This is a genomic window from Sphingopyxis sp. SCN 67-31, assembly GCF_001725095.1.
In genome coordinates this window covers 1-41,909 of record NZ_MEFH01000069.1, presented here as the reverse complement: position 1 = coordinate 41,909, position 41,909 = coordinate 1, and the positions used below count along the sequence as shown (strand labels likewise).

44 protein-coding genes and 2 pseudogenes are annotated in these 41,909 nt (G+C 68.1%); 15 read left to right on the top strand and 31 right to left on the bottom strand.

Going from position 1 to position 41,909, the window contains the following annotated elements; all coding sequences use genetic code 11:
- The first annotated feature begins 719 nt into the window (after positions 1-719).
- From ABS88_RS14665 to ABS88_RS14645, 5 genes are all read left to right on the top strand, one after another.
- Positions 720-1,982, top strand: coding sequence for an N-acetylmuramoyl-L-alanine amidase (locus ABS88_RS14665; protein WP_082797192.1), 1,263 nt, complete (start codon positions 720-722; stop codon positions 1,980-1,982).
- A gap of 73 nt (positions 1,983-2,055) precedes the next feature.
- A complete protein-coding gene (locus ABS88_RS14660; protein WP_076073534.1) occupies positions 2,056-3,201 on the top strand; it encodes a DSD1 family PLP-dependent enzyme in 1,146 nt (381 codons plus the stop codon).
- A gap of 87 nt (positions 3,202-3,288) precedes the next feature.
- Complete coding sequence (locus ABS88_RS14655) at positions 3,289-5,805, top strand: penicillin-binding protein 1A (RefSeq protein WP_104960266.1); 2,517 nt, start codon at positions 3,289-3,291, stop codon at positions 5,803-5,805.
- A 68-nt stretch (positions 5,806-5,873) separates the two neighbouring features.
- Positions 5,874-7,001 carry a peptide chain release factor 2 gene (prfB, locus tag ABS88_RS14650; protein ID WP_067112061.1) on the top strand — a complete coding sequence of 376 codons (1,128 nt, stop codon included), beginning with the start codon at positions 5,874-5,876 and terminating at the stop codon, positions 6,999-7,001.
- Entirely contained in the window at positions 7,001-7,741 is a 741-nt protein-coding gene (locus ABS88_RS14645) for a class I SAM-dependent methyltransferase (RefSeq protein ID WP_067112064.1), read from the top strand. The genes prfB and ABS88_RS14645 overlap by 1 nt, the downstream gene beginning before the upstream one ends.
- A gap of 216 nt (positions 7,742-7,957) precedes the next feature.
- Here the strand turns inward: ABS88_RS14645 and ABS88_RS14640 are convergent, their stop codons facing one another.
- From ABS88_RS14640 to ABS88_RS14605, 8 genes and pseudogenes are all read right to left on the bottom strand, one after another.
- Complete coding sequence (locus ABS88_RS14640) at positions 7,958-8,323, bottom strand: DsrE family protein (protein ID WP_067112067.1); 366 nt, start codon at positions 8,321-8,323, stop codon at positions 7,958-7,960.
- Positions 8,311-9,060, bottom strand: a complete 750-nt coding sequence (locus ABS88_RS14635) for a HesA/MoeB/ThiF family protein (protein ID WP_104960267.1) — start codon at positions 9,058-9,060, stop codon at positions 8,311-8,313. Before ABS88_RS14635 ends, ABS88_RS14640 begins: the two co-directional genes overlap by 13 nt.
- A gap of 88 nt (positions 9,061-9,148) precedes the next feature.
- Positions 9,149-9,610 (bottom strand): annotated as a pseudogene (dut, locus tag ABS88_RS14630) (dUTP diphosphatase); the annotation flags it as partial.
- Positions 9,573-10,841, bottom strand: coding sequence for a bifunctional phosphopantothenoylcysteine decarboxylase/phosphopantothenate--cysteine ligase CoaBC (coaBC, locus tag ABS88_RS14625; protein WP_076073542.1), 1,269 nt, complete (start codon positions 10,839-10,841; stop codon positions 9,573-9,575). The gene coaBC and the pseudogene dut, both read right to left, overlap by 38 nt.
- 3 nt (positions 10,842-10,844) lie before the next feature.
- The gene (locus ABS88_RS14620) at positions 10,845-11,141 is read right to left on the bottom strand and encodes a CcdB family protein (protein WP_067112079.1); all 297 of its coding nucleotides are present in this window, start codon (positions 11,139-11,141) and stop codon (positions 10,845-10,847) included.
- Positions 11,141-11,386: a type II toxin-antitoxin system CcdA family antitoxin gene (locus tag ABS88_RS14615; RefSeq protein ID WP_076077465.1), complete on the bottom strand. Its 246-nt coding sequence runs from the start codon at positions 11,384-11,386 to the stop codon at positions 11,141-11,143. Before ABS88_RS14615 ends, ABS88_RS14620 begins: the two co-directional genes overlap by 1 nt.
- Before the next feature lie 44 nt (positions 11,387-11,430).
- Positions 11,431-12,975: a 2-polyprenylphenol 6-hydroxylase gene (ubiB, locus tag ABS88_RS14610; protein WP_104960268.1), complete on the bottom strand. Its 1,545-nt coding sequence runs from the start codon at positions 12,973-12,975 to the stop codon at positions 11,431-11,433.
- Positions 12,976-13,096: 121 nt separating this feature from the next.
- The gene (locus ABS88_RS14605; RefSeq protein ID WP_076073546.1) at positions 13,097-13,834 is read right to left on the bottom strand and encodes a class I SAM-dependent methyltransferase; all 738 of its coding nucleotides are present in this window, start codon (positions 13,832-13,834) and stop codon (positions 13,097-13,099) included.
- Between the two features lie 94 nt (positions 13,835-13,928).
- Between ABS88_RS14605 and mutM the strand changes: the two genes are divergently transcribed.
- The 3 genes from mutM to dnaA all read left to right on the top strand — a co-directional run bounded on the left by mutM (position 13,929) and on the right by dnaA (position 17,054).
- Positions 13,929-14,741, top strand: coding sequence for a bifunctional DNA-formamidopyrimidine glycosylase/DNA-(apurinic or apyrimidinic site) lyase (gene mutM / locus ABS88_RS14600; protein WP_212597901.1), 813 nt, complete (start codon positions 13,929-13,931; stop codon positions 14,739-14,741).
- Positions 14,742-14,928: 187 nt separating this feature from the next.
- The gene (rpsT, locus tag ABS88_RS14595) at positions 14,929-15,192 is read left to right on the top strand and encodes a 30S ribosomal protein S20 (RefSeq protein WP_067112560.1); all 264 of its coding nucleotides are present in this window, start codon (positions 14,929-14,931) and stop codon (positions 15,190-15,192) included.
- A 500-nt stretch (positions 15,193-15,692) separates the two neighbouring features.
- Positions 15,693-17,054 carry a chromosomal replication initiator protein DnaA gene (dnaA, locus tag ABS88_RS14590; RefSeq protein WP_083674952.1) on the top strand — a complete coding sequence of 454 codons (1,362 nt, stop codon included), beginning with the start codon at positions 15,693-15,695 and terminating at the stop codon, positions 17,052-17,054.
- 54 nt (positions 17,055-17,108) lie between these two features.
- Here the strand turns inward: dnaA and ABS88_RS14585 are convergent, their stop codons facing one another.
- From ABS88_RS14585 to secB, 4 genes are all read right to left on the bottom strand, one after another.
- The gene (locus ABS88_RS14585; protein ID WP_076073552.1) at positions 17,109-17,807 is read right to left on the bottom strand and encodes a DUF4136 domain-containing protein; all 699 of its coding nucleotides are present in this window, start codon (positions 17,805-17,807) and stop codon (positions 17,109-17,111) included.
- Positions 17,808-17,921: 114 nt separating this feature from the next.
- Entirely contained in the window at positions 17,922-18,938 is a 1,017-nt protein-coding gene (gene trpS / locus ABS88_RS14580; protein ID WP_076073554.1) for a tryptophan--tRNA ligase, read from the bottom strand.
- 3 nt (positions 18,939-18,941) lie between these two features.
- Positions 18,942-20,549 carry a murein biosynthesis integral membrane protein MurJ gene (gene murJ / locus ABS88_RS14575; protein WP_286750042.1) on the bottom strand — a complete coding sequence of 536 codons (1,608 nt, stop codon included), beginning with the start codon at positions 20,547-20,549 and terminating at the stop codon, positions 18,942-18,944.
- 94 nt (positions 20,550-20,643) lie between these two features.
- Positions 20,644-21,159, bottom strand: coding sequence for a protein-export chaperone SecB (gene secB, locus ABS88_RS14570; RefSeq protein ID WP_067112542.1), 516 nt, complete (start codon positions 21,157-21,159; stop codon positions 20,644-20,646).
- 245 nt (positions 21,160-21,404) lie between these two features.
- On the opposite strand from secB, the gene ABS88_RS14565 reads away from it, so the two are divergent.
- From ABS88_RS14565 to ABS88_RS14555, 3 genes are all read left to right on the top strand, one after another.
- Positions 21,405-22,073, top strand: a complete 669-nt coding sequence (locus ABS88_RS14565) for a Tim44/TimA family putative adaptor protein (protein WP_082797202.1) — start codon at positions 21,405-21,407, stop codon at positions 22,071-22,073.
- A gap of 119 nt (positions 22,074-22,192) precedes the next feature.
- A complete protein-coding gene (gene mltA, locus ABS88_RS14560) occupies positions 22,193-23,494 on the top strand; it encodes a murein transglycosylase A (RefSeq protein ID WP_324787696.1) in 1,302 nt (433 codons plus the stop codon).
- Between the two features lie 5 nt (positions 23,495-23,499).
- On the top strand, positions 23,500-24,075 hold the full coding sequence (locus tag ABS88_RS14555; protein WP_076073558.1) for a Smr/MutS family protein: 576 nt from the start codon (positions 23,500-23,502) through the stop codon (positions 24,073-24,075).
- A gap of 2 nt (positions 24,076-24,077) precedes the next feature.
- On the opposite strand, the gene dapE is transcribed toward ABS88_RS14555, so the two are convergent.
- Positions 24,078-25,211: a succinyl-diaminopimelate desuccinylase gene (gene dapE, locus ABS88_RS14550; protein WP_420894030.1), complete on the bottom strand. Its 1,134-nt coding sequence runs from the start codon at positions 25,209-25,211 to the stop codon at positions 24,078-24,080.
- 120 nt (positions 25,212-25,331) lie between these two features.
- Between dapE and ABS88_RS14545 the strand changes: the two genes are divergently transcribed.
- On the top strand, positions 25,332-25,799 hold the full coding sequence (locus tag ABS88_RS14545) for a cupin domain-containing protein (protein ID WP_067112537.1): 468 nt from the start codon (positions 25,332-25,334) through the stop codon (positions 25,797-25,799).
- Between the two features lie 24 nt (positions 25,800-25,823).
- Here ABS88_RS14545 and ABS88_RS14540 read toward each other — a convergent pair whose 3' ends face one another.
- The 18 genes from ABS88_RS14540 to ABS88_RS14450 form a co-directional block, all read right to left on the bottom strand.
- Positions 25,824-26,495 carry a glutathione S-transferase family protein gene (locus ABS88_RS14540; RefSeq protein WP_067112534.1) on the bottom strand — a complete coding sequence of 224 codons (672 nt, stop codon included), beginning with the start codon at positions 26,493-26,495 and terminating at the stop codon, positions 25,824-25,826.
- 124 nt (positions 26,496-26,619) lie between these two features.
- On the bottom strand, positions 26,620-27,261 hold the full coding sequence (yihA, locus tag ABS88_RS14535; RefSeq protein WP_067110590.1) for a ribosome biogenesis GTP-binding protein YihA/YsxC: 642 nt from the start codon (positions 27,259-27,261) through the stop codon (positions 26,620-26,622).
- The gene (gene yidC / locus ABS88_RS14530) at positions 27,258-29,006 is read right to left on the bottom strand and encodes a membrane protein insertase YidC (protein ID WP_076073560.1); all 1,749 of its coding nucleotides are present in this window, start codon (positions 29,004-29,006) and stop codon (positions 27,258-27,260) included. The genes yihA and yidC overlap by 4 nt, the downstream gene beginning before the upstream one ends.
- Before the next feature lie 47 nt (positions 29,007-29,053).
- Complete coding sequence (gene yidD, locus ABS88_RS14525) at positions 29,054-29,266, bottom strand: membrane protein insertion efficiency factor YidD (protein ID WP_054586362.1); 213 nt, start codon at positions 29,264-29,266, stop codon at positions 29,054-29,056.
- Positions 29,267-29,429: 163 nt separating this feature from the next.
- Positions 29,430-29,768, bottom strand: a complete 339-nt coding sequence (rnpA, locus tag ABS88_RS14520) for a ribonuclease P protein component (RefSeq protein WP_067110584.1) — start codon at positions 29,766-29,768, stop codon at positions 29,430-29,432.
- 41 nt (positions 29,769-29,809) lie between these two features.
- Positions 29,810-29,944, bottom strand: coding sequence for a 50S ribosomal protein L34 (gene rpmH / locus ABS88_RS14515; RefSeq protein ID WP_003046693.1), 135 nt, complete (start codon positions 29,942-29,944; stop codon positions 29,810-29,812).
- Between the two features lie 101 nt (positions 29,945-30,045).
- Positions 30,046-30,354 (bottom strand): hypothetical protein, encoded by a 309-nt coding sequence (locus tag ABS88_RS14510; protein WP_067110582.1) that lies wholly within the window; start codon positions 30,352-30,354, stop codon positions 30,046-30,048.
- A gap of 93 nt (positions 30,355-30,447) precedes the next feature.
- Positions 30,448-31,248: an alpha/beta hydrolase gene (locus ABS88_RS14505; protein WP_076073562.1), complete on the bottom strand. Its 801-nt coding sequence runs from the start codon at positions 31,246-31,248 to the stop codon at positions 30,448-30,450.
- An 83-nt stretch (positions 31,249-31,331) separates the two neighbouring features.
- Positions 31,332-31,796, bottom strand: coding sequence for an SRPBCC domain-containing protein (locus ABS88_RS14500; RefSeq protein WP_286750041.1), 465 nt, complete (start codon positions 31,794-31,796; stop codon positions 31,332-31,334).
- 19 nt (positions 31,797-31,815) lie between these two features.
- Entirely contained in the window at positions 31,816-32,469 is a 654-nt protein-coding gene (locus ABS88_RS14495) for a glutathione S-transferase family protein (RefSeq protein WP_199775046.1), read from the bottom strand.
- On the bottom strand, positions 32,469-32,921 hold the full coding sequence (locus ABS88_RS14490) for a hypothetical protein (protein WP_104960270.1): 453 nt from the start codon (positions 32,919-32,921) through the stop codon (positions 32,469-32,471). Before ABS88_RS14490 ends, ABS88_RS14495 begins: the two co-directional genes overlap by 1 nt.
- A 4-nt stretch (positions 32,922-32,925) precedes the next feature.
- Positions 32,926-33,411 (bottom strand): VOC family protein, encoded by a 486-nt coding sequence (locus ABS88_RS14485; RefSeq protein WP_104959265.1) that lies wholly within the window; start codon positions 33,409-33,411, stop codon positions 32,926-32,928.
- The gene (locus tag ABS88_RS14480; RefSeq protein ID WP_076073570.1) at positions 33,408-33,833 is read right to left on the bottom strand and encodes a VOC family protein; all 426 of its coding nucleotides are present in this window, start codon (positions 33,831-33,833) and stop codon (positions 33,408-33,410) included. The genes ABS88_RS14485 and ABS88_RS14480 overlap by 4 nt, the downstream gene beginning before the upstream one ends.
- Before the next feature lie 50 nt (positions 33,834-33,883).
- The gene (locus ABS88_RS14475; RefSeq protein WP_076073572.1) at positions 33,884-34,681 is read right to left on the bottom strand and encodes a VOC family protein; all 798 of its coding nucleotides are present in this window, start codon (positions 34,679-34,681) and stop codon (positions 33,884-33,886) included.
- A gap of 36 nt (positions 34,682-34,717) precedes the next feature.
- Entirely contained in the window at positions 34,718-35,437 is a 720-nt protein-coding gene (locus ABS88_RS25125) for a DUF1428 domain-containing protein (protein WP_067110563.1), read from the bottom strand.
- 53 nt (positions 35,438-35,490) lie between these two features.
- Entirely contained in the window at positions 35,491-36,165 is a 675-nt protein-coding gene (locus ABS88_RS14460; RefSeq protein WP_076073574.1) for a glutathione S-transferase family protein, read from the bottom strand.
- A 21-nt stretch (positions 36,166-36,186) separates the two neighbouring features.
- A complete protein-coding gene (locus ABS88_RS14455) occupies positions 36,187-36,618 on the bottom strand; it encodes a VOC family protein (RefSeq protein WP_083674953.1) in 432 nt (143 codons plus the stop codon).
- Positions 36,619-36,667: 49 nt separating this feature from the next.
- Positions 36,668-37,309, bottom strand: coding sequence for a TetR/AcrR family transcriptional regulator (locus ABS88_RS14450; RefSeq protein WP_076073579.1), 642 nt, complete (start codon positions 37,307-37,309; stop codon positions 36,668-36,670).
- Between the two features lie 325 nt (positions 37,310-37,634).
- On the opposite strand from ABS88_RS14450, the pseudogene ABS88_RS14445 reads away from it, so the two are divergent.
- The 3 genes and pseudogenes from ABS88_RS14445 to ABS88_RS14435 form a co-directional block, all read left to right on the top strand.
- Positions 37,635-38,774: pseudogene (locus ABS88_RS14445) on the top strand (YifB family Mg chelatase-like AAA ATPase); the annotation flags it as partial.
- Between the two features lie 34 nt (positions 38,775-38,808).
- Positions 38,809-40,389, top strand: a complete 1,581-nt coding sequence (locus ABS88_RS14440) for a recombinase family protein (protein ID WP_286750037.1) — start codon at positions 38,809-38,811, stop codon at positions 40,387-40,389.
- A gap of 118 nt (positions 40,390-40,507) precedes the next feature.
- On the top strand, positions 40,508-41,083 hold the full coding sequence (locus tag ABS88_RS14435; protein ID WP_286750036.1) for a recombinase family protein: 576 nt from the start codon (positions 40,508-40,510) through the stop codon (positions 41,081-41,083).
- The last annotated feature ends 826 nt before the right edge of the window (positions 41,084-41,909 follow it).

The following is a 41,909-nucleotide window of genomic DNA, read 5'->3' as shown; positions in this document are numbered from 1 at the left end:
GCGGACTCGAAATCAAACTCCTCGATGCGGTTTCCCTTGGTGACGGCGACCCGGGTTTCTTCCCGGTGCCGCGCGTCGATCAACATGCGCGTGGTCATTGTAAACACTCCAAGCGCGCCGCGGCGCGCCAACAGAAAATCCCGCGGACGCGCCCGATCGGCGGCCGCGGCGGATAAGGGTGAAACGGAAAAAGACGTTATTGCCGCGCGGGCCCCGCGTCCGATCGTGGACGCGCATGCGGTCTTCCGCCGCGACGACCGCGGGCGCGAAGGCGCCTGCGTCGCGGGAAGAAGAGGGCATGGCAAGCCTCATGCGGCATCAACCTGGTTATCGGGGCGACCGGATCGGCTGGGCGACACCTGAAGGATCGCGTCGGCCGCCCGGTCATCCGGGTGGACTGGCGGCGGGTCGTCCTTCCCCGCGTGTCCGGCGCCGGGGCAGCCGCGATCCGCGATTCGCGCGGGTCGGGCCCTTCCCCTCGAAAGGCCGGACGGCGCCGGGAACGACACCGCCAGTGCGGGGGGTGCTAGCATCGGCATCGCCGGACGGCAACCTCCACCGCCCGATAAAGATGGGAAGGCGCCCGTGCGTTGCAAGATTGCCGCACCGGCGCGCACGGGCGAATCGTGCTGAATCGCCGGTTAACCCTGCCGGTTGACGCCCGTTTGAGGTGCGATGGCTAATGGACGGTTCACGACTTTCCGCCGCCGGGGGCCTCGATGTTCTGGAATAAGCGCTGGACCACTGCCTGTCAGGGACGGCATAATCGCCCGATGGGCCTGCTGTTCGTCCTCCTGACGCTGCTGTGGAATCCGCCGGCGGCGCTCGCGGGGCAGATCGGTGCGATCGAGATCGGCGATTCCGAAATCACCCTGCGCTTCGACGATCTCGTCGCAGGCGCCTCGACGCTGCTGCTCGCGGGGCCGGATCGCATCGCGCTCGACATCGCGGGGGCGCAGGCGGGGCGGTCGCCCGGCGGGGCGGGGATCGTCCGCGCGGTGCGCCAGGGGCAGCGCGACCCCGCGACCGCGCGCGTCGTGCTCGACCTCGCGCAGCCGGCGCTGGTCTCCGACGCGCGCTTCGCCGCCGACGGCCGCAGCCTCAGCCTGCGCCTGCGGCCGGTCTCGGCCGACGCGTTCGAACGCGCCGCGCGCGGACCGCGCCTCGAATTGCAGCCGCCCGCGCAATTCCGCGCCAAGCCGCCGCAGAAACGCTACAGCGTCTCGGTGCCGATCGGCCAGCCGAAGCCCGCGCTGCCGCTGCCGCGGATCGAGGGGCCCGACAACCCGCGCCTGCCGCTCGTCGTCATCGACGCCGGGCATGGCGGGCACGATCCCGGCGCCATCTCTCCGCACAGCGGCAAGCGCGAGAAGGACATCACGCTGGCGATCGCCCGCGCGACGCGCGACGAACTGCTCGCGTCGGGCCGGGTGCGCGTCGCGCTGACCCGCGCCGACGACCGCTATCTGGTGCTCGAGGAGCGCTACGGCATCGCCCGGCGCCTGAAGGCCGACCTGTTCATCTCGATCCACGCCGACGCGGCCGAGAATGAACAGGCGAACGGCGCGTCGGTCTATACGCTGTCCGAGGTCGCGTCGGACCGCGAGGCGGCGAAGCTCGCGGCGCGCGAGAACAAGGCGAACATCATCAACGGCGTCGACCTCGGCGCGCACAGCAGCGAGGTGTCGTCGATCCTGCTCGACCTGACCCAGCGCGAGACGATGAATGTCGCCTCCGACTTCGCGCGGCTGCTCCAGCGCGAGGCCGCCGACGCCGTGCATTTCCGCACCACCGCGCATCGCTTCGCCTCGTTCGTCGTGCTCAAGGCGCCCGACACGCCGTCGGTGCTGTTCGAAACCGGCTTCATCTCGAACAGGGAGGACGCCGATTTCCTGAGTTCGGCGACGGGGCAGAAGAAGGTCGCGCGCGGGGTTCGCGACGCGGTGCAGGTGCATTTCGCGCGGCAGATCGCGGCGCGCTGACGCTTCGCCTTGATTTTGGCGGCGTGCGGCGCCAGCCTCGGGCCCTTCTCCATTCGAGGCAAGAAGGCGACGCATGGCCGACGATCTCACCCTCCACGCGCATCTCATCGGCCGCCAGGGCTCGCGCGCCGACCTCAACACCCCGGTGCTGGTGCTCGACGTCGACGCGCTCGACCGCAACATCGCGGCGATGGCGGCAACGGCCGCGCGGCACGGCGTCGCGCTGCGCCCGCATGCCAAGACGCACAAGAGCGTCGACATCGCGCGGCGCCAGATCGCCGCCGGGGCGGTCGGTGTCTGTTGCGCGAAGATCGGCGAGGCCGAGGCGCTGACCGGGGGCGGCATCGCGGGCATTCTGATCACCTCGCCCGTCGCCGCGCCGCGCGCGATCGAGCGGCTGGCGAAGCTGGCGGCGCACGCCGACGGGCTGATCGCGGTGGTTGACCATCCCGACGTCGCGGCGCGGATCGACGCCGCGCTCGCCGCGGAGGACGCGCGGCTCGACGTGCTGATCGACATCGACCCCGGCATCGCGCGCACCGGCGTCGCATCGCCCGAGGCGGCGGTCGCGCTGGCGCGGACGATCGCGGGGCTGCCGCGCCTCGACCTGCGCGGCGTGCAATTTTATTGCGGGTCGCAGCAGCATATCGCCGACCATGCCGAGCGCGCCGCCGCGATCGCGGAGCGCACCCGCTATCTGGAAAGCGCGATCGCGGCGCTGACCGGCGCGGGCTTCGCGCCCGGCATCGTCAGCGGATCGGGGACGGGCACCCACCGCATCGACATGGACCTGGGCGTCTTCACCGAATATCAGGCGGGCAGCTATGTCTTCATGGACAAGCAGTATCTCGATTGCGACCTGACCGGCGACGGCGCCTGCCCCTTCGAGGTCGCGCTCGGCGTCGATGCGCGCGTGGTCAGCGCCAACCACGAGCGGCTGGTGACGATCGACGCGGGCTTCAAGGCGTTGTCGACCGACGGCGGGGTGGCGGTCGTGCGGCGCGGCGCGCCCGAAAGCGCGCAGTTCGCCTTCATGGGCGACGAGCATGCCGCGCTCGTCGCGCCGGGCATCGGGGCGATGCTCGCGCCCGGCGATCCGGTGACGCTGACCGTGCCGCACTGCGACCCGACGGTGAATCTCTACGATCATTACCATGTCGTGTCGGGTGACACGCTCGTCGCCATCTGGCCGGTCAGCGCGCGCGGCCGGGCGCGATAGCGCGCCTTCGCGGGCCCGGGCGGGCCGGGCGGTCCGCCGCAAGCCCGCTTCCCTTTCGACGATGCAGGCTTTAGAGGCTGTGCGCATATGGCTTCCGACACCGCGTCCCATTTCCGCCTGCGCCTGCGCCGCGACAGCAATGCCGTCATCGCCTGGCTGCGCGAGATGTGGGCACGCCGCTGGTTCCGCTGGCTCGGCTCGCTCGCGGTGGCCGGGCTGGTGGCGTTCCTGCTGGCCTGGGCGATCTTCGCGCGCGACCTGCCGTCGGTCGACCAGCTGCGCGATTACGAGCCGCCGCTGCCCACCCTGGTCCGCGACGGCGAGGGCAAGCCGGTGCACGCCTATGCCCGCGAACGGCGCGTCCAGCTCGAATACAGCGAATATCCGCAGCTGCTGGTTCGGGCCTATCTGGCGGCGGAGGACCGCACCTTCTTCGAACATGGCGGCATCGACTATCCAGGCGTCGTCTCCGCGATCCTCACCAACCTGAAGAGCGACGGCCGCCCGGTCGGCGCCTCGACGATCACCCAGCAGGTCGCGAAGAACCTGCTCCTCTCCAACGAAGTCAGCTACACGCGCAAGATTCGCGAGGCGATCCTCGCCAAGCGCATCGAGGCGGCGCTGAGCAAGGAGCAGATCCTCGAACTCTACCTCAACGAAATCCCGCTCGGCCGTCGCGCCTTCGGCGTGCAGGCGGCGGCGCGCGCCTATTTCGACAAGGACGTCGACCAGCTCGCGCTGCACGAGATGGCGTTCCTCGCCATCCTGCCCAAGGCGCCCGAAACCTATGGCCGCGCGCGCAACGCCGACAAGGCGCTGGCGCGGCGCAACTTCGTTCTCGGCCAGATGCAGCGCAACGGCTGGATCACCGCGGCGCAGCGCGACGCGGCGCAGGCGATGCCGCTCGGCCTGACCGACGCCGGCAACCGGGCGGTCGCGCAGGTCGGCGGCTATTATATGGAAGAGGTGCGGCGCCAGCTGATCGACGCGTTCGGCGAAACCGCCGAAGACGGACCGCACAGCGTCTATGCCGGCGGCCTGTGGGTGCGCACCGGCTATGACGGCGCGATGCAGACGGCGACGACCGCCGCGCTGCGCCGCGGCCTGATCCGCTACGACGCGGGCAAGGGCTGGTCGGGGCCGATCGCGACGATCGAGGCTGACGACCAATGGGCGAGCCGTCTCGCATCGAGCTTCATCGGCATCGATTACGACGGCTGGCGCGTCGCCGCGGTGCTGTCGAAATCGGCGGGCGAGGCGCGGATCGGTTTCGCCGACGGGTCGACCGGGCGGTTGCCGGCGGGCGCCGCGGGCATCGGCTATCGCAAGACCGGCGGCAGCGCCTTTTCGGCGCTGCGCCCCGGCTATCTGATCGCGGTCAAGGCGACCGCGCCCGGCGTCTACGCGCTGAAGAACATTCCCGAGGTGTCGGGGGGCATGGTGGTCGAAAGCCCGCATTCGGGCCGCATCTATGCGATGCAGGGCGGTTTCGACGTCCGCCTGTCGCCGTTCAACCGCGCGACGCAGGCCGAACGGCAGCCGGGATCGACGATCAAGCCCTTCGTCTATGCGACCGCGCTCGACAACGGCATGACCCCGGCGACGATGATCGTCGACGGACCCTTCTGCGTCTATCAGGGGGCGAATCTCGGCAACAAATGCTTCCGCAACTTCGGCGGCGGCGGCGGGTCGGGCGAGCACACGATGCGCTGGGGCCTCGAACAGTCGCGCAACCTGATGACGGTGCGCACCGCGAGCCAGATCGGCATGGAACCGATCGTCGAAACGATCAAGACGATGGGCATCGGCCAGCACGAACCCTATCTGTCGACCGCGCTCGGCGCCGGGACGACGACGGTCGAGAAACTGGTCAACGCTTATGCGATGCTCGCCAACCACGGCCGCGAGCTGAGGCCGCGCGTCATCGACTATGTGCAGGACCGCCGCGGCAAGGTGATCCTGCCGAAGAACTGGAAGCCGTGCGAGGGCTGCAACGCGTCCGACTGGAACGGCCGGCCGATGCCGCGCTTCGCGCCGTCGGGCAAGCAGCTGATGGACCCGATGACCGCCTATCAGACCGTCCACATGCTCGAAGGCGTCGTCCAGCGCGGCACCGCGGTGCGGCTGCGCGACCTGGGCGTGCCGCTGTTCGGCAAGACGGGGACGACCTCCGGGCCGAAGGACGTGTGGTTCGTGGGCGGCACCCCCGATGTGATCGCGGGCGTCTATATCGGCTTCGACCAGCCGCGGAACATGGGCGGCTATGCGCAGGGCGGCAGCCTCGCGGCGCCGATCTTCAAGGATTTCTTCCTCGCTGCGCTGACCGACGCGCCGCCGGTGCCCTTCACGGCGCCGAAGGGGGTCCGCATGGTCCGCATAGACCGCCAGTCGGGCCGCCGCGTCTATGGCAGCTGGCCGGGCAGCGATCCCAAGGCGTCGGTGATCTGGGAAGCCTTCAAGCCCGAAAGCGAGCCGCGGCGGACGATCCGCGAGGAAGAGATCAAGCCGTCGAAGCCCGCGGCGCGCCCCGACGCCCCGGTCCAGCAGGGACCGAACCGCCGCAGCGACAGCGATTTCCTCGACGATCGCGGCGGGATTATCTGACGCGCGGCGGCTTTTCCTCCGGCGCGCGAGCCTCTATGGCCGGCCCGACTTGATTCAGGAGCAAGACCATGCGCGCCGAAGCGCAGGACCATATCGACACGATCAACGCCGCGCTCGCGCTGGTGCGCCGCTTTCTCGACTGGGACCGCGCGCTGCGCCGTCTCGACGAACTCAATGCGAAGGTCGAGGACCCGACGCTGTGGGACAACCCCAAGGCGGCGCAGGAGGTGATGCGCGAGCGTCGCCGCCTCGACGAGGCGATCGGCGCGACGCGCGCGATCGAGACCGAGATGGCCGACACCGCCGAGCTGATCGAACTGGCCGAGGCCGAGGGCGACGACGCGCTGGTTGACGATGCGGTCGCCAGCCTCGCCGCGCTGGCCGCGCGCGCCGAGGAGGACAAGGTCCGGGCGCTGCTGGCGGGCGAAGCCGACGGCTATGACTGCTATATCGAGGTGCATGCGGGCGCCGGCGGCACCGAAAGCCAGGACTGGGCCGAGATGCTGCAGCGCATGTACATGCGCTGGGCCGAGAAGCGCGGCATGAAGGTCGAACTGATCGAATATCAGGCCGGCGAGCAGGCGGGCATCAAGTCGGCGACGATGCTGGTCAAGGGCGAGAACGCCTATGGCTACGCCAAGACCGAAAGCGGCGTCCACCGGCTCGTCCGCATCTCGCCCTACGACAGCTCGGCGCGCCGCCACACCAGCTTCTCCAGCGTCTGGGTGTATCCGGTGATCGACGACAATATCGAGATCGAGATCAAGGAAAGCGACCTCAAGATCGATACCTACCGCGCGAGCGGAGCGGGCGGCCAGCACGTCAACACGACCGATTCGGCGGTGCGCATCACCCACGTGCCGACCGGCATCATCGTCGCCTCGCAGATCGACCGGTCGCAGCACAAGAACCGCGCGACCGCGATGAACATGCTGAAGGCGCGCCTCTACGAAGCCGAGTTGCAGAAGCGCGAGGCCGAAGCGTCGGGCGAATATCAGGCGAAGACCGAGATCGGCTGGGGGCACCAGATCCGTTCCTATGTCCTCCAGCCCTATCAGCTGGTGAAGGACCTGCGCACCGGCGTCACCTCGACCGCGCCGCAGGACGTGCTCGACGGGGCGCTCGATCCGTTCATGGCGGCGGCGCTGTCGCAGAAGGTGACGGGCGAGACGGTCGAGGTGGAGGACATCGACTGATGGCCTTCGCGGGCGTCCGCCCGGCGGCCGCCGCGCTGGCGCTGCTCGCCGCGCCGCTGGCGCTCGCCGGCTGCGACGCGCCGTGGAGCGACGATAGCGACCGCGTCGAGACCGCGCGCGAATTTCCGCCCGCCGACCGCCCCGTCGCGCCGATCACCTCGACCAAATGGTCGACCGAGGAAGCGCGCGACCGCGTCAACGAGGCAGAGGACGTCATGGATTCGGCCGACGTCCGTCCCGGCATGACGGTCGCCGACATCGGCGCGGGCGACGGCTATTATACCGTCCGCCTCGCCCAGCGGGTCGGCCCCGGCGGCCGCGTCCTCGCGCAGGATATCCAGCCCGAGGTGATCGAGCGGCTCGCCGATCGCGTCGCGCGCGAACGGCTCGACAATGTCTCGCTGAAACTCGGCGCGGTCGACGATCCGCGGCTTCCCGCCGCCAGCTTCGACCGCGTGTTCATGGTGCACATGTATCACGAGATCGGCGAACCCTACGCCTTCCTCTGGCGATTGCGCCCGGCGCTGCGCCGGAACGGGCAGGTGATCGTCGTCGACGGCGACCGGCCGATCGCGCAGCACGGCACCCCGTTCCGTCTGCTCGTCTGCGAATTCCAGGCGGTCGGCTACAAGCTGCTCTCCTACAACGATAAGCAGCACGCCGGCGGTTATCTCGCGCGCTTCGTCCCCAGCGGCCAGCGTCCGCGCCCCGACGCGATCAGGGTGTGCAAGAATCCATAGGGCATGTGACGACATCGAATGGTCTCGTCATCGCCCGACGGCGCATCGGGTCGGCAATTATTCCTTTTCGACAAATAACCTTTCCCCGGCGAAAGCCGGGGTCCACGTGGGGCAGTGCTGTGCCATCTGGGCCCCGGCTTTCGTCGGGGAACAGCGCCTTGCTTGCCTGAAGGACATATGTGCCGATCGGGTCCGGGGTGGTAATGACGAAGTGCGTCAGTAAACGACCAGCGAATCCTCCGGCCCCAGCCCGGCGAGGAAGCTGACGAGTCCGCCCGCCTGTGCTTGCGACACCAGTTCGCCCGCGGCGGTGCCGGTCAGCGCCAGCCCCGACTGGCAGACGATCAGCGCGACGTCCATCGCGGCCGCTTCCTCGACCATCTGCGCGAGCGTCGGCTGGCCCGCGGCACGGCGCGGCGCGTCGCCGGCGAAATGCACGGGCGCGCGCAGCAGGGCCGCCGCATCGCCCTGCAGGAACAGGCGTGCAGGCCGCCCGAGCGCCGCCGACGCCATCGCCGTTTCGAGCGCGGCATAAAGGCGCCGCGCGTCGTCGGCCGCCACGATGATGCTCAGCCCCGGCATGTCGGGCAATCCGGGTCCTTGGCGACCGCGACCTCGCGCCAGCGCCGGTCGAGCATGTCGACGATCGCCAGTCGGCCGGTCAGCGGCCGTCCCCAGCCGGTCAGCGCGCGCACCGCCTCGAGCGCCGCCATCGTCCCGATCATGCCCGGCAGCGCGCCCATCACGCCCTGCTCGGCGCAGTTGATGCCGGGGCGGTCAGGGTCGTCGCCGACCAGGCAGGCGTAGCAGGGGCTGTCGGCGCGCCATCCCTCATAGAGCGCGACCTGCCCGTCGAACGCCCCGATCGCGGCGCTGAGCAAGGGGATATGCCGCGTGACCGCGGTGCGGTTGACCGCGAGCCGGGTGGCGAAATTGTCGCAGCCGTCGAGGATCAGGCTCGCGCCCGCCAGCAGCGTCTCCGCATTGTCCGCGCCGAGCCGCTCGACCGCCGGCACCGCCTCGACATGCGGGTTGATCCGCCGCGCGGCCCGGGCGGCGCACTCGGCCTTGGGGGCGCCGATGTCGGCGTCGGTGAACAGCGGCTGGCGGTGGAGGTTCGACAGTTCGACATGGTCATGGTCGATGATGGTCAGCCGGCCCACGCCCGCCGCGGCCAGATAGGCGGCGGCGGGGCAGCCGATCCCGCCCGCGCCGATCAGCGCGACATGCGCATCCTTCAGCTTCGCCTGGCCCGCGCCGCCGAACTGCGGCACGATGATCTGGCGCGCGTAGCGGTCGAGTTCGGCGTCGGACAGCAAGAGATCAGTCGCCCGGACGCCGCATCTTCATCGCGGACAGCGACCCGACGTCGCGCGGCTTCGGCTCGTCGCCCGCGGCGCCCGCGATGCCGGTCGACCCGAAGCCGCCCGCGCCGCGCGCGGTCTCGTCGAGCGACTCGACCTCGGCAAAGGCCGCGCGCTGGACGGGGGCCGGGACAAGTTGAGCGATGCGGTCGCCGCGCTTCACCTCGAACGGCTCGTCGGACAGGTTGGCGAGGATCACCTTCACCTCACCGCGATAATCGCTGTCGATCGTTCCCGGCGTGTTGAGGCAGGTGATGCCGTGCTTGAGCGCGAGCCCCGAACGCGGGCGCACCTGCACCTCGTATCCCGCGGGAATCGCCATCGCGAAGCCGGTCGCGACGGCGTGGCGCGTGCTCGGACGCAGCGTCAGCGTCTCGGCGGCGACGACGTCCATCCCCGCCGCGCCCGCGCTGGCATAAGCGGGCAGCGGCAGGCCGCCGCCGTTGGGCAGGCGCTGGATGGCGATCTCAATCGTGGGGAAGGGGAATGCGGGTGTCGAGCTCATCGGCGATCTTTTCCATCAATTTGCGGGCGACCGCCTCCTTGGGCAATCTCTCCCAACTGTCCACGCCGTTCTTGCCGACGATGTGAACGCGGTTCGTCTCGCCGCCCATCGGGTCGGCGGCGACGTCGTTGGCGACGATCCAGTCGCAGCCCTTGCGGGCGAGCTTGGCCTCGGCGTGAGCGATCACGTCGTTGGTCTCCGCCGCGAAGCCGACCAGCAGCGGGGGGCGCCGCGGGCTCGTCGCGAGGCTGGCGAGGATGTCGGGATTCTCGGCCAGTGCGAGCGGCGGAACGCGGCCGCTGCCGTCCTTCTTGATCTTTTGCGCCGAAGTATCGGCGGCGCGCCAGTCGGCGACCGCCGCGACCATGATCGCGGCGTCGGCGGGCAGGCCCGCCTCGACCTCGGCCGCCATCTCGCGCGCGGTCTCGACATCGATGCGAATCACGCCCGGCGGGGTGGGCAGCGGCACCGGCCCCGCGATCAGCAGCACCTCGGCCCCCGCCTCGGCGGCGGCGGCGGCGATCGCGAACCCCTGCTTGCCGCTCGACCGGTTGGCGATGTAGCGCACCGGGTCGATCGGCTCGTGCGTCGGTCCCGCGGTGATCAGGATACGGCGGCCGAACAGCGGACGGTGGTTCGCGGGGGCGAAGTCGGGCTGGCCGTCGATGCCTCCTGTCCCGCCGGCGGGCGAGGAAAGAAGCGCCGCGTCGATGGCTTCCATGATCGCGGCTGGCTCGGGAAGCCGGCCCGGCCCATATTCGCCGCACGCCATCTCGCCCTCGTCGGGATCGAGGATCGTCACCCCGTCGCGGCGCAGCGTTGCGACGTTGCGCTGCGTCGCGGGGTGCAGCCACATGCGCACGTTCATCGCGGGCGCGGCAAGCACCGGCTTGTCGGTGGCGAGCAGCAGCGTCGTCGCCAGATCGTCGGCGACGCCCGTCGCCATCCTGGCCAGCAGATCGGCGGTCGCCGGCGCGACGACGACCAGGTCGGCCTGCCGACTGAGCTGGATATGCCCCATCTCGACCTCGTCCTTCAGGTCGAAGAGGCTGGTATAGACCTTGTCCTCGCTGAGCGCGGCGAGCGTCAGCGGGGTCACGAACTGCTCGCCGGCGCGGGTGAGGACACAGCGCACGCCATGCCCCGCCTTCCGCAGCAGGCGCACGAGTTCGATGCTCTTGTAAGCGGCGATGCCGCCGCCGACGATCAGCAGGATGCGCTTCGCGGCCATCGTTCAATATCCCGTCAGAAGTACGTCGAGTGCGCCGACGATGGTAAAATGCTCGCTCTCCAGATTGGCCACCGGCCGCTGAAGCCGCTCGCGCGGTATGGCGAAGATCAACTGGGTCGCCATGACCAGTCGTGCGCCGTTTATGGCAAAGACGGGGTTGAGACGCGGCACCGGGTCGAATCCAGCGACAGGCATAAGCGGAACGACGACACGCGTGACCAGATCATCGAGCAGATCGCTTTGGCAATCGAGCAGGAAACCCAATCCTCGCGACCCCGGATAGACATCGTAGCGTGCCATCAAAACTGCCGATATTGGTCATACGGCATGCCATTTTCGCGGATATAGTCGTTCCAGCTTTCGATTGCGGCGCGATTCTCTTCCTTCCACGCGGCTTCGCGCGCCTTCTTCACCTCGGCGGCGAGTCCGGTCTGGCACGCTTCGCTGACATTGATTCCCAGCCGCCTGGCCTCTTCGACCAGCTCGGCGCTCAGCGACACGTTGGTGGCTTTCTTGGGGCCTTCGAAGCGCGCGGGCCGATTCATCGCCATCTCCTTTGCGCATAAGATATGCGCATATCGGACCTGCTTCAACCCAGCCAGTGCAGCGCGCCCGCGCCCACCGCCGCGCCCGCCAGCGCGGTCAGCGCGTAGCGCCAGCCGACGCGCTTGCCGTTCCGTTCCCACATCAGCGGAATGTCGGGCAGCGGCGGGGCGGGCGGGGCGGCGCCCTTGCGCGGAAGCTGGTCGTCGAGACGGCGGATGATGTCGGGGATCAGCGCCAGCGTCCGGCCCTGTTCGCGGATGCCGTCGGCCAGCGCCGCCTCCGGCCCCAGCTCGTCGCGGATCCATTCCTTCACGAAGGGGCCGGAGACGTCCCACATGTTGATTTTGGGATCGAGCATCGTCGCGACGCCCTCGACCATCACCATCGTCTTTTGGAGCAACAGCAGGTGCGGCTGCGTCTGCATGTCGAAATCGCGCGTGATCGCGAACAGCCCGTCGAGCATCTGCCCGACCGACAGCTCGCTCACCGGCTTGCCGCGCATCGGCTCGCCCACCGCGCGCAGGGCCGTCGCGAACTCCTCGACGCTGTGATAGGCGGGCACATATTGCGCCTCGAAATGGATTTCGGCGACGCGGCGGTAATTGCCCGTGGTCAGCCCATAGAGGATTTCGGCGAGCCAGTAGCGCGCCTGGCGGTTGATCCGCCCCATGATGCCGAAATCGACCGCGGCGATCGTCCCGTCCGCCTTCACGAACAAATTGCCCTGGTGCATGTCGGCGTGGAAGAAACCCTCGGCGATCGCCTGGCGCAGGAAGGCGTGGACGAGATTCGCGGCCAGCGCCTCCATATCGTGCCCGGCGGCGATCAGGGCGTCGCGGTGCGAAATCTTGATGCCGTCGATCCAGTCGAGCGTCATCACGCGCGTCGCCGTGCGGTCCCAGTCGATCGCCGGCACCTGATAGGTCGGCACCGCCGCCATCGCGTCGGCGAGTTCGGACGCCGACGCCGCCTCGCGCCGCAGGTCGAGTTCGCGCAGCGTCCAGCGGCGGAAATTGGCGATCACCTGTCGCGGGCGCAGCCGCGCCGCTTCGCCCCCGAATGCCTCGAGATGCGCGGCCGCCCATTCATAGGTTTCGATATCGCGCGCGAACTGCTTGTCGATGCCGGGGCGGCGGACCTTGACCGCGACCTGGCGGCCGTCGATGGTCACCGCCCGGTGCACCTGCGCGATCGAGGCCGATCCGACCGGATCGGGATCGAATTCGGAATAAAGGCTGTCCAGCGGCGCCTCGAACGCCGTCTCGATCTCGCGGCGGATCGCGTCGAAGCCGACCGGCGCCAGCGCGTCCTGAAGCGTCAGCAGGTTGCGCGCCGCCTCTTCGCCGACGAGGTCGGGGCGTGTCGCGAGCGTCTGCCCCAGCTTGACCGCGGCGGGGCCGATCGCCTGGAAGGCGGCGGCATAGTCGGGCACCTTCGGCTGGATCGTGCCGAGCCGTGCGATGCGGCAAAGACGTTTGACGCCGGCCGGCGTCGTCGGCGCACTCTCGATTCCGCGCAGCGCGCCGTGGCGCGCCAGGATGCGCCCCCATTTGAGCAGGCGCAGGATATGGGTGACGGGGCGGGTCATTATCTGTTCCCCTCCCGCTTGCGGGAGGGGTCAGGGGAGGGGATGTCGAGGTCGCGCGCTGTGAAACAGGCCCTCCCTCGACCCCTCCCGCAAGCGGGAGGGGAGAAAGTTGGCCCGCTTCTCACGCCTTCCACCCGCTGTGGATCGCGACGAGGCCGCCGAGGATCGGTTCGACCTTCACCGCGGTAAAGCCCGCATCGCGAATCATCTGCGCGAAGGCGGGCATCGGCGGAAAGCGGCGAATCGATTCGATCAGATAGCGATAGCTGTCTTCGTCGTCGGCGATCAGCTTGCCGAGCCGCGGCACCAGATGGTGCGAATAGGCGTCATAGGCCTGCGCGAAGCCCGGCCATTCGTTGGTCGAGAATTCGAGGCAGAAGAAGCGCCCGCCATAGCGCAGCACGCGGTGCGCCTCGGCGAGCGCGGCGGGAATGTCGGTGACGTTGCGGATGCCGAAGGCGATCGTATAGGCGTCGAAGAAGCGGTCGGGAAAGGACAGGCTTTCGGCGTTCTGCTCGCTCCATACGAGGCTGTCGATGCCGCGCGCCGCCGCGCGCTCCATGCCGACGGCCAGCATATCGGGATTGATGTCGGCGACGGTGATGCTGGCGCCCGACGGCTCCATGCGAAAGGCGATGTCGCCGGTACCCCCCGCCATGTCGAGGATCGCCTCGCCGGCGCGCGGCTTGACGCGGCGCACGAAGCGGTCCTTCCACAACCGGTGGAGACCGCCTGACATCGCGTCGTTCATGATGTCGTATTTGCGCGCGACGCGGCTGAACACCTCGCCGACCATTGCGGTCTTCCGGCCCGCTGGAACCTGTTCGTAACCGAAGCTGACGGTGTCGGGCGTAGCCATGGAGTCGCGCCTTTGCGGGATGGGGGAGAGAAGTCTGACCGGCCTTTAGCCGGGCCTTGCCGCCCGCGCAAATGCCAGTTACCGCGCGGAGGAAATGCCCGAACTTCCCGAAGTCGAAACCACCGTCCGCGGTCTGGCGCCCTTCCTCGAAGGGCAGCGGCTGTCGACGGTGACGACCTTTCGTCCCGACCTGCGCCGCCCCTTCCCGGCCGACCTCGCGCAGCGGCTGACCGGCGCGACGGTGACGGGGCTGTCGCGGCGCGCCAAATACGGCATCGTGTCGACCGATCGCGACGACCACATGATCTTCCATCTCGGCATGTCCGGACGCTGGCGCACCGAGGGCGGCGAGGCGGGCAAGCACGACCATCTGCTCCTCGAAACCGGTGCGGGGCAGCGGTTGTTCCTTCACGATCCGCGCCGGTTCGGTTCGGTCGACCTGGTGGCGGGCGACCCGCTGACGCGCTTTCCGGCCTTCGTCACGCTGGGCCCGGAACCGCTGTCCGACGCGTTTGACGCCGCTTATCTCGCCAAGGCGCTCGCGGGGCGCCGGGCGCCGATCAAGGCGATGCTGCTCGACCAGACGGTCGTCGCCGGGCTCGGCAACATCTATGTCTGCGAGGCGCTCAACATGGCGCGGATCGCGCCGACGCGCGCCGCGGCCGACGTACCCAAGGCGAAGCTCGCCGCGCTCGTGCCCGCGATCAAGGCGGTGCTCCTCGCCGCCATCGCGGCGGGCGGCTCGACGCTGCGCGATTTCCTGAGCCCCGAAGGCGATCTCGGTTATTTCGCGAAGGACTGGCGCGTCTATGGGCGCGAGGGCGAGCGATGCGAATGCGGCGGCACGATCGCGCGCATCGTGCAGAGCGGCCGGTCGACCTTTCATTGCCCGAAATGCCAGCGCTGATGCGGTCTTTTCCCGCGAAGAGCATTGACCGGGGCGCCCTTCATGGCTATGGGCGCACCCTTCGAGCAGGGTCCGGTCTTCCGGAACCGGCCGCATCCGGACATTGATTCGCCGCACCCGCGCGATTCGGCTGCTCCGCTTTCGGCTGTGCTCCGACCGTTGAACCGATTGGAAGTTTGAGGAATTTATGGCCAATACGCCGCAGGCAAAGAAGCGCATCCGCCGGAACCAGGCGCGCGCCAGCGTCAACAAGAACCGCGTTTCGCGCATCCGCACGCTGGTGAAGAAGGTCGAAGCCGCCGTCGCTGCGGGCGACAAGGACGCGGCTCAGGCTGCGCTCAAGGTGGCGCAGCCCGAAATGGCGCGCGGCGTCGCCAAGGGCGTGCTGCACAAGAACACGGTCGCGCGCAAATATTCGCGCCTGACCAAGAGCGTGAACGCGATCGCCTGATCCGATGTCCCGAAAGGGGACAAGAGGGCCCGCCGGATATCCTCCGGCGGGCTCTTTTTTGTGCCCGCGATCATGACGCGTCGATGACTATGCTGTTGCATCGCGGTAAGTCGCGGATTTGCCGCGATTCGTTGCCGACGCCCCGTTGGCGACTGTCTATGATACTGAAAAATATGAAAAAAACAGGCATTTGACGATTTTCCGAGGGGTCCGGTGAGTCAAGGTTTTTATTTCAGTATTTTTACAGGCCGCGCCCTTGATCGACTCGCCCGAGCCTGACTAGACAAGGGCGTCGCTGGCCATCGCCGACGGCCGTCACTCGACATGATTCGATTCCCCTTCGGGCCGCGCGCCCGGGGTCGGATGCATGCGCCCGGCTGGAAACGCCGGGTCGGGACGGACAGGCGCGGCGGCGGACGGGGGCGACCGGAACTCAAAGGGGGCGGGACGGCGTGACAGGGAGTGGCGATCGGCATGACGGCAATGCGGACCTTGGAGCGATGAGCGGCGATGCCGCGGCGCTCTGGCCGCGCGTTGCCGAAGGGTTGCGCCGCGATCTGGGCGCCCGCACCTTCGACCATTGGCTGAAGCCCGTGCGCTTCGCCGATTACTGCACCCTGTCGGCGGTCGTCACGCTCGAAACCGCGAGCCGCTTTTCGGCCAACTGGATCAACGACCGCTTCGGCGAGCGGCTGCTGCTGGCATGGCGCCAGTATCTGCCGGCGGTGCGCAGCGTCACCGTGCGCGGCGGCGCGGCGGCGAGCGATCGCGCCGCGACGCTGGCGACCGCCCCGCTTCCCGCCTTCGACGCGGCGCCGGTCCCGGACGCGCAGACCGCGCCGTCGCCGTTCGACGCGCGGCTGTGCTTCGACCGCTTCGTGGTGGCGCGCAGCAATATCCTCGCCGCCAACGCCGCGCGGCGCATGGCGATGGCCGAGGCGCCGCAGTTCAATCCGCTCTATCTCTGCTCGGGCACCGGGCAGGGCAAGACGCACCTGCTGCACGCGATCGCACGGGCCTATGCGGCGATCCGGCCGACCGCGAACATCATCCTGATGTCGGCGGAAAAGTTCATGCTCGAATTCGTCGGCGCGATGCGCGGCGGCGACATGATGGCGTTCAAGGCGCGGCTGCGCGCCGCCGACCTGCTGCTGCTCGACGATCTGCAGTTCGTGATCGGCAAGAATTCGACGCAGGAAGAACTGCTGCACACGATCGACGACCTGATGTGCTCGGGCAAGCGGCTCGTCGTCACCGCCGACCGCCCGCCGGCGATGCTCGACGGGGTCGAGGCGCGCCTGCTGTCGCGCCTGTCGGGCGGGCTGGTCGCCGACATCGAGGCGCCCGAGGACGACCTGCGCGAGCGGATCATCCGCCAGCGGCTCGCCGCGATGCCGATGGTCGCGGTGCCCGACGACGTCGTCGCCTATCTGGTCCGCCATTTCACGCGCAACATCCGCGAGCTCGAGGGCGCGCTCAACAAGCTGCTCGCCTATGCCGCGCTGACCGGCGTCGATGTCGATCTCGCGCTTGCCGAGGACCGGCTGGCGGAGAATGTGCGCAGCGCCCGGCCGCGAATCACGATCGACGAAATCCAGCGCGCGGTCTGCGCGCACTACCGGCTCGACAAGGCGGAGATGGCGTCTAAGCGCCGGGTGCGGGCGATCGCGCGTCCGCGCCAGGTCGCCATGTATCTGGCGAAGGAACTGACGCCGCGCTCCTATCCCGAGATCGGGCGCCGCTTCGGCGGGCGCGACCACTCCACGGTGATCCACGCGGTGCGCACGGTCGAGGCGCTGCGCGTCACCGACAGCGAACTCGACGCCGAGATCGCGGCGATCCGGCGCAGCCTCAACAATTAGGCTTTTCCCTTTCCGGCGCGGCGCGCGCCGGAGAATGACGGGGGTCGCGTGCGCTTACCGCTTTTCGGGCGGGGCCACCGTGATGCGGACCCGCTCGCCCGAATTGCCGGGGAAGCCGGTGAACATCGCCTCGACGAGATTCGGTACCAGCTGCTGAAGATCGTTGCTGCGCGATTGCGCCTGCGCGTGACCTTCGAACAGGCGATGGCCGTCGGCCGCGCGGTCGATCTGCAGGTCGAGGCCGCTGGTGTAGACGGTATAGCTCTGAACGTCGTTATAGCCCCAGCCGGGCCCGAAACCGCCCCAATACCAAGGGTCGTACCAGCCGTGGACATAGCGCCGGCCGTTGGGGCCGCGGATCACCATCGGGCGATAGAAGCCGCGGTTGAACCCGTAGCCGCCATACCAGGGATCGCCGAAACCGGGGCTCGACACGACGCGTTCGCGGCCCTTGTCGATGCCATAGTCCATGCGGACGACGAGGTCCGCCTTCTCGCCCGGTGCGGCGGGGCGATAGCCGTAGCGGGTCAGTTCGCCGGCAACGAGGCCGGCGTACTGGCTGAACTCGATGCCGCCCTGCAGCGCCGGATTGGCCGCCTCGATGGCGAAGCTCTGCCCCTGCGGCGCCGGAAGCTGCGTCTGGAAGCGCGCGACGTCGGCGCGAAACGGGGTCGCGCAGCCGGCGAGCGCCAGCGCCGCCCCTGTCATGGCAGCGAGACCCAGCCGCCGGAGATTCGTCTTGCTCATTGTCATGCTCCGTATTCGGTGCGCGGATGACTCCACGCTTTACCCCATGACTATGCCGATGCGACTTAACCTTGGTTGAACCCGGCTCGCTGCGATTTCGTTCCGACAAATCCCCGGAATTTACCGGCAAAGCCCCAACACATGATATGTGGCGTCGAGCGTCGGCTTTGCAAGGGCGCGCGCCTTTGCCGCGCCGCGCTCGAGAATCGCGTCGAGCGCCGCGACATCGTCCCTGAGCGCGACGAAGCGCGCGTTGATCGGCGCGAGCTTTTCGACCAGCAGTTCGCCAAGCGCGGGCTTGAAGGCGCCGAAGCCCTGGCCGCCGAAATCGCGCAGCACGGCGTCGACGCCGACGTCGGCCAGCGTCGCATAGATGCCGACGAGGTTGCGGGCCTCCGCCCGCCCTTCCAGCCCCGCCGCCTCGGACGGCAGCGGCTCGGGATCGGTCTTCGCCTTCTTCACCTTCTGCATCATCGCGTCGGCATCGTCGGTCAGGTTGATCCGGCTCATGTCCGAAGGGTCGGATTTCGACATCTTCGCGCTGCCGTCGCGCAGGCTCATGATCCGCGCGGCATCGGCGGGGATGATCGGTTCGGGCAGGGTGAAGACCGGCGCCTCCTCGCTGGCATAATCATTGTTGAACTTCTGCGCGATATCGCGCGCCAGTTCGAGATGCTGCTTCTGGTCCTCGCCGACCGGGACGTGCGTCGCCTGATAGAGCAGCACGTCGGCCGCCTGGAGCACCGGATAGGTGTAGAGCGCCGCCGAGGCGCTTTCGCGATTCTTGCCCGACTTGTCCTTGAACTGCGTCATCCGGTTGAGCCAGCCGAGCCGCGCGGTCCCGTTGAGCAGCCATTGGAGTTCGGCATGCGCGGGAACGCGCGCCTGGTTGAACAGGGTCGAGCGGTCGGGGTCGATCCCGCAGGCGACGAGCGCCGCAGTCATCGCGCGCGTGTTCGCGGTGAGTTCGGCGGGTACGTGCGGCATCGAGATCGCGTGGAGGTCGGCGAGGAAGAAGAGGCAGTCGCCCCCCTGTGCCGCCGCGTCGTCCTGCATCCGCACCCAGTTGCGGATCGCGCCCAGATAGTTGCCGAGGTGCAAATTTCCGGTGGGCTGGATGCCCGAAACGATCCGCATGTCCTATTCCTTCGTGGTCGCCGCTCCAGTGCGGCGGCGCCGCGTCAACATGGCGAGCAGCTCCTTGTCAAGCGCGCCGACCAGGAAAGCGGCGGCGAAGAAGACCGCTCCGCCGGCGACGACGAGCGCGCTCAGCGACCAGACGCGCTCGAACGCGCTGCCCGCATAATAAGGCGCGAGGCGCGGCATCATCCACCACAGCAGCGCCGCCATCGCCGCGACCGCGACGATCTGGCGCGCGATCCGGCTTGCAAGCCGCGCGGTGAAATGGAACCAGCCGCGCCGGTGGAGGACGATGTAGAGGAGCAGGCAGTTGAGGCTGGCCGAGGCCGCGGTCGCACCCGCCAGCCCGACGATGCCGAAACGGCGCACGACATAGAGGTTGATCGCGATGTTGACGATCAGCGAGGCGAGTGCGGTCCATACCGGCGTCCGCGTATCCTCGCGCGCGAAGAAGCCGGGGTTCAATATCTTGACGATGACATAGGCGGGCAGGCCGGCGACGAGCGCGACGACGATGTTCGCCATGATCGCCCCGTCGGCATCGGTGAACTTGCCGCCGACGAAGAAGGCGGCGGTGAAGGCCGGCGCGCAGATGGCGAGCGCGGCGGCGGCGGGCAGGGTGAGCAGCGTCGCCATCTCGAAGGCGTTGCTTTGCAGGCGCTGCGCCTCTGCCGCGTCGCCCGCATGGATGTGGCGCGCGAGCATCGGCAGGATCGCGGTGCCGAGCGCGATGCCGACGATGCCGAGCGGCATCTGGTTGAGCCGGTCGGCGAGCTTGAGCAGCGTGAGCGAACCCTGCGGGAGCGAGGTGGCGAAGAATGTGTCGACGAACTGGCTGATCTGATAGATGCCGGCGCCGAAGGTCGCGGGCAGGATCAGCATGCCGAGCCGCCGCACCTCGGGCGTCAGCTTCGGCAGCCGCAGGTGCAGGCGCAAGCCGGCGCGCCGCACCGCCCACCACAGATAGGCGAATTGCGCGAGCCCCGCGACGCTGACCGATATGGCGAGAGCGAGCGCCACGATGCGGTCGTCGCCGCTGTCGCCGCGCAGTTTCCAGCCGATAATGATCCCGGCGATCAGCACGATGTTGAGCAGCACCGGCGCGAAGGCCCCCGGCGCAAAGCGCGCGCGCGCGTTGAGCACCCCCGACAGCATCGCGACGAGGCTGATGAAACCGAGATAGGGGAAGGTGATGCGGCTCAGCAGCACCGCGAGCTCGAATTTTCCGGGCACGTCCTGATAGTCGCGCGCGAGAATCCAGACGATGGCCGGCATCGCGATCATCGCGACCGCCGAAAAGACCAGCAGCACCCACAGGAACACCGCGAGCACGTCGTCGGCGAAGCGCGCCGCCGCACCCTCTCCGCCGCCCTCGCTCTCGCTGCCGTGCAGCGCGCGGCTGTACATCGGCACGAAGGCGACCGAGAAGGCGCCCTCGGCGAACAGGCGGCGGAAGGTGTTGGGCAGGGTGAAGGCGAGCTGATAGGCGTCGGCCGCGAGCCCGGCGCCGAGCACGCGCGCGAGCAGCATGTCGCGCACGAAGCCGAAGATGCGGCTGACCAGCGTCAGCCCGCCGATCGTCCCGACGCTGCGGACGAGGCTGCTCATCCTGAAACCCCCTTCCCGTCAGGGAAGAGGTCGAGGCGATTGACCGCGTCGCGCAAGGTCGAGGGTCGCACCCCGCCGCGCCCCGTTGGTCGGGTCAGGCCTGACCGACCGGCGTGGGGATGTCGCCCTGGCCCTCGGCCTGCGCCTGGGCCTGTTGCAGGAACAGGCCGTGGAAATCGATCGGTTCGAGCAGCAGCGGCGGGAAACCGCCGTCGCGCACCGCATCGGCGACCACGCGGCGCGCGAAGGGGAAGAGGATGCGCGGCGCTTCGGCGAGGAAGAAGGGCTGGAGCTGGTCCTCGGGGACGTTGCGCACCCCGAACAGGCCGGCATATTTGAGCTCGATGACGAAGGCGGTTCCCTCGTCGGCCTTCGAGGTGACGTCGATCTTCAGCGTCACTTCGAACAGATTCTCGCCGACGCCGTCGGCGCCGATGTTGAACTGGACGTCGATCTGCGGCGCGGCCTGCCACTGATAGACCGCAGGCGCGTTCGGATTCTCGAACGACAGATCCTTCACATATTGCGAGATCAGACCGATCGCCGGGCTGTTGTCCTCGCCGTTGGGCAGGGTTTCGGGGGTGAAGTCGCTGCTGGTCTCGTCGGCCATGTCCAAAATGCCTTCATTCTCTGGTCGGGAAGGGTCCGGTCCCCTGTCCCGGGGGGCAGGCGGCGGACGGTTGCCGGGCGCTTAGCAGCGGCGGGCGGCGAGCACAATGGGCGCCGGACCGGCTTTTGCGGCGGGCGAATCGTTGACCTGCCGCGCGGCTGCGGCCATGGAGATTTGAAACATGGCGGCGTATCGCCTATGTTGGAATCGAGACTTTCCTCACCGTCCGCATCGGATATCTGCCTGTGACCGCTTTTTCGATCGTCCTGCTCGCCATGATCGCCGCCTTTCTGGGCATGCGGCTCTATTCGGTCCTCGGCAAGCGCACGGGGCATGAACAGGAGCCGGTGCTGCCGCGCCGCGACGAGCGCACGGCGCGTGCACCCGTGCGCCTCGACGAAAGCGACGCGCAGTCCGCACCGCAGCCGGGCGCGCCGGCGACCTCGGGCCTCGTCTACGAACCCGCGGCCGAAGCGGGGCTGCGCGCGCTGCTCGCCGCCGATCGGAATTTCGACGCCGGGCGCTTCATGGAGGGCGCCGAGGCGGCGTATCGCATGATCCTCGAGGCCTATTGGGCGGGCGACCGCGACACGCTGCGCGACCTGTGCGACGATGACAGCTACGAGGCCTTCGTCGCGGCGATCGATGCGCGCGCGGCGCGCGGCGAAACGCTGGAGAACCGCCTGATCGGCATCGATTCGGCGAAGATCACCGCGGTCGAGATGAACCGCAGCGAGGCGCGCATCACGGTGCGCTATCAGGCCGACATCAGCGCCATCACGCGCGACGCCGACGGGCGGATGATCGCCGGATCGATGAGCGACGCGGCGCAGACGAACGATCTGTGGACCTTCCGCCGCGCGATCGGTGCCAGCGATCCCAACTGGCTGCTCGACGAAGCCGAGGCGGCCTGATCCGCATGCCGCGTGGCGGGCGGGGGGCAGGCGACGGGGCGGCTGCCGTCCGGACCGCCGTGCGTGCGAAGCGTGGGAAAAGCCATCGACCGAGGGTATCGCCTATCGGCCGCTATGCGTTGTTCGCCGCGCTGCCGCTGCTGTCGGCCTGCGCGTCGGTGATCCCCGAGGCCGGCGGCGCACGCCCCGGCACCGCGCCGCCATCCGCTCCGCCGACAGCGCAACAGCCGCCGCCCGCGCCGAGCGGGCCGACGCGCCCCTATCAGCCGCGCCCGTCGACGCCCCCCGGCGCCGCCGCGAAGCCGATCCCCGCGACGCCGCGTGCGCCGCTCGCCGCGCCGGCGGTGCCGGCGACCGCGACAACCGCCGCCGAGGCGGGCGTCGTGCTGGGCCCCGAATATACCGAACTGGGCATCGCGCACGACCAGGCGACCGCCGCGCTCAAGGCCTTCCGCCTGAGCTGCCCCTCGGTGCAGCGCCGTGCCGACGCGAGCGGCCTCACGCAGAATGGCGAATGGACCGAAAGCTGCCAGGCCGCCGCGGGCTGGCCCGACCGCGACGCCGGCAATTTCTTCAGCCGCTATTTCGGCACCGTGCAGGTCGGCGCGGGCACCGCCTTCGTCACCGGCTATTTCGAGCCCGAGATCGCGGCATCGCGCGACCGGCGTCCGGGCTATGACGTGCCGATCTATCGCCGCCCGCCCGATCTGGTCGACGTCGATCTCGGCCTCTTTTCCGACGCGCTGCAGGGAAGGAAGATCCGCGGCCGCGTCGACGGCAACGCCTTCGTTCCCTATCACGACCGCACGGCGATCGAGCGCGGCGCGCTGGACGGACGCGGGCTCGAAATCGCCTGGGCGGCCGACGCCGCCGAATTCTTCTTCCTGCAGGTGCAGGGATCGGGGCGGCTGCGTCTGCCCGACGGGTCGATCATGCGCATCGGTTACGACAGCCAGAACGGGCGCGACTATGTCGGCATCGGCAAGCTGCTGCTCGATCGCGGCGAGCTTCAGCCGGGGCAGGCTTCGATGCAGGGCATCCTCGATTATCTACGCGCCGATCCGGTGCGCGGCGCCGCGGTGATGAACGAGAATCCGAGCTGGGTCTTCTTTCGCGAACTGACCGGCCCCGGCCCGCTGGGCGCGCTCGGCGTGCCGGTGACGGGGCGCAGCAGCGTCGCCGCCGATCCCAAATATGTGCCGCTCGGCGCCCCCGTCATCCTGTCGCTCGATCGGGCCGAGCCCAATGGGCTGTGGATCGCGCAGGACACCGGCGGCGCGATCAAGGGCGCCAACCGATTCGACAGCTTCTGGGGCGCGGGCGATCAGGCGCGCGCGATCGCGGGCGGCATGGCGGCGCGCGGGTCGGCGCTGATCCTGCTGCCGCGCGCCGCCGTGGCGCGGCTGACCGCGCGGCGCTGACCGCGATGCCGCGGCGGCTCGCCCCGGAGGAAAGCGCGCTCTGGAAAAAGGTCGCCGCGACGGTCGAGCCGCTCCGCAAGCCGGTCCCTTCGCTCGAACCCAAGGCCCCGCCCACCGTCCGGCCACCGAAGCCCGCGCCGCGGAACATCGCGCCGCCGGCCGCGCGGACTCCCTCGCCGTCTCCGCTGCCGCCGTCGCGCCGCACCCACGCCGCGGCGACGCTCGACAGCCATTGGGACCGGCGGCTGCGCAAGGGGCAGGTCCGCCCCGACAGCAGCATCGACCTCCACGGCCATAGCCTCGCCTCGGCGCAGGCGCTGCTCGACACGGCGATCGGCCACGCCTTGCAGCGCGGTGCGCGGGTGCTGCTCGTCGTTGCGGGGCGGATGCGGCCGGGCGCCGACCGCCTGCCGCAGATGCATGGCGGACCGCGCCCGCGCGGCGCGATCCGCGCCTCGCTCGCCGACTGGCTCGCCGCCTCCCCGCACGCCGACCGGATCGTCGCGCTGCGCGCCGCGCATGTCAGCCACGGCGGGGCGGGCGCGGTCTATGTGATCCTGCGCCGGGGGCGCGAGGGATAGAGTCAGGCGCCGAACGCGCGCGTCAATATCCCGCGATAGATGGCGGCGAGCGTGTGCAGGTCCGCGACAGCGACCGCTTCGTCGAGCTTGTGCATCGTCGCGTTGATAAGGCCGAATTCGACCACCGGGCAGAGCGTGTGGAGAAAGCGCGCGTCGGAGGTGCCGCCGGTGGTCGACAGTTCGGGCGTCAGGCCCGTTTCGGCGTGGATCGCGTCGGAAACCAGCGCCGACAGCGCGCCCGGCGGGGTCAGGAAGGCCTCGCCCGAGATCTTGCCGACGACCTTGGCATTCGGTTCGACATCCTGCGCGATGCGCTCGACCATCTGGATCAGTTCGGCGCCGCGCTGCTGGTCGTTGAAGCGGATCGACAGCCTCGCCCGCGCCGAGGCGGGAATGACGTTGGTCGCGCCGTTGCCGACCTCGATATCGGTGAATTCGATGTTCGAGCGCTGGAACCAGCGCGTGCCCTCGTCGAGCGTCACCGTGTCGATGGCGGCGAGGATGCGCACCAGCTTCGGGATCGGATTGTCGGCGAGGTGCGGATAGGCGACGTGCCCCTGCGTCCCCGGCACGTCGATCCAGATGTTGACCGAGCCGCGCCGCCCGATCTTCACCATGTCGCCGAGCCGCTGCATCGAGGTCGGCTCGCCGACGACGATCAGGTCGGGTTTCAGCGCGCGCGCGTCTATATGCTCGATCAGCGCGCGGGTACCGAAGACCGCCGGGCCTTCCTCGTCGCCGGTGACGATCAGGCTGATCGTGCCCGCTTCGGGCGGGGTGGTCGCCGCCGCGGCGACGAAGGCGGCGATCGCTCCCTTCATGTCGACCGCGCCGCGGCCGTAGAGCAGGTCGCCGCGGACCTGCGGGTCGAAGGCGTCGCCGGTCCAGCCGACGCCGGGCGGCACGACGTCGAGATGCCCGGCAAAGCCGAAATGCCGCGGCCCCGCGCTCTTGCGGACGGCGAGCAGATTCTCGACCGGCCCGTCGGGCTCGATCCCGTCGATGAAGCGCTCGACCGTGAAGCCGAGCGGCATGAGCGCCGCTTCGAGCACGTCGAACACGGCGCCGGTGGCGGGGGTCACGCTGGGCGCGGCGATCAGCGCCTTGGCGAGGTCGACGGGGTCGATGGTCATCATCGCCGGCTTTTAACCGTTCGGGCGGAGCGAAGTCGAGACACCAATCGTCGGGGGCACCTTGCCGGGGAGCATCTCGACTTCGCGCGGCGCGGGCGGCAAGAAGGGGGCAGGAGGACCGCCATGCCCAAGCTCGACCTCGACGCGATCCCGCAGACCAACGCGACCGGCTATCCCACGCCCTACGATGCGCCGGTTCAGGGCCGCTGGTATCGCCGCCTCGCGCCGCCTACGGGGCTCACCGATTTCGCCGCGAGCCACGTCGTGCTGAAACCCGGCGCCTGGTCGTCGCAGCGCCACTGGCACGACGGCGAGGACGAGATGCTGGTGATGATCGCCGGCGAGGCGGTGCTCGTCGAGGATGACGGCCGCTGGCCGATGCGGCCGGGCGATATCGCCGTGTGGCCCAAGGGCAGCACCAACGGCCACCACCTGATCAACGAATCGGACGCCGACTGCGTGTTCGTCGCGCTCGGCGGCGGCAAGCGGTGCGACACCGGCGGCGGCTATTCGGACATCGACATGCTGTTCACGCCCGACGGCTATTTCCACAAGGACGGGACGCCCTATCCGACGAAGCGCATCCCCTGATTCGCCGGAGGATCGCGACGGGCGTCAGCCTTCCGCCGGCCCCTCGAACTGTTCGATCACCCAATCCTCGGCCTGCGCGCCGCCGATCCATTCCTGCATGTGCGGGTGGCTGACCACTGCCTGGCAATAGGGAACGGCGAAGCGCGGCAGCGGGATCGAATAGGTGATGAGGCGCGTCACCACCGGCGCGAACATCATGTCGGCCGCCGACCATTCGCCGAACAGATAATCGCCCTCGCCGCCGAAGCGCGCGCGGGCCTCGGCCCAGATCTGCATGATGCGCACGACGTCGGCCTGCACCTCGGGCAGCAGGTCGGCGGAAGGGTAGATGCGGCGGATGTTCATGCTGTGATGGCGGCGCAGCGCCGCGAAGCCCGAGTGCATTTCGGCCGCCATCGACCGCGCCATCGCGCGCGCCGCCCAATCCTCGGGCCAATAGCCGCGCGTGCCGCCGGTCTTTTCATTGAGATAGTCGATGATCGCCAGACTGTCCCAGACGACGATGTCCGCGCCGTCCCACAGGATCGGCACCTTGCCGCCCGACGGCGCGAACTCGTCGCCCTCGCGTCGGTTCGACCAATCCTCGTCATAGAGCGGGACGTTGACCTCCTCGAAGGCGAGGCCGCTCTGCCGCACCGCCAGCCAGCCGCGCAGGCTCCAGCTCGAATAGGCTTTGTTGCCGATGACCAGTTTCATGCGTCACTCTCATTCCCCTCCCGCTTGCGGGAGGGGTTAGGGATGGGGCTAGCCGCAGGCGAGCGGCGGCGGTTGCAGCCTTCATGCCCACCCCCGACCCCTCCCGCAAGCGGGCGGGGGGAATTTATGACTCCACCGCCTCCAGCACCGCGGTGCGCAGGTCGGCGATTCCCATGCCCTTTTCGCTGCTCGTCACGATCACCTCCGGATGCGCGGCGGGGTGTTTGCGCGCCTCGGCCTCGGTCGCGGCGTGGACGGCGGCGAGGTCGCTCGCCTTCACCTTGTCGGCCTTGGTGAGGACGAGGCGATAGCTGACCGCCGCGACGTCGAGCATCGCCAGCACCTCGCGGTCGACGTCCTTGATGCCGTGGCGGCTGTCGATCAGCACCAGCGTGCGCTTGAGCACCGCGCGCCCGCGCAGATAGTCGTTGACCAGGAATCGCCACTTTTTGACCACGTCCTTCGGCGCCTTGGCGAAGCCGTAGCCGGGCATGTCGACGAGGCGGAAGACCAGCGGGCTGCCGACGTCGAAATAGTTGAGTTCCTGCGTCCGCCCCGGCGTCACCGAGGTGCGCGCAAGGCCGTTCCGTCCCGTCAGCGCGTTGAGCAGCGACGACTTGCCGACGTTCGAGCGGCCCGCAAAGGCGATCTCGGGCACGCCCGGCGCCGGCAGATGCTGGAGCGCGGGCGCCGATTTCAGGAAGGCGATTGGGCCCGCGAACAGCTTGCGCGCGCGTTCGCTCCTGTCGTCGGCACCATCCGTCACTTCGCCACCGCGGTCCTGAGCTGCGGGAACTTGCGATACATCCACTGCTGCTGCGCGATCGACAGCACGTTGTTGGTGATCCAGTAGAGCAGCAGCCCCGCCGCGAAGGGCGCCATGATGAACATGAACAGCCACGGCATGATCTTGAACACCTGTTGCTGCACCGGGTCGGTCGCCTGCGGGTTCAGGCGGAACTGCAGGAACATGGTGATGCCCAGCATCAGCGCGAGCGGCCCGAGCGCCAGCAGCGACGGCGGGGTGAAGGGCAGCAGGCCGAACAGGTTCAGGAAATGCAGCGGGTCGGGTGCCGACAGATCCTTGATCCACAGCGCGAAGGGCTGGTGCCGCATCTCGATCGTCAGCATCAGCACCTTGTAGAGCGCGTAGAAGATCGGGATCTGGATGACGATCGGCAGGCAGCCGGCGAGCGGATTGATCTTTTCGTCCTTGTAGAGCTTCATCAGCTCCTGCTGCATCTTCGGCTTGTCGTCCTTGAACCGCTCCTGCAGCGTCTTCATCTTCGGCTGGACGAGGCGCATCTGTGCCATCGAGTGGAACTGGCGCTGCGCGATCGGGAACATCGCGCCGCGGATGATCAGGGTCAGCACCATGATCGCGACGCCGAAATTGCCGATCTGGCGGAACAGCCAGTCGAGCAGCTTGAAGATCGGCACCGCGAAGAATTCGAACCAGCCCCAGTCGATCGCGTTCGACAGGCGGGTGATGCCCTGGTCGTCCTGATAGGCCGACAGCGTCCGCACCTCCTTCGCGCCCGCGAAGATGCGGCTGGTCGTCGAGACCTGTGTGCCGGGGGCGATCTGGCGGAAATCGCGTGCGAACAGGGTCTGGTAATTGTCGGGCGCGGGGGCGCTCATCGACGCGGTGACGCGCTCGCCCTTTGCCGGGATGATCGCGGCGAGCCAATATTTGTCGGTGAAGCCGAGCCACGCCGCCGAATCATACTTGACCGCGCCGTCCTTATCGAGGTCCTTGTAGTCGACGTCGAACACCGACTTGCCGCCCAAATAGCCGGTCGGGCCGACGTGGATCGTCCAGCTGTCCTGTTCGTGCGGGTCGGTCGGCTTGCCGAGGCGGTCGATCAGCGCATAGCTGCTGACCGTCACCGGCGCGGCGCCGGTGTTGGCGATCGTCTGCTTCGCAGTGATCAGATAATTGGCGTCGATGCTGTATTCGATGCGGAAGGTCTGGCCGGTCGGGTTCGCCCAGCTCAGCGTCACCGGCGTCGTCGGGGTCAGCTTCGCGCCCGACGCGGTCCACACGGTTGCGGGGCCGGGAACCTCGATCCCCTGCGCCGACCAGCCGACGCTCGCGAAATAGGCGGCCTTGGTGTTCGCCGGCGCGAACAGGCGCACCGGCGGCGCGTTCTTCTCGATCGTCTGGCGGTAGCGGGTCAGCGTGATGTCGTCGATGCGCGCGCCGACGAGGTTGATCGAACCCGACAGCGCCGGGGTCTCGATCGCCACGCGGTTGTCCGCGGCGAGCGCCGCCTCGACCGGGACGGTCGCCTTGGCGGCGGGCGCGACCTGGGCCGGGGGCGTGGGCAGGCCGCTCGGCTGACCCTGCGGCGTCGCGGCGGGCGCGCCGTTCGCGTCGGCCCCGGCGACCGTGGTGGTCACGTCGGGTTTGGCGGGAGTCGGGAAGAATTTCTCCGCGACGAAGTTCCAGCCCAGCAGGATGGCGACCGACAGTAAAATCGCCGCGATCAGGTTCCGCTTGTCATCCACGCTTTTCGGTCTCTCTTCATCTCAACAAATGTCGGGAAATGCCTGTTTCATGGCACCGGGTCGTAACCGTGTCCGCCCCAGGGGTGGCAGCGCAATAGCCGCTTTGTCGCCAGCCAGCCACCCTTGATCGCACCATGGCGTTTCAGCGCGACGATCGCATATTCGCTGCACGACGGCGCGTAGCGGCATGTCGGCGGCAGGATGCGCGACGGGCCGAGCTGCCAGCCGCGCGCGATCAGGATCAGCAACCGGGCGATCATGCGGAACCCCCCGGAAACTGCGCAACTTCACACGCGATTCGGGTTTTCGCGCAGCTGAAATCATCGTCACCCCGGACTTGATCCGGGGTCCCGCTCAGCAACGTGGAAAAGCGGGACCCCGGATCAAGTCCGGGGTGACGACAAGGGGAAACGCTCACGCCACTCATTGAGCCAGCTTCTTCGCGGCGCGCTTCAGCGCCGAATCGAGGTGCCCCGCCAGCTCGGCAAAGGCGATGGCGTTGCCGCCGGGGCGACCGATCAGCACATGGTCGGCGCCCGCGATCCCCGATTCGGGCAAGGCGGCGCGGGCGAGGGCGCGCAGGCGGCGCTTCATCCGGTTGCGCACGACCGCGTTGCCGACCTTCTTGCTGACCGTGAAGCCGATGCCCGGCGCGTCGTCGTCGTCACCGCGCGGGCGGACGAGCAGGACGAAGCCGGGCATGGGAAAGCGAAGGCCGCGATTCGCGGCCAGAAACTCGCTGCGTCTGGAGAGCGTTCGCACCAGCCCAGATCCTTCCAGGCTCGGCGGCGAAGCGACGGCGCTTAGGCCGACAGCTTCTTGCGGCCGCGGGCGCGGCGGGCGGCGAGGACCTTGCGGCCGCCGACGGTGGCCTTGCGGGCGCGGAAGCCGTGGCGGCGCTTGCGCACGAGGCGGCTCGGTTGATAGGTGCGCTTCATCGCGAAATCCCCAAAATCTCTTCAATCGTTGCAACGAAAAAGGGCCGCCAAACGCGGGCGGCCGCCAGTGGGGGCGCGGATAGGCGAGAGTCGGCGCAAAGTCAATCGCCATCGAGCCGGTCGAGCGCGGCGCGCGCGCGCCGCCGCGCGGCGCTGACCCGCCGCATCAGCCGGTCGGCCCAGTCGCCGTAGCGCGGGTGGCGCATCTTGAACCGGACATAGCGGCGCTTTGCCCACAGGCTGTTCTGCAGCGCGAGCATCAGCCCAATCGGGAAGAGGATGACGAAGCCGGGACCGGGCAGCGGCCCGATCAGCGCTGCGACGATCATCAGCAGCACGCCGGTCACGAACAGCGCGTAGCGCACCTGCGCATTCGCCCGCAACCGCTGGTAGAGATTCGGCTTCGCCATGCCCGGCGATGTGGGAAGGCGGGCGGCGTGTTGCAAGGATAGGGCACGTCGGCCGGGTGCGCCGGCGCGATGGCTCGCTATGCGGCGGCGGGGTCAGTCGAGCGCGACGAAGCGGGCCATGTCGGCGCGCGTCAGGGTGCGGACGGTGTCGAACGGCGTGCTGTTGGTCAGCGCATAGAAGGCGCGCGCTTTCGAATCGTCCATCCCCAGTTCGCGATAGAGCCCCAGATATTCGGCGTGGACGGGATCGTCGGCGGGATAGTCGTTCGCCTCGCGCCCTTCTTCGTCGATCCAGCTGTGGACGCCGAATTCGGCGTCGGGCGCGGCGCGGCGGACGGCGCCGGCGAGCCACAGCTCGACCGCGCCCGAGCGCACTGATCCGCCGCTCGGCACGACGGTTTCCAGCCCCGCGCGGCGGATCGCGCGGGCGAGGATCAGGTTCGCCTCTTCGTCGAGGCTGCCGGGGCAGTCGATCATCTCGATCCGCCGCAGCGCCGGAAAGGCCGCGAGCATCGCCGCGAACTGGCGCGGCGTCGCCGCGGTGACGTCGCCCGCCATGCGCGCGGTGCCGGCGTCGACCACCGCGAAGGGACCGAAGCGCGCCTTCGCGGGACCGAGGGTCGCGAGCGTCGCGGCAGGCGCATAGCGCCGCGTCGCGCCGAGGTCGGCCGCATCGGCGAGCGCCGCATCGTCGAGCAGTGCCGCGTCCTCGTCGAGGGCGGTCGGGTCGAGATTGGCGGCCGGACCGTCCACCTCTTCATAGGTCCAGCCGATCGTCGTGGTGACGGTCACCACCGTCTGCGCCTGCGCGGGCGCGAAGGCGAGCACCGCCGCCAGCAGGGCGACGATCGCGGAACGCAGCAGCGCGGGGGGCAAGGCGGACGGGCGGGCCATCCCGCCGCTCTCGCGCGCGGGCGCCTACCAGAGCGTCAAGCCATGCAGTCAGCGCGGCGTTAACCGCGTTTCGGGACGTTCCATCAGGCGGCTTCGCACAGCGCCTTGAGCTGTTCGGCGACGACGGTCCAGCCGGCGGTGAAGCCCATGTCCTGATGCTGCTGGCGCGCCTCGTCGCTCCAGTGGCGCGCCCAGCCGGTGAAGCGGGTGCCGGCGCCGTCGGGCACGATCTCCCAGCCGCCGATCATGAACGGATCGCGCGGCGCGATGCGGCCGTCGGCGCCGCGCACCACCGCATCGGTGGTCACGAAGCGCACCCCCGGCACGACCTCGAGGAACAGGCCGTCGGTCGGCTGCACCTCGCCGTCGGGACCGCGCATCGTCATCGCGCAGCGTCCGCCGGGGCGCAGGTCGACATCGTCGAGCGTGACGGTCCACGGCTTCGGACACCACCATTCGGCCATCCGCTCGGTCATCACCCGCCAGACCGCGTCGGGCGGCGCGGCGATGCGGATCGAGATCGACAGTTCGCGGGGATCGTCGGACATGCTGCTTCTCCTTTGCGGGTCAGTCGCGATCGGGGGCGCCGAGCGGGAAGAAGGGACGATAGGGCCGCGCATCCTCGACGCAGCGGCGGACCGACGGATGCGCGAGCAGCCGCGCGCGATAGGCGCGCAGATTGGCGTAGGCGGGCGCGATTTCGTGCATCCAGTCGGCATAGAAGAGCGAGGGCGCCGCGGCGCAATCGGCGAGGGTGAAGCCATGGGGGGTCGCCCAGCCGCCGCCGGCCAGTTCGGTATCGAGCCAGCGGTAGACGGTTTCGAGCGACTCCCTCGCCTTGTCGACGATGATCTGGAGATGATGTTCCGGCCCGCGCAGCGCGTCGGCCACCACCTCCTGCATCGGGGTCATCACATGATTGTCGAATATCCGGTCGAGCAGCCGGACGCGCAGCGCCGCGTCGCGGTCCGCCGGGATCAGGCGCGGTTCGGGGGCGAGTGCGTCGAGATGCTCGATGATGATCGACGCCTCGAACAGCGCGGTGTCGCCGTCGACGAGCAGCGGGAACTTGCCGACCGGCCAGTGCGCGCGCAACTCGTCGCCATGCTGCGGCGTGTCGGGGCCGATCACGCGGTAATCGAAGGGAAGCTCCTTCTCGTAGAGCGCGATCAGCGCCTTCCACGTGTAGGAGGAGAAGGGGTGGCCGTAATAGATCAGCATCAGCGGGCCTCCGGACGCGCGAACAGCCATGCGAGCGGCAGTCCGACGAAAAAGATGTGGGGAAAGAGCGCGACCGCGCCCTTGAACAGGTCGGCGGGCGGAAAAGGCGTGCCGAAGCGCAGCGGCAGCACGATGCCGTTCATCACGCCGTAGAGGATCAGGCCATAGACGAGGCCGACCCATCCCCACGGCCAGCGGCGCAGCCCCGCCCAATGGCGCGCCAGCAGGACGAAGGCCGCGACCATCGCGCCCATGATCGCATAATGGGTGACGAGGCCGAGCAGCGCGCCGCCGAGGCCCCAGTCGACCGCGGCGTCGCCGAACGGCCCCTTGGCGACCCCGCGCAGCATGCCGCCGACGGTGCCGCCCGCCGACAGGCTCCAGAGCGCGGCATAGACGATGTCGAGCGTGCCGCAGAGCAGCCAGGCGGACAGGGGCGAGGGGCGGCGCATCACCCTAGTCCCCCCGCACCGCGGCCTCGATCGCCGCGACGTCGATCTTCTTCATCGTCATCATCGCCTCGAACGCGCGTTTCGCCGCCGCCTTGTCGTCGCCCATCACGGCATCGGTCAGGGCGCGCGGGGTGATCTGCCAGTTGACGCCCCATTTGTCCTTGCACCAGCCGCACATGCTTTCCTGGCCGCCGTTGCCGACGATCGCGTTCCAGTAGCGGTCGGTTTCCTCCTGCGTCCCGGTATGGACCTGGAAGGAAAAGGCCTCGCTGTGCGGAAAGGCGGGGCCGCCGTTGAGGCCGACGCACGGGATGCCGAGCACGGTGAAATCGACGGTCAGCACGTCGCCCTCTCTGCCGCTCGGGTTGTCGCCGGGGGCGCGGTGGACCGCGCCGACGCGGCTTTCGGGGAAGGTGGCGGCATAGAAAGCCGCGGCTTCCTCGGCATCCTTATCGTACCACAGGCACAGCGTGACGGGATCGCGGGTCATCCTTCCTCTCCTTGCAGCGGGGTGCCGAGCGACCAGAGGTGGCCGAACGGGTCGCGCACCTGCGCATAACGGTCGCCCCAGAACATGTTGTCGGGCGCCATCACGCTTTCGGCGCCGGCGGCGACGGCGCGGTCGTACCAGGCGTCGGTGTCGTCGACCTGCAGGTGCAGCACGACGCTGGCCGGCGCGGGCGCCGGACCGCCCGTATATTCGGGGAAATCGTCGTGGATCATCAGCGATGCGCCGTTGAGATGCAGGTGCGCGTGCATCAGCCGCACGCCGTCGTCAGCGGGGACGCGCACGACCTCGCTCGCGCCGAAGGCGGCGGTGTAGAAGGTGATCGCTTCGACCGCGCGCCTGTCGCGGATCGTCAGGTGCGGGGTCAGGCCGCCGGTCGGCGCCTGGTTGGCGGGGGTGGTCATGGCTTCTCTCCTCTTCCAACGTCCCTCCCTTTGGGGGAGGGACTTGTCTGTCAGCGCCGCGGCCCCACCAGCCCGAAGGCGGCACCCTGCGGGTCGACGCCGTTCATCGCATATTCGCCGCCGGGGATTTCCATCGGGCCGTTGGTCACCGTGCCGCCGGCCGCCGCGACTGTCGCCGCGGCGCGGTCGATGTCGTCGACCCCGATGTAGAAGGTCCAGGTCGACGCCGGGGTTTCGGGCATCAGCGGCATTACCGCGCCGATGCCGACGTCGCCGACCTGAAGGAAGCGGTAGGCGCCCAGCGCCCCCATATCCATCGCGCCTTCCTGACCCCAGCCGAAATGCCTGCGGTAGAAGGCGATCGCGGCGTCGGGGTCGCTCGTCATCAGTTCGTTCCAGCGGACGTGCTGCGCCTCGGTGACCGAGAAGGCGTCGCTGTCCATGTCCTCCTGCCCCGCGGGCGGGATCGGGTTCATGACGTAGAAGGGCGCGCCCTGCGGGTCCGCCAGCATCGCGATGCGCCCGACGGGCAGGTCGGTCGGCGGCATGTGGACGCTGCCGCCGTCGGCCCCGATCGCCGCGACCGTGGCGTCGACATCGGGGGTATAGAGATAGCCGAGCCACGCCGGCCGCGCGCCGCCCGCCAGCATGTCGGCGTTCAGCGCCAGCACACCGCCGGCCTGGCCGCCGTCGCTGCGGCCGATCATGCGATAATCGACGCCGCCGTCCGCGGGGTCGCCGTGCGCCGCGATCGTCCAGCCGACCACGGCGCCGTAGAAGCGCGCCGCGCCGTCGGGATCGCTCGTCATCAGCTCGTACCAGATGAAGCTGCCCTTGGGATTCGTCATCGTCCTTCTCCTTGTGCGTCCCGGCGGTGGGAGGTGTCAGGCGTCGACGATCGGAACGAAGCCGCCATAGATCATGCGGGCGCCGTCGAAGCTCTGGTCGTTCGGATCGTGCCGCATCCGCTCGTCGGCCATGACCTTTTCCCAGCCCGCGACGCGCGCCGCCTTGTCGGGCCATTCGATCCAGCTGAAGGCGGGGGTCTCGCCGGGCTTTGCATGCGTCGCGCGCCGATAGTCGGTGACCTTGCCGTCGGGCACGTCGTCGCCCCAGCATTCGAGGACGCGCGTCGCGCCATGATCGAGGAAGACAAGCGAGGCGCGGGCGGCGAGCGCGCGATAGGCCTCCTTGTTGGCGTCGGGCACCGCGAACACGAAGCCGTCGGTATAGCCCATCGATCCGCCGAGCCCTTCCTCGACGATCGGCGCGAAGCCGCCGACGATCATGCGCTGGCCGTCGCCGGGCATGTCGGTGCCCATCTCCGCCATGCGCGGATCGGTGCGAATCTTCTCGTTCGCGGCGTCGCGCGTCGCGCGGTCGGGATATTCGAACCAGCTGAAGACGACCGTCTCCCCGTCCTTCGCCTGCACCGCGGTGCGGAAGTCGTTGAGCTTGCCGACGGGAATGTCGTCGCCCCAGCATTCGACGTGGCGACGCACGCCGAACTCCTTGAACAGCGGCACCGATCGGGCGGCAAGGTCGCGATATCTGTCCTGCTCGGCGGTCGGAACCGCAAGCACGAAGCCTTCGACATAGGTCATCGTCTCTCTCCTGCTCTGTCTTCCCCCTCCTTCTGAAGAGGAGGGGCTCATGCTTATCTTTCCGCCGGTCCCGCCTCTTCGCGGAAGGCGGCGAGCTGCGCCTTGAGCGCGCGGTCGAAGGCGGGGCGTTCGAGGCAGCGGGCAAGATAGGCCTCGAGCTGCGGATGCTCGGCGACCGCACCCGATTCGATACCCTCGCGCAGCACCGTCGCCATCGCGATGTCGGCGACGCTGAAAACGCCCGCGAGATACGGCCGGTCGCCCAGCGCCTCGGCGAGCTTGCCGAAGCGGGTATGGATGAAGTCTATCAGGCCGGGCCGGCGCAGCTTCGCCCATGGTTCGCCCGCCGCGAACAGGTCGACGGTCGACAGTTCGAACATCGCCGGTTCGACGCTGTTGTAGGCGGCGAACAGCCAGCTCGTCACGGTCGCGCGGCCCTGCGGGTCGCGCGGCAGCAGCCGCTCGTCCTTTTCCGCCAGATGCAGCAGGATGGCGCCGCTTTCGAACAGATGCACGTCGCCGTCGCGCAGCACCGGCACCTGCCCCCATGGCTGGTCGCGGAAATGTTCGGACGGACGGTCGACCGCGCTGATCAGCCGCTCGGCATAGTCGAGCCCGACTTCCTCGCACGCCCAGCGCGGACGCAGGTCGCGGACGAAACCGCGCGCGAAATCGGGCACCCAGTCGAAGGCGGTGATCTCGATTATGGCGGCGGGATTCACGGGCATGATGCCGCTCCTTTCGTCGCCTCAGGCGGCGGGTGGGGGTGCGTCGCCGTTCGCGACCGCCGGGTCCATCCAGAACGGTTCCCAGACATGGCCGTCGGGATCCAGAATGTCGCGGCCGTACATGAAGCCATGTTCCTGCACCGGGTTGACGTCGGCGGTGCCGCCGTGGGCGGCGGCGGCCGCGACCATCGCATCGACCGCCTCGCGGCTGTCGAGGGCCAGCGCGAGCATCGCCTCGCTCGATGCCGTCGGCGGGATCGGCCGGTCGGTGAAGCTGCGCCACTTGTCGTGCGTCAGGATCATCACGAAGATCGCGTCGGACCAGACCATGCAGGCGGCGGTCTCGTCGGTGAAGCGCGGCTCGTTGGCGAAGCCGAGCGCCTCGTAGAAGGCGATCGACCGGTCGAGGTCGCGGACCGGCAGGTTGACGAAAATCATCCTGGGGGTGGGCATCGGAAATTCCTCTCTCGTCGGAAGGCTTCAGGGGATGGTTTCGCGGCGGTCACGTCCGTCCGAACAGCATGCGGACGTAACGCGTCAGATGGACGACGCTTTCCCTGGCAATCGCCGGGTCGTTGGTGGTTTTCGCCAGAACGAAGCCGCCCTGCAGCACCGACTGGATATGGCGCGCGAGATCGATCGCGGTCATCCCGTCGGGCGCGCCATATTGCGCCATCGTCGCCTCGATGTCGGGGGAGAGCGCTTCGCAATAGGCGGCGATGCTCGCTTCGCAGGCAAGGCGGATCGGCTCGCTGGTCGCATAGGCGTCCTGCACCATCGTGCCGATGAAGCAGGTGAAGCCGTCGACCGGGCCGTGCAGCAGCGAAAAGCGGAAATCGATATGGCCGAGCAGCCGGTCGAGCGGGTCCTCCAGCTTCGTGTGCGGCAGCATGTCGAACATCGGCCGCGCGCGCTCGGTCCACGCTTCGGCGGCGGCGACCGCCAGCGCCTCCTTCGATTCGAAATGGTGGAAGAAGGCGCCCTTGGTCACCCCGGCGGCGGCGCAGATCTGGTCGACCGTGGTCGCGGCATAGCCGTGCCGCCGCACCTCCTGATGCGCGGCGGCAATCAGCTTCGCCCGCGCGCTGCCCCGCGGTGCGCGGCGGGGCGGCGTCGAAGGAGGGGAGGGGTGAGTCGGCGTCATGGAGATTTACATACCGACTGGTTGGTATGATGTCAAATTGGACGGCGATGACGGTCTTGGGACAGGATTTCGTGCAGAGGCGCAGAGATCGCAAAGAAAAGGGGAAGGCGGCAAAGCCGCCATTTTCTTCTTTCTTCTCCGCGCCTCCGCGCCTCCGCGCGAACAAAAATCTCTGCGGACTCTGCGCCTCTGCGCGAAATTCCTCCCTTTTTGTCTCCGTCATTCCCGCGCGATTCCTGTCCCCGACAAAAAGGGACTCGACGCCCGGCGCCTCCCGCCTATGAAGGATGGGGAACAAATGGGGGCCGGCTGCAAGGGGGTATCATTGGTCGCGATCGTTTCGACCGTCGCCTATCTCGGGCTCGAGGCGCGCGGGGTCGAGGTGCAGTGCCAGATCGCGCCCGGGATGCCCGCCTTCGCGGTCGTCGGCCTGCCCGACAAGGCGGTCGCCGAAAGCCGCGAGCGGGTGCGCGCGGCGCTGTCGGCGATCGGCCTCGCGCTGCCGCCGAAGCGGATCACGGTCAACCTGTCGCCCGCCGACCTGCCCAAGGAAGGCTCGCACTACGACCTGCCGATCGCGCTCGCTCTGCTCGGCGCGATGGGGGTCGTCGATCCCGAAACGCTCGCCGCCTATGTCGTCGTCGGCGAACTCGGCCTCGACGGGCGCGTCGCGCCGTCGCCAGGCGTGCTGCTTGCCGCGCTGCACGCGGGCAGCGTCGAGCGCGGGCTCGTCTGCCCCGCCGCGCAGGGGCCGGAGGCGGCGTGGGCGGGGCATGTCGAGGTGCTCGCGGCGCCCGACCTCCTGTCGCTGCTCGGGCATTTCAAGGGCGCCGCGCTGCTGCCCGCGCCGGTGCCGGGCGAGGTCGCGGCGCCGGCGCGAACCGCCGATCTGGCGCAGGTGAAGGGGCAGGAAACGGCGAAGCGCGCGCTCGAAATCGCGGCGGCGGGCGGCCACAACCTGCTGATGGTCGGGCCGCCGGGGGCGGGCAAGTCGCTGATGGCCGCTTGCCTGCCCGGCATCCTGCCCGAACTGACCCCCGCAGAAGCGCTGGAGGTGTCGATGATCGCCTCGGTCGCGGGCGGGCTGGAAGGTGGGCGGCTGGTCCGCGCGCGGCCGTTCCGCAGCCCGCATCATTCGGCGTCGATGCCGGCGCTGATCGGCGGCGGGCTGCGCGTGCGGCCGGGCGAGGTCAGCCTCGCGCATCTGGGGGTGCTGTTCCTCGACGAGCTGCCCGAATTCCAGCGCGGGGTGCTCGACAGCCTGCGCCAGCCGCTGGAGACGGGCGAGGTCAGCGTCGCGCGCGCCAATGCGCATGTCACCTTCCCGGCGCGGGTGCAGCTGATCGCCGCGATGAATCCGTGCCGCTGCGGCCATTTGGGTGATCCGGCGCTCGCGTGCAGCCGCGCGCCGCGCTGCGCCGCTGACTATCAGGCGAAGCTGTCGGGGCCGCTGCTCGACAGGATTGTTGTCCCTTTCAAGTCATCGTATGAGGCTGAAAATGACAACATTCCGATATATCCGTTGGTCGAGTCTGGAGCAGGGCAACGCAGATAGGTCTAGTGAGCAGCGGCAACGCGAAGCCACCGATGCCTACGCCTCTCGGCTGGGATTGGCATTTGATGAGACCCTGATTGATTCGGGCAGGTCGGCATTCACAGGGGCTAATCTTGAAAAGGGCGAACTGGGTCGTTTGACCCAGCGCATTATGTCGGGGGCGATTGAAAGCCCTGCCCTTGTGGTCGAGCACCTTGACCGCCTGTCCCGCCGTCCACCAGCCGATATGATGGGGTGGATGATGCCGCTGCTACAGCGGGGGCTTGTTGTCCACGTGGCGGCAACTGGGCAGGTCATCGACATCGATAAAGTGAATCATGATTTTGGTTCATTCGTGACGATGATGTCATCCGCGTTTTCTGCCTTTGAGTTTTCCGTGAAACAGCAAGAGCGCGGGAATGCCGCGTGGAAGAAACGGCGTGACGCCGCGAAAGACGGACACAACATATCGCGCCACCGTGCCCGAAAATGGCTGGTCTGGGATGAGGCGACAAAGACCTATGATCCTATCCCCGAAAGGGTGGCGCTGGTGGAAGAGATGTTTGCGCTTCGCATTGCGGGATATGGCAAGAATGGCATTGCCAAGCTGTTTAATGAACGGGCGCTATCTGACATCCGATACCAGCCGTGGTCATCGACATCCCGCGCCCCTGCTGGCTGGACTGCCAGCGCTATAGCCCGCATTGTTCAAGACATCGCAGTCCTGGGCTATGTTCAATACAGCAAGTTTCCGCGCGGTGCGGCAAGACGTGTCCCACTGGGTGAGCCGATCAAAGTTTACCCAGCCGTCATTGATGAATCGACATTTGCCCGAGCGAATACGGAACGCCTTGCCAATCAGGCGAAACATCAAGGGCGCGGACGGGAAGTCAGCAACCTATTCGGTCGCGTGTCGGTCTGCGCGGCTTGCGGCGGTCGGGTGACTGCCCATGGTTCCTCGCGGTGGCGGATCAATAAAGACGGGTCGCGGTCGCAGCATTATTATCTCTATTGCGATGGCGCGAAGCGTCAAAAGACATGCGACAATCAGCGCGGCTATGCCTACTTTCCGATTGAGCAAGCCGTATTGACCGAACTGTTTCTTGAGATGCGGAACATGCCCGATGAGAGCGATAGCGGGGCATTGGACAAGGCGCGGGCACGCGTCATGACATTGGAGCAGGCTGCTAAACGGCAAGAGCAATCGGCTCGAAACATCTTGCGGCTGGTTAGTGAGGGCGATGACCTTGCGGCGGACGAGTATCAAGCGGCGCGGTCGCGGCTGGAAGGCATACGCAAAGACCTTGCGAAAGCCCGAGCGGCATTAGGTGAGATACAAGGCAAGGTGCCGCCTGCCGAGCATATGAGGCGTGTGGCTGCTTTCATTGGAAGGATGAACAGCGCCGACGCCGATGAGCGGTTCAAAGCCCGATCTGACATCAAGGCAGCTATCAACGACATGGTGCGCCTAACTTTCGATCCCAATGGGCAAGTTACGGCTTCCCTATCGGACGGCGGAAAGGTCTTGTTGACTAAGGATTTATAGCCGTATCGGAATCGTTCGTTTGCGATACACCTTCCAGATTTGTATCGAAATATAGCTTGACAGGTGTTTAGATACACCCGTATTAAGTTTACACCTTTTCGATACAGGAACAGAACCGATGAGCCGCACTTTCGCCTATTGCCGTGTCAGCACGTCCGATCAGTCAACTGATAATCAAGTTGGTGAGATTCAAGCCGCTGGCTTCGCCGTCGCTCCCCAGCGGGTGATTGTTGAAACGGTGAGCGGGTCGGTGGCGGCGATGGAACGCAAGGGCTTCGCTCGCCTGATCGATCGATTGGAAAGTGGCGATGTTGTCATCGTTACGAAACTTGATCGGCTGGGGCGTAATGCGATGGATGTCCGTTCGACCGTTGAACGGCTGGCGTCGGCTGGCGTGAAGGTTCATTGCCTCGCCCTTGGCGGCGTTGACCTGACATCGGCGGCTGGTCGCATGACCATGGGAGTTATCGCCGCTGTCGCCGAGTTCGAACGCGATCTATTGGTCGAGAGGACGCAAAGCGGACTGGCGCGCGCCAAAGCGTCCGGCAAAATGCTGGGGCGACCTTCCAAGTTGTCCGATGAAGCCAAGATGTCCATTCGGACGGCGAAAGCCGCTGGGGCGTCCTATGGGGCTTTGGCGAAAGAATATGGGGTGAGCCGAGCCGCTATTCAGCGGGCAGTAGCCTTGCCTTAACAATGAGGAAGACATAGAGGGGCAGCGAGTGAGTTCCCCCGCGATTGCGACCCGAGGGGGGGGGGAAGGGCTGGGGAGAGATTCCCAGCCCTTCAATATTCAAACAGGATTATCTTGAAAATGGCTTCCACAAGCGCGGCGGTTCGTGCGCGAGGGGTGGACTGGTGAATAGCCGAGCGGGTGTAGTCTTTTTGCCACCCCCCGATGTTTGTCAGCGGCGCGTATCTCTTTCGCGTATCTTTTTCCCGCTGATGTTTATCAGCGGATAGTGAGCGTGCCCGCTGCGCTTTACCAAAGGGGTGGCAGAGCGCGGAGGGTCGTGAAGCGGACACGCTCATCGCTCGAATACATCATCGGCAATGATAATGCCATGGCGGACAGGAAGCGAGCGCGCCGGGGCGCGGTGATGTTTATTCAGCGGGCGTATACTTTTTGCGCTGATGTTTTGTCAGCGGATAGTGAGCGTGCCCGCTGCGCTTTACCAGTGGACGGTGGCGCACGGAAGGTCGTGAAGCGGACACGCTCATCGCCTGAATATATCATCGCGGCGGATAATGCCATGGCGGACAGGAACGAGCGCGCCGGCGCGCGCTGGTGTTTGTCGGCGGACGTATAGTTTTTGCGACATGCCGATGTTTGTTAGCGGACATGCTGATGTTTTGTCAGTGGCGGGGGATAGGGCGCGCGCCGCGCCCTCTAATTCTATTCAAGAGACCTACAAAAAAGAGTAGCCATCCGGTGAAGGCCGCGGATCCGCTATGATTGTTCGGCAATGAGGTTGATGAGGCATTCGATGCCGTCAGGCGTGAAGGCCATGGCGCCGCCG

What these genes read in the sequence shown, in the direction of transcription:
- dnaA (WP_083674952.1), top strand. Translation starts at nt 15,693, where the DNA reads ATGAGCGGCGATGCCGCGGCGCTCTGGCCGCGCGTTGCCGAAGGGTTG.
- ABS88_RS14490 (WP_104960270.1), bottom strand. Translation starts at nt 32,921, where the DNA reads ATGCGCCGCCCCTCGCCCCTGTCCGCCTGGCTGCTCTGCGGCACGCTC.
- ABS88_RS14660 (WP_076073534.1), top strand. Translation starts at nt 2,056, where the DNA reads ATGGCCGACGATCTCACCCTCCACGCGCATCTCATCGGCCGCCAGGGC.
- ABS88_RS14485 (WP_104959265.1), bottom strand. Translation starts at nt 33,411, where the DNA reads ATGACCCGCGATCCCGTCACGCTGTGCCTGTGGTACGATAAGGATGCC.
- ABS88_RS14655 (WP_104960266.1), top strand. Translation starts at nt 3,289, where the DNA reads ATGGCTTCCGACACCGCGTCCCATTTCCGCCTGCGCCTGCGCCGCGAC.
- ABS88_RS14510 (WP_067110582.1), bottom strand. Translation starts at nt 30,354, where the DNA reads ATGGCGAAGCCGAATCTCTACCAGCGGTTGCGGGCGAATGCGCAGGTG.
- yidD (WP_054586362.1), bottom strand. Translation starts at nt 29,266, where the DNA reads ATGATCGCCCGGTTGCTGATCCTGATCGCGCGCGGCTGGCAGCTCGGC.
- ABS88_RS14665 (WP_082797192.1), top strand. Translation starts at nt 720, where the DNA reads ATGTTCTGGAATAAGCGCTGGACCACTGCCTGTCAGGGACGGCATAAT.
- ABS88_RS14545 (WP_067112537.1), top strand. Translation starts at nt 25,332, where the DNA reads ATGCCCAAGCTCGACCTCGACGCGATCCCGCAGACCAACGCGACCGGC.
- ABS88_RS14500 (WP_286750041.1), bottom strand. Translation starts at nt 31,796, where the DNA reads ATGTCCGACGATCCCCGCGAACTGTCGATCTCGATCCGCATCGCCGCG.
- prfB (WP_067112061.1), top strand. Translation starts at nt 5,874, where the DNA reads ATGCGCGCCGAAGCGCAGGACCATATCGACACGATCAACGCCGCGCTC.
- ABS88_RS14620 (WP_067112079.1), bottom strand. Translation starts at nt 11,141, where the DNA reads ATGGCACGCTACGATGTCTATCCGGGGTCGCGAGGATTGGGTTTCCTG.
- ABS88_RS14505 (WP_076073562.1), bottom strand. Translation starts at nt 31,248, where the DNA reads ATGGCCCGCCCGTCCGCCTTGCCCCCCGCGCTGCTGCGTTCCGCGATC.
- rpsT (WP_067112560.1), top strand. Translation starts at nt 14,929, where the DNA reads ATGGCCAATACGCCGCAGGCAAAGAAGCGCATCCGCCGGAACCAGGCG.
- ubiB (WP_104960268.1), bottom strand. Translation starts at nt 12,975, where the DNA reads ATGACCCGCCCCGTCACCCATATCCTGCGCCTGCTCAAATGGGGGCGC.
- ABS88_RS14585 (WP_076073552.1), bottom strand. Translation starts at nt 17,807, where the DNA reads ATGACAATGAGCAAGACGAATCTCCGGCGGCTGGGTCTCGCTGCCATG.
- rpmH (WP_003046693.1), bottom strand. Translation starts at nt 29,944, where the DNA reads ATGAAGCGCACCTATCAACCGAGCCGCCTCGTGCGCAAGCGCCGCCAC.
- ABS88_RS14475 (WP_076073572.1), bottom strand. Translation starts at nt 34,681, where the DNA reads ATGACGAATCCCAAGGGCAGCTTCATCTGGTACGAGCTGATGACGAGC.
- ABS88_RS14540 (WP_067112534.1), bottom strand. Translation starts at nt 26,495, where the DNA reads ATGAAACTGGTCATCGGCAACAAAGCCTATTCGAGCTGGAGCCTGCGC.
- ABS88_RS14440 (WP_286750037.1), top strand. Translation starts at nt 38,809, where the DNA reads ATGACAACATTCCGATATATCCGTTGGTCGAGTCTGGAGCAGGGCAAC.
- secB (WP_067112542.1), bottom strand. Translation starts at nt 21,159, where the DNA reads ATGGCCGACGAGACCAGCAGCGACTTCACCCCCGAAACCCTGCCCAAC.
- trpS (WP_076073554.1), bottom strand. Translation starts at nt 18,938, where the DNA reads ATGCGGATCGTTTCGGGCATCCAGCCCACCGGAAATTTGCACCTCGGC.
- ABS88_RS14435 (WP_286750036.1), top strand. Translation starts at nt 40,508, where the DNA reads ATGAGCCGCACTTTCGCCTATTGCCGTGTCAGCACGTCCGATCAGTCA.
- ABS88_RS14555 (WP_076073558.1), top strand. Translation starts at nt 23,500, where the DNA reads ATGCCGCGGCGGCTCGCCCCGGAGGAAAGCGCGCTCTGGAAAAAGGTC.
- ABS88_RS14480 (WP_076073570.1), bottom strand. Translation starts at nt 33,833, where the DNA reads ATGACCACCCCCGCCAACCAGGCGCCGACCGGCGGCCTGACCCCGCAC.
- ABS88_RS14645 (WP_067112064.1), top strand. Translation starts at nt 7,001, where the DNA reads ATGGCCTTCGCGGGCGTCCGCCCGGCGGCCGCCGCGCTGGCGCTGCTC.
- coaBC (WP_076073542.1), bottom strand. Translation starts at nt 10,841, where the DNA reads ATGGCCGCGAAGCGCATCCTGCTGATCGTCGGCGGCGGCATCGCCGCT.
- ABS88_RS14455 (WP_083674953.1), bottom strand. Translation starts at nt 36,618, where the DNA reads ATGCCCACCCCCAGGATGATTTTCGTCAACCTGCCGGTCCGCGACCTC.
- ABS88_RS14495 (WP_199775046.1), bottom strand. Translation starts at nt 32,469, where the DNA reads ATGCTGATCTATTACGGCCACCCCTTCTCCTCCTACACGTGGAAGGCG.
- ABS88_RS14615 (WP_076077465.1), bottom strand. Translation starts at nt 11,386, where the DNA reads ATGAATCGGCCCGCGCGCTTCGAAGGCCCCAAGAAAGCCACCAACGTG.
- dapE (WP_420894030.1), bottom strand. Translation starts at nt 25,211, where the DNA reads ATGATGACCATCGACCCCGTCGACCTCGCCAAGGCGCTGATCGCCGCG.
- mutM (WP_212597901.1), top strand. Translation starts at nt 13,929, where the DNA reads ATGCCCGAACTTCCCGAAGTCGAAACCACCGTCCGCGGTCTGGCGCCC.
- ABS88_RS14605 (WP_076073546.1), bottom strand. Translation starts at nt 13,834, where the DNA reads ATGGCTACGCCCGACACCGTCAGCTTCGGTTACGAACAGGTTCCAGCG.
- ABS88_RS14640 (WP_067112067.1), bottom strand. Translation starts at nt 8,323, where the DNA reads ATGCCGGGGCTGAGCATCATCGTGGCGGCCGACGACGCGCGGCGCCTT.
- ABS88_RS14460 (WP_076073574.1), bottom strand. Translation starts at nt 36,165, where the DNA reads ATGCCCGTGAATCCCGCCGCCATAATCGAGATCACCGCCTTCGACTGG.
- ABS88_RS14450 (WP_076073579.1), bottom strand. Translation starts at nt 37,309, where the DNA reads ATGACGCCGACTCACCCCTCCCCTCCTTCGACGCCGCCCCGCCGCGCA.
- murJ (WP_286750042.1), bottom strand. Translation starts at nt 20,549, where the DNA reads ATGAGCAGCCTCGTCCGCAGCGTCGGGACGATCGGCGGGCTGACGCTG.
- ABS88_RS25125 (WP_067110563.1), bottom strand. Translation starts at nt 35,437, where the DNA reads ATGACCTATGTCGAAGGCTTCGTGCTTGCGGTTCCGACCGCCGAGCAG.